We start from the raw sequence: 57,671 nt of genomic DNA on the forward strand, positions 1-57,671 counted from the left end.
TGAAATTTGAGTATATCCCCCCCCCAGAGTTTTATTTAAAATTTCTAAGCTAGCTCTAAAACCTTGCCCTGTGATACTCCTAGGGATAGGAAAAAGTTCACAAGCTAGTTCATACATAGCCTTTCCAGTTTGGTTAAAATCTTGACTTCTAAAGTCTAGCTTATCCACAATATCCCTTTTTAACTTTTTCAAGAATGCTAAATAAAGTATCTTTTACAAATTTTGCATCTTTTAGATTCATTTCTTGATGACAAGGTATGCTAAGCTCGGCTTTGTAAAAATTATCTGCATTTTGGAGTCTGATTTCTCCTAAGAGTTTTTTATAAAAACTAAACTCATAAGTTGGTTTATAATGTACCTGTACGCCAATTCCTGCATGAAGTAAGCTTTCAAAAAGTTCTTCTTTTTGACAATAAAATTCAGGAAAAAGCAAGATAGAGTATAAATGTCTTGAGCTTTTTTTATAATTTTTGATTTTTATCGTGGAAAAATAAGGATTTTTTTCAAATTCTTTATCGTAAAAACTTGCGATTTCTTCTCTTTTTTCAAGATTATGATCGAGTTTTTTAAGCTGGTTTATCCCTAAAGCACAAGCAACATCGCTTAAGCGGTAATTATAGCCAAGTTCTATCATATCGCTATCCCAAAGCCTTTTTTTAATGATACCATGGCTTCTTAAAAGCTTGATTTTGGTGATAAGCTCTTCATTATCACTCACCACAGCCCCGCCTTCAAAAGTAGTGATGGGTTTAACAGGATGAAAAGAAAAGATAGAAAGATCGGCTTTTTTTCCTACTTTTTCACTTTTATATAAGGCACCTAAAGCATGGCTTGCATCATCGATTAAAGGGATATTGTATTTTTTAGCAAGGCTTGAAATTTCATCTATTTCAACGCTATTTCCCCCAAAATCCACCACGCTAATAGCTCCTATATTTTTACTATCTTTTAAAAGTCTTGCTTCTAGTTTTTTTTCGTCAATATTGCCATCGTTTTTAATGTCGATAAACTCTACCTTAGCTCCAGCTATTAAGGCTGCATTAGCCGTAGCAGCGAAGGTTAAAGGAGTGGTTAAAACGATTTTTTCTTTGATGTCTAGTGCTGTATAGGCAAGATGAAGGGCTGAAGTGGCTGAGTTTAATACACAAGCGTGTTTTACGCCCACATATTCACAAAGGGCTTCTTCAAATTCATCTACCTTTTTACCCCCTGTTAAAATTTCATCTTTTAAAGCTTTTGTAAGCGCATCTATATCGCTTTGATCGATGTTTTGATGAGAATAAGTAAGCATTTTAAAAACCTTCGGTGTGATTGATGATTTCTAAAAGTTCTTTTTCGCTTGTCCATAAAGGATTATTATCCGAACTATAAGAAAAACCATCTTTTACCTTTTGTCCTTTTTCGCCTAGGGCATTGATACTAAAGTCATTATCTTTATCTACAAGTTTAATGCTAGGGCTTATGGCATAGTAGTTTTCAAATTCATAGGTTAAATGACTATCATCACTTGAAATCATGATTTCATGTAGTTTTTCTCCTGCTCTGATACCTATGATTTTATGACTTAAATGAGGAGCTAAAGCATGAGCTAGATCGGTGATTTTCATCGAAGGAATTTTAGGGATGAAAATTTCTCCTCCGTGCATTCTTGCAAAATTGCTCAGTACAAATTTCACTCCATCTTCAAGGCTGATCCAAAAACGAGTCATTCTTGTATCGGTGATAGGAAGTTCTTTAGCACCTTGCTCAATAAGCTTTTTAAAGAAAGGTACTACCGATCCTCTTGAACCTACAACATTGCCATATCTTGTAACACCAAAGCGTGTTTGTTTGTTACCTGCTATATTGTTTGCAGCGACAAAAAGCTTGTCGCTTGCAAGTTTGGTTGCACCGTATAAATTTACAGGATTGCAAGCCTTGTCTGTGCTAAGAGCGATACATTTTTTAACCCCATTTTCAAAGCAAGCATCGATCACATTTTGAGCGCCATGGATGTTTGTTTTTATACATTCCATAGGGTTATATTCAGCAATAGGCACATGCTTCATCGCAGCAGCATGTATAACAAAATCCACATCACGCATAGCAACGCTTAAGCGTTCTTTATCTCTTACATCCCCTATAAAATAACGCATACAAGGAGCATTAAAAACGCTTGCCATTTCAAATTGTTTGAGCTCATCACGAGAATAAATGATGATTTTATTAGGTTTATAATTTTCTAATAAAACCTTAGTATAGGTTTTTCCAAAAGAGCCTGTACCACCAGTAATTAAGATATTTTTTCCATTAAACATTTGCGCCTTCCTTTGCCAAATTATTGCTTAAAAGTTTAAAGCAATAAGCGTTCCTATTTTAAAATTCTTGGCAGGGTTATACCCGTTTGAGCTTGATATTTGCCTTTTTTATCCTTATAGGTTGTATCACATTTTTCATCACCTTGTAAGAATAATACTTGTGCAATGCCCTCATTAGCATAAATTTTTGCAGGCAAGGGAGTGGTATTTGAAATTTCTATGGTTATATGCCCTTCAAAGCCTGGTTCAAAAGGAGTTACATTTACGATGATACCACATCTTGCATAGGTGCTTTTTCCAAGACAAATAGCCAAAACATCATCAGGCATTTTAAAATATTCTATAGTTCTAGCAAGTGCAAAAGAATTTGCAGGAACTATACATACATCACCTTCAAAATCCACCACATTTTCTTCTAAAAAATTTTTTGGATCCACTACGGTAGAATTTACATTGGTAAAAATCTTAAATTCGCGCCCCACGCGTATATCATAACCATAGCTTGAAAGTCCGTAGCTTACTACGCCTTTTCCTATATTTGCTTCGCAAAAAGGCTCTATCATCTGATGTTCGAGCGCCATTTTTCTTATCCAATTGTCTGCTTTTAAACCCATTTAACTCACCTTTATTTTTAAACATAATTTTTTTGGATTATAGCTTATTTTTTATATTTTATGAAACTTTTAAGCGTGAAATTTTATTTTTTAAAGTTAAATTTCAAGTTTTTTAATATAATACTAGATTAAGTTCTTAAAATCAGGAGATGAAGATATGACAAAAGAAGAGATTAAAGAATTAGTAAATTTATTTGCCGAAGCTAATATCAGTAAAATAAAAATCAAAGAACAAGATGGATTTGAAATCGAACTTGAAAGAGATATGTGTTGTGATGTTCCAGCTCCTTTAGCTTGTCCACCTGTTCCAGCTCCACAACCTATAAATGTTAATGTAGTCAATGAAGCACAGCCTTCAAGCGCAAAATCAAATAAACCAAGCATAAACAGCCCTATGGTAGGTACTTTCTATCAAGCTCCAAGCCCAGGCGCAGCTCCTTTTGTGAAAGTGGGTAGTTCAGTTAAAAAAGGCGATACTATCGCTATCATCGAAGCGATGAAAATCATGAATGAGATCGAAGCTGAATTTGATTGTAGAATAGTAGAAATTTTAGTTGCAGATGGTCAGCCTGTAGAATTTGGTATGCCTTTATTTACGGTGGAGAAATTATAAAATGGAAATTAAAAGCATTTTAATTGCTAATCGTGGAGAAATAGCACTTCGAGCTTTAAGAACAATTAAAGAAATGGGAAAAAAAGCAATTTGCGTTTATTCTGAAGCAGATAAAGATGCTTTGTATTTAAAATATGCAGATGCAAGTATTTGTATAGGAAAAGCAAGAAGTTCTGAAAGTTATCTTAATATACCTGCTATTATTTCAGCAGCTGAAATTGCAGAAGCGGATGCGATTTTTCCAGGTTATGGATTTTTAAGTGAAAATCAAACTTTTGTTGAAATTTGTGCTAAACACAATATCAAATTTATAGGGCCTTCGGTTGAAGCTATGAATTTGATGAGTGATAAATCAAAAGCTAAGCAAGTTATGCAAAGAGCAGGAGTTCCTGTTATACCAGGAAGTGATGGAGCTTTAGCGGGTGCTGAAGCGGCTAAAAAACTTGCTAAAGAGATCGGTTATCCTGTGATTTTAAAAGCAGCAGCTGGAGGCGGAGGTCGTGGAATGCGTGTAGTAGAGCATGAAAAAGACCTTGAAAAAGCATATTGGTCAGCTGAAAGTGAAGCGATGACAGCTTTTGGCGATGGGACTATGTATATGGAAAAATACATACAAAATCCACGCCATATAGAAGTTCAAATCATCGGAGATAGTTTTGGAAATGTGATCCATATTGGTGAGAGGGATTGCTCTATGCAAAGACGCCACCAAAAACTTATAGAAGAATCTCCAGCAATTTTACTCGATGAAAAAACTCGCGCAAGACTTCACGAAACAGCAGTAAAAGCTGCTAAAGCTATAAGCTATGAGGGCGCAGGGACTTTTGAATTTTTAGTAGATAAAAATTTGGATTTTTATTTTATAGAGATGAATACGCGTTTGCAAGTTGAGCATTGTGTGAGCGAAATGGTGAGCGGGATTGATATCATTGAACAAATGATTAAAGTAGCTGAAGGTTATGCTTTACCTTCTCAAGAAAATGTGAAGTTAAAAGGACATTCTATAGAATGTAGAATCACTGCTGAAGATCCTAAGACTTTCTTGCCAAGTCCAGGTAAGATTATCAAGTATGTTCCACCTGCAGGGCGCAATGTTAGAATGGAAAGCCATTGTTATCAAGACTACAGCGTGCCGCCGTATTATGATTCTATGATAGGAAAACTTGTGGTTTGGGCAGAAGATCGCAACAAAGCCATTTCAAAAATGAAAGTAGCTTTGGATGAGCTGATTATAGGTGGGATTAAAACTACTAAAGATTTTCATCTTGCAATGATGGATAATCCTGATTTTACTAGTAATAATTACGATACCAACTATCTTGCTAGACATTAATCAAGATGGATTTTTTCCATCTTGATTTTATCTTAAATACTCTATATTGATTTTTGAGCGTAATTTATCGAAATAATCTTGTATATAATTTTGTCTTTGCTCGCTTACATAAGCATTGAGTATTTCATTTTTAATTTGATAATATTCTGGAGTTTGTCCTCCGTTTTTATCCTTTACTTGATAAATTTCATAACCTTTTTGCGAATTTAAAACCGGAGAAAAGCTTCCTATGGGTATAGATGATAAAAGTCCTAAAAGTCTTGGATCTGAATTATTAGGAGTGAGGGTGGCTTTTTCTGCTTTAAGTGCAGTTTTTGTGGTAGCTTTTATATTTTCTAAATCTTGTGCATTGTTAGAACGATAGATATTTACATTAATTTCGGTAAAGAGTGTAAATTTATTTTTATTTTGTTCGAAAAATTTTTTAGCTCCCTCATCGCTAAAATCGGTTTTAGCTGTGCTGGCAATTTTTTCATAAAGTTTTCTTTTTTCAAAATCTTTTTTAAAATTGCTACGAAATTGTTCGTAATTTTGCCCCTTAGCTTGTAAATCTCTTTTAAAGTCTTCAAGTGAAATTTTATTTTGTGCTAGCATTTTACCAATGGCATTATCAAGCTCAAGCTCACTCGTATAAATTCCAAATTGTTTTATTTGTGAAAGCTCCATTTTTTCATTAATCAAAATCCCCAAGGCTTGATTTTTAGGTATATTTAGGGTTTTCATGGTTTGTTCTATATCATAGGTTGTGATAGGCTCTTTATCTACCACTACAGCAATAGCATTTATAGTATTTGCATGAGTTAAGCTTATAAAAAATACAAAACTTAGTAAAATTTTTTTCATTTCAAACCTTTATTTAAGTGTAAATATCGCATTATATCAATTAAAATTTAAGAAAAGGCAAAAAATGACAGGAAAACTTACGACTCGTTTCGCTCCAAGCCCTACAGGATATTTACATATAGGTGGTTTAAGAACTGCTCTTTATAGTTATTTGTATGCAAGAAAAAATAAGGGCAATTTTTTACTTCGTATAGAAGATACGGATTTAAAAAGAAATTCCAAAGAAGCTACGCAAGCTATCATAGAAGCCTTTAAATGGTGTGGTTTGGATTATGATGGTGAGGCAACTTACCAGTCTGAACGCTTTGATCTTTATAAAAAATACATACAAAAACTTTTGGATGAGGGCAAGGCTTATTATTGTTATATGAGCAAAGAAGAGCTTGACGAACTCCGTGCTAAACAAGAAGCGGCCAAAGAACGCCCAAGATATGATGGCAGATACAGGGATTTTACAGGAACTCCACCATCAAATATAGAACCCGTGGTGCGTATAAAAGCTCCTCAAAAGGGTGAAATTTGCTTTATAGATGGTGTTAAAGGGGAAGTGAAATTTAAAGTAGAAGATATTTTAGATGATTTTATCATAGCAAGAAGTGATGGAAGTCCTACTTATAATTTTACAGTTGTAATTGATGATGCTTTAATGGGAGTAAGCGATGTGATTAGAGGGGATGATCATCTTTCAAATACTCCTAAACAAATCGTGCTTTATGAGGCTTTAGGATTTGAAATTCCTAAATTTTACCATGTGGCTATGATACATGGAGAAGATGGTAAAAAGCTTTCAAAACGACACGGAGCAACCGATGTGATGGAATACAAGGCTATGGGAATTTTACCTCAAGCTTTGCTAAATTTTTTAGTGCGTTTAGGATGGAGCCATGGCGATGATGAGGTTTTTTCTTTAGAAGATCTTAAAAGGCTTTTTGATCCTAATCATATCAACAAAAGTGCTTCTTGTTATAATTTTAAAAAACTTGAATGGCTCAATGCTCATTATATCAAGACTTTGCCTTTTGAAGAAATCAATCGTCAGTTAAAAGATCTTGGTTTTGATCTAAGCGTTTATACAAAAGCAGGATTTTTACTCGATTTATTAAGAGAGCGCGCAAAAACTTTACTTGAAATTATTAGCGGAGCTAAAAGTATCGTTGAAGCGCCACAAAATTATGATGAAAATGCTATAAATAAATTTATAAACGAAAACAATCTTTTATTGCTTCAAAACTATGCAAATGAGTTAAATGAAGAGAAAAGTGCAAAAGATTTTGAAGAATTTACTAACGAATTCTTACAAAAAAATGAGGTAAAATTAAAAGATTTGGCTCAACCTATACGCATAGCTCTAACAGGAAGTGCGGTTAGTCCTAGCATTTTTGAAGTTTTAGAGTTTTTAGGGGTCAATGAATGTAAAAAAAGAATAAAAAAATTTTTAGATTTTAAAGGAAAATAATGAATTTAAAAGAAGAGGCTTTAAGATATCACTTAGGAGGCAAGATAGATATAAAGCCATCAAAACCTATGAATTCAAGTCATGATTTATCTTTGTGTTGCAGAACCTTGCATTGAAATTGCTTCTAATAATGAGCTTGCTTATACTTATACAAACAAAGCGAATTTAGTAGCTATCGTTAGTGATGGTTCTGCGGTTTTAGGTCTTGGAAATATCGGCGCGCAAGCTTCTAAACCGGTTATGGAAGGTAAGGCTTGCTTGTTTAAAAAATTTGCTGATGTAAATGCGTATGATTTAGAAATCGAAGCACACAGCATTGAAGAAATTGTTGCTTTTTGTAAAGCCATAGCACCTACTTTTGGCGGAATCAATTTAGAAGATATTTCAGCACCTAAATGTTTTGAAATCGAAGCGGCTTTGCAGGATTTAGGAATTCCTGTAATGCACGATGATCAGCATGGAACCGCTATTATCTCAACCGCAGGGCTTATGAATGCTATGGAGATAAGTGGTAAAAAATTTGAAGAGATTAAAGTTGTTGTAAGTGGAGCAGGAGCTGCGGGTATTGCTAGTGCTAGAATGTATAGAAATTTAGGTGTTAAAAATATCATTCTTGTAGATAGTAAGGGTGTGGTCAATAAAAAAAGAACAGACTTAAATCAATACAAGCTTGAATTTGTAAGCGATACGCAAGCAGATACTTTAAAAGAGGCTATGAAAGATGCGGATGTATTCTTGGGGCTTAGTGCACCAAAGATACTAGATGATGAGATGATTTTGTCTATGGCAAAAGATCCTGTTATCTTTGCCTTGGCAAATCCTATTCCAGAGGTGATGCCTGAAGATGTGGCAAGGCTTAGAAAAGATGCTATTGTAGGAACGGGAAGAAGTGATTATCCTAATCAAATCAATAATGTTTTAGGCTTTCCTTTTATTTTTCGTGGGGCTTTAGATGTGCGTGCGACAAAAATTACTGAAAATATGAAAGTAGCTGCAGCAAAAGCTTTAGCAGATTTGGCAAAATTACCTGTAAGTGATGCGGTTAAAAATGCTTATAAGATAAGCCATTTAGAATTTGGAAAGGATTATGTTATCCCAAAACCTTTTGATGAGAGGGTTAAGGCTGTTGTAAGTACTGCGGTAGCTGCTGCGGCTGTAAAAGATGGGGTAGCTTTGCTTAAGGAATTTGATGAGAAAACATATTTTGAGAGTTTAAAATGAAAAATATTCATCACATATGCCATCCTTTGATAGAGCATAAATTAGGGTTTTTGCGCGATAAAGAAACTAAACCTTTCCATTTTAGAATGCTCATTGATGAGATTTCTACTTTCTTGCTTTTTGAAGCGACTAAAGATTTATGTTTAAAAGAAACACAAATTCAAACCCCTGTTGCTAATGCTAAGGTAAAAAGATTAGATGAAAAGATTATAATATGCCCTATTTTAAGGGCAGCTTTGGGTATGCTTGATAGTATTTTTAGACTTATTCCTGATGCTAGTGTAGGATTTTTGGGTTTTGTTAGAAATGAAAAAACGCTCAAGGTGGATTTTTATTTTCAAAAACTTCCTAAAGATGCAAAAAAACGCACCGCTATTGTTATAGATCCTATGTTTGCTACAGGTGGGACTGCTATAGAGGCTTGTAATTTTTTAAAAAGCCAAGGAGTTAAAAAAATAAAATTTATATCCATACTTGCTGCTTTACAAGGTTTGCAAAAATTTAGCCAAATGCATGATGATGTAGAAGTTTTTGTGGCTTGTATTGATGAAGGTTTAAATGAAAAAGGTTATATTATCCCAGGGCTTGGAGATGCAGGAGATAGAGTGTTTAACACTCTTTAAAAGAGATGATTTTTGGAAAAATTGATTATATTAATCTTTTACCTTTGCATATATATCTTAAGAAATATCCTTTACCTAATGGTTTTAAAGCAAGTATGGAGCATAAAAAAGGAGTTCCAAGTAAGCTAAATAAAGATTTATTTTATAGAAGAATTGATGCAGCTATTGTTTCAAGTATAGAAAGCGCTAGAAAAAAATATAAAAATTTAGATTTGGGTATTTGTGCCAATAAAAGAGTTTTAAGTGTTTTAGTAGAAAAAAATACACCCAATGCTAAAGATCCAAGCTCGGCAACTTCTAATGCTTTAGCTAAGGTTTTAAAACAAGAGGGGAGGGTGATTATAGGCGATAAGGCTTTAAAACTTTATTTACAAGATCCTTCTAGGTATACTGATTTGTGCACAAAATGGCATGAAAAAACAGGCCTGCCTTTTGTTTTTGCTAGGTTTTCATGTGTGCAAAAAAAAGCTTTATATAAACAAATCTTAAAAAAAATTCCAAAAACAAAGATTAAAATTCCTTATTATATACTCCAAAATTATGCTAAAACAAGGGATTTAGATATAAAAGATATTAGATATTATTTAGATGAAATCATATATCATAAAATTTCCACCAAAGAAAAAGCAGCCTTAAAGCGTTTTATAAAGGCTTGCAAGGCTTTAAATCTTACTTAATTAATGCTCAAATTCTCTAAGCTCTTTAACCGTTCCAAGTAAGATTACAACATCACCACCATAAACAGTAGTTGTTTCTAAATCAGGCAATATTTCCCAGTCTGTATTAAGTTTTTTATAGCTAATAACTCTCATATTTTGTGCAATGTGCTTTAACGAATTTCCTGCTAATTTGTCATCTATAGTGATTTTAATAGCACGGATAGTATTAGCCGATAGATCAAAAACCTCATAATCTGCATCTTTGGTTAAAAAATCTTTTACAAGCTTTTTAGCACTTTCTTTTTCAGGATAGATTACTTTTGTAGCTCCAAGTTTGGATAAAATTTGCCCATGAATGTTAGAAGTGGCTTTTGCGATAATATTATTTACTCCTATATCTTTAAGAGCCATTAGAGTAAGTATGGATTTTTCAACATTTTCACCTATGCTTACAATCACGACTTCTACATCATGAAAACCCGCTTCTTTAAGTGCTGAAATATTGGTAGAATCCAAGATATAGGCATAGCTTGGTGAATTTTGTATACTTTTTAAAGCTTCTTCATCTTTATCGGCTATGATTACAGTATGTCCTCCAGCAAGAAGCTCATCTGCGACTACGGATCCAAATTTTCCAAGTCCTATAACCCCGTAACTAAGCTTTTTCATTATATTTAACCTTTATAAATAGATTTTTCCTTTAGGAAATTTGATATGTATCGCTTTATCTTGCTGAAATACAGAAAGCAAAAACGCAAAAACACCAATCCTTCCGCTTAACATCATAATAATAATAATAATTTTGCTTGGATTGCTAAATAAAGCACAAAGCGAAAGATCTCCCCCATCTCCTACCGAAATTCCCACTGTTGCAAATGCTGATGAGGTTTCAAAAAGCAGATGAATAAAATTAAATTCTGATCCTAGCAAAGAAAGGAAAATAACCGCTATAACTATATAAACAGCCGAACCCACTGCTATAATAAATGCTCTTGAAATGATCTCTTGTGGAATTTCGTGGTTGAAAATTCTTACCCTTCCATTGCGAATGCTCCAGTAAGCATAAAACAAAAGCACCACAACAGTTGTGATTTTCATCCCTCCTGCTGTTCCACCCGGTGCTCCTCCAATCACCATAAATAAAGAGCCAAAAAATAAGCTTGCATCATGCAAGCCACTCATATCGAGTGTATTAAATCCTGCTGTGCGGTAATTGATCGCAATAAAATAAGAACTCAAAATTTTATCAAAAAGAGAAAAGCTACCTATGGATTTTGGGTTAGCATACTCTAAAAGAAAGATAATAAGTGTTGAAGAAATGATAAGAAAAAGGGTTGCCATAATAACGACTTTGGTATGTAGGCTTAAATTTTGCAGTCTTTTTCTTTGAAAAAAATACAATTCAACTAAGACAAAATATCCAAGTCCACCAATGATAATAAGAGAAGTAAAGATGAGATTAATAGCTACATCGTGCTTATAGGCAAGAAGTCCATTTTCAAAAATAGTAAAACCTGAATTATTAAAAGCACTGATTGAATGAAAAAATCCAAACCATAAGGCTTTACCAAAATTCATCTCAAGTGCAAAACGCATGGTAAGAAGTATAGTGCCTATAAGTTCTATTGTAAAAATAAATAGTAAAACTTTTTTAAAGAATTTAAAAAGTCCTTCCATGGAAGGATAAAATAAAGATTCTTTAAGTAAGTTTCTACCATTAAAACCTACTTTTTTGCGTATAATCAAGTAAACAAAAAGCCCTATACTCATATAACCTAAGCCGCCAATTTGAACTAAAATTAAAATAATAATTTGTCCTGCCAAGGTAAAATCAACTGCTGTATTTTTAACAATAAGTCCAGTCATACTCACAGCTGAAGTACTAGTAAAAAAAGCATCGATAAAACTAATAGGACTTGTATGAGCCCAACTTGAATGCAAAAGAATAGCGCCAAGTAAAGCAATGACAATATAGCCTGCTAGCAAAATTTTAAAAGTTCGTCTGTCTAAGCCAAATTGTTTCAAAAAAATCCTCATTGGTTTTTAATTTTAAACCGACTATTCTATCGGATTAAAACTTTAAGGCAAATAAAATTTTATTTTTATATTTAAACTTAAATTAAAGAAAAAAAAGTATAATTACACTTTATTTTTAAAGATGACTCGGTTGGATAGCTCAGTCGGTAGAGCAGCAGACTGAAAATCTGCGTGTCGGCAGTTCGATTCTGCCTCTAACCACCATCATTTTATTTTTTATTAAAAATGACTTTAATTTCTTCCTAAGTTCTTCATCAAATTTTATTTAAAAATTTATATCATATTATATCTTATATGTTAGTTATAAATTTATTTTTTATATTATTTTATAATGCGATTTTTTTAGTTAAAAAATAAAATTCTAGAAAATTAAAATAAATCATTTTTGTATATTTAAGATTTAAAGTTATGGATAAGTTTTGGTTGCGAAGGGGAGATTTGAACTCCCGACCTTCGGGTTATGAGCCCGACGAGCTAACCACTGCTCTACTTCGCGACAATCAAATTTGTGTTTGAAGTTTAGTTCGTGGATGGGGTAAAGGGATTCGAACCCCTGAATGACAGGACCAAAACCTGTTGCCTTACCGCTTGGCGATACCCCAATATTTAATTTTTAAAAAGTAAAAACGAGATTATAATCAATTTTAATTTATTTGTCAAGCAAATGAAGTTATAATTTTAAAAAAAATAATATTTTAAGGATTATAAATGAAGTTTGTAAGCATTGAACAAGCAATTAAGGATTTACAAGAAGGAAAAATGCTTGTAATGGTAGATGCAGAAGATAGAGAAAATGAAGGAGATTTGATTTTTCCAGCTCAATTTAGCACTAAAGAAAAAGTAAATTTTATGATAAAAGAAGCTAGAGGGGTTGTGTGTGTAGCACTCGCAGAAGAACTTGCAAGAAAATTTGAACTTCCTTTGATGGTGCCCAAAAATACTTCAAATCATGAAACAGCCTTTACAATCACAGTGGATGCAAAAGATGCAACTACAGGTGTAAGTGCTTATGAAAGAGATATGACGATAAAAATTTTTGCAGACGATAATGCAAAAGCGAGTGATTTTGTACGCCCTGGACATATAAATCCTTTGATAGCCAAAAAAGGCGGTGTTTTAGAGCGCACAGGCCATACAGAAGGAACGGTTGATCTTTGTCATTTAGCAGGGCTTAAACAAGCTTGCGTGATTTGTGAGATTGTTAAAGATGATGGAGACATGGCAAGAAGAAGTGATTTGGAAGAATTTTGTACTAAGCATAATCTAAACATGATAGCTGTTTCTGATATCATAGAATATCGCTTAAAAAATGAAAGTCTTATTAAATTACAAGAAAAAAGTGATGCTATTTTAGCAGGTTTTAAAGCACAAAAATTCATTTTTACAGATCATAATAATGCTCAGCATATAGCATTTGCATTTAAAGAAATTCAAAAATGTGAAAATGTTAAATTTCATATTAGCGGAAGTGATTTTGAGCTTTTAACCTCTGATAAATTTTCTAAATTATTAGATCAAATTCGTTTTTTGAGTGAAAATGGAGGAGTGATAGTTTTTATGCAGGGTGAAAAATCAAGTGTAACTCAATTTAAAAATTATGGTATAGGTGCGCAAATTTTAAGATATTTTGGCATAGAAGAGATTAAGCTTATGTCGCAAAGTTGTGATAAGGATTATATAGGCTTAAAAGGCTTTGGTTTAAATCTTAAAATTTGTAATTTTAACTAAAATAAAAGGATATACAATGAATTTAAAAGAGCAGATATTAAATGATATCAAAGAAGCGATGAAGCAAAAAGATGATTTTAAACGCGATACTTTAAGAACGCTAAATGCCGCGTTTAAACAGGTCGAAGTAGATGAAAGAATAGAGCTAAGTGATGAAAGAATTTTAAAAATTATCGCAAGCGAGATTAAAAAGCGCAAAGATGCTATCGAGCTTTATTCTAAAGGTGGAAGAGAGGATTTGGCACAAAAAGAACAAAAAGAAATAGCACTTTTTGAAAGTTATTTACCTCAGCAATTAAGCGATGAGGAATTGCAAGCAGCCTTAAAAGAAATGATTGCAAATTTAGGGGTTAGTTCTTTAAAAGATCAAGGTTTGGTGATGAAAGAAGCAAAGGCTAAATTTGGAGCAAGGGTGGATGGAAAAAGATTAAATGTAACACTTAGAGAGCTTTTAAATTAAAATTTTCAAACTTTTTTATATTTTATCTAAATAAAAGATTGAATTATTGTTATAATTTGATTTTCAAAGGAGGCCTTATGAGAAAAATAAGCGGTTCGGCAATGATTTGCGAAGCTTTAAAAGAAGAGAATGTTAAGATAGTTTTTGGTTATCCTGGTGGAGCAGCCTTAAATATTTATGATGAAATTTATTTGCAAAAGTATTTTAAGCATATTTTGGTGCGTCATGAGCAAGCTGCTGTACATGCAGCCGATGCTTATGCAAGAATGAGCGGTGAAGTGGGTGTAGCTGTTGTTACAAGTGGACCTGGTTTTACTAATACCATCACAGGACTTGCGACAGCTTATAGTGATTCTATACCTTTGGTTTTGATTTCAGGTCAAGTTGCAAATTCATTAATAGGCACCGATGCTTTTCAAGAAATTGATGCGGTAGGAATTTCTCGCCCCTGTGTAAAACATAATTATTTAGTCACTTGCATAGAAGAATTTCCAAGAATATTAAAAGAGGCTTTTTACATAGCAAAAAGTGGAAGAAAAGGTCCTGTGCATATTGATGTACCAAAAGATGTAAGTGCAGCCCTTGGTATTTGGGATTATCCAAAAGAAATTTCAATGAAAACTTATAAGCCTATTTATAAAGGAAATTCAAAACAAATTAAAAAATTGGCTGAAAATTTAGAAGAAGCTAAGCGTCCTCTTTTTTACCTTGGAGGCGGATGTATAGCATCAAATGCGGCTAATGAGATCAGAGAACTTGTTAAGATTACTCAAATTCCAGCCGTTGAAACCTTAATGGCTCTTGGAACTTTAAGAAGTGATGATGAGCTAAATCTTAAAATGGCAGGAATGCATGGAAGTTATACAGCTAATATGGCTTTGAGTGAATGTGATTTATTGGTAGCAATAGGCGCGCGTTTTGATGATAGGATTACAGGTAAAACAAGTGAATTTGCCAAGCATTCTAAAATAGTGCATATTGATATAGATCCAAGTTCTATTTCTAAGATTATCAATGCGCATTTTCCTATAGTTGGAGATATTAAAGAAGTTGTTAAAGAGCTTTTGGAAGAATTGAAAAAAAATCAATTTAAGTCAAATATCCATGAGTGGAGGCAAACTCTTAAGCGTTATGATGAGCTTTATCCTTTAGCTTATGAAGATAGCGATGAGGTTTTAAAACCTCAATGGGTAATACAAGAATGTGCAAAACTTGCTCCAGATGCAAGGATAATCACTGATGTAGGACAACATCAAATGTGGGTTGCACAATTTTATCCTTTTAATTACCCAAGACAGCTTGCAACCAGTGGCGGACAAGGAACGATGGGGTATTCTTTACCTGCTGCTTTGGGTGCAAAGCTTGCGGTAGGAGAAGAAGTTGTTATAAATTTTGTGGGTGATGGTTCTGTTTTAATGAATATTCAAGAACTGATGACAGCTTATGAAAATGGTATTAAAACCATAAATATTATTTTAAACAATTCATTCTTGGGAATGGTTCGCCAATGGCAAAGCATGTTTTATGAAGAGCATTTTTCGGCTACAGATTTAAGCTTGCAAGCAGATTTTATAAAGATAGCTGAAGGTTTTGGATGTGAAGGATATAATATAAAAACAAAAGATGAGTTTCGCACAGCATTCAAGCAAGCTTTAGAGTCCAATAAAACAAGCTTGCTTAACGTATTTATAGATCGCTTTGAAGATGTGCTTCCTATGGTGCCAGCGGGTGGGGCTATTTATAATATGATTTTACCAAAATTAAAGGATAAGCAATGAGACGTGTTTTATCGGTTATAGTTTTAAATGAACATGGTGTGCTTTCTCGTATCGTAGGACTTTTTTCAGGTAGGGGATATAATATCGATAGCTTAACCGTCGCTCCTTTACCAGGTGGAGAATTTTCTCGTATCAATATAGTTACTTTTGGAGATGAGCGTGTTTTTGAGCAAATAGTAAAGCAGTTGCATAAACTTATACCTACTTATAAGGTAATAGAAAGAGATGAATTTATAGAAAAAGAAATGGCGCTTGTAAAAATTCCACTCAGTGAAAATTTAGGTGGACTTGATGCCGTTTTGAAAGCTTATAATGGTACTATTGCAAATAGCAATGAAAATTTTCTTTTCTTGCTTGTAGCTGATGATACAAATCGTATAGAAAATTTTCTAAAAACAATTAAAAAATACAATCCTAGCGACATTGTTCGCAGTGGATCGGTTTTAATGGAGCTTAAATGAGATTAAAAGAAATAGCGGAATTTTTAAGTTTAGAATACGAAGGCGAAGATATCGAAATAACGGCTTTAAATTCTTTATTGAGGGCGAATTTTACCGAGCTTACTTATTGTGATGGTGAAAGAAATATTAAAGATATACCCAACACAGGAGCAGCAGCGATTTTGGTTGCTAAAGAATATGAAAATTTAGTGCCTAAAGATACAAAAGCTCTCATTACTCAAAGTCCGCATTTGTGTTTTGCTTTTTTGAGTAAAATTTTTGCTAAACCTTTATTTAGCAACGCAAAAGAAAAAGTTCAAAATATAGCAAAAAGTGCAAAAATCATGCCAAATGTTTATATAGGCAATAATGTCAATATAGGCGAAAATGTTGTCATTATGGCAGGAACTTATATAGGAGATAATGTTAGCATAGGCGAAGAAAGCATTATCCATCCTAATGTGGTGATTTATAATGATAGCAAAATTGGCAAAAAATGTCATCTACTTGCAAATTGCGTAATAGGAAGCGATGGATTTGGTTATGCGCACAATAAAAATGGAGAGCATTATAAAATCTATCACAATGGTAATGTTATCTTAGAAGATTTTGTTGAAATAGGAGCTTGCACAACAATAGATAGAGCAGTGTTTGATAGCACTATCATTAAAGCAGGAACAAAAGTAGATAATCTTGTCCAAATAGGTCATAATTGCGATATAGGACAAAATTGCATTATCGTTGCACAAACTGGAATTTCGGGTTCAAGTGAGCTTGGACGCAATGTGGTTATGGGTGGACAAAGTGCAACGAGCGGCCATTTAAGAATAGGGGATTTTAGCACTATTGCAGCACGCGGTGGTGTGAGTAAAAATCTTGAAGGCGGTAGGGTTTATGGAGGTTTTCCTATAATGCTTCAAAAAGATTGGCTTAAACTTCAAGCAAAAATTGCTATGAAATTTAAAGAATAAATTTATAAAATAAGCATAGCATCGCCATAAGAGTAAAAACGATATTTTTCTTTTATGGCAATATCATAAAGCTTAAGACAATTTTGCCTGCCTATAAATGCTGAAACCAACATAATCAGAGTTGATTTTGGTAGATGAAAATTAGTTAAAAGATAGTCCTGTCTTAAGGGCGGGTTGTGAGGATGCAAAAAAAGATCGCAAAAGCCTTGGTTTTGTTTGGTTCTTGCGTAGTATTCTATAGTCCTTGTTACTGTAGTGCCTACGCCTAAAATCTTTTTTTGGGAATCAATCACTTCACATGCCTTTTTAGGAATATCAAAAAATTCACTATGTATTTTGTGATTTTCTAAATTTTCACATTCTACACTTTTAAAAGTTCCTGCACCAACATGCAAAGTTAAATGATAAATTTCATGTCTTTTTTTTAAATTCTCAAGCATATTTTCACTAAAATGTAAGCTAGCTGTAGGAGCTGCTACTGCCCCTAAATTTTTAGCAAAAATACTTTGATAATCTTCTAAATCACTTTTTTCATCACTTCTTTTGATATAGGGAGGCAAGGGCACATGTCCTATTGTATCAAGGAGTTCATAAAGCTTGAAGGTATTTAAAACTTCATCATTTTGAAAAAATTGCACCTTGCGTAAGCCATCATCTAAAAGTTCTATAACCTTGGCTTTTAAATTTTGTTCAAAAGATAAAATTTCATCTTTTTTAACACGCCCTTTAATTTGTGCTAAAAAAAGCGAATCTTGTGAATCTAAACAGGGTTGATGTAAGAAAAGTTCTATTTTTCCACCGCTTGATTTATTTCCATAAATTCTTGCTTTAATCACCTTAGTATCATTAAAAAAGAGAGCACAATCAGGTAAGAAATCTTGTAAATTTTTAAAAGTAGTATGAGAAATTTGATTATTTTTTCGCTCAAAAACTAAGAGTTTAGCATCTTCTTTAGGATGCACAGGATAAGTAGCTATAAGTTCATTGGGTAAGGTATAATCATAGCTTGAAAGAAGTAAATCTTTCATTTATCGCTTTCTTCTTTTTCTTCATCTTTTGGATCAGGATTTACTTTTTGAACGATTAAAATAGAAAGTCCATAAAGTCCGCAAAGTGGCCCAGCCATTAAAAATTGAGATAAGACATCAGGTGGAGTCATAAAGGCTGAAAATACAAAGATAGCTAAAACAGCTATGCGAAAATGGCGTTTTAAGAAACTATCATCAATAAGTCCAATTTTAGCAAAGAAAAATGCTATAACAGGCATTTCAAAAGCCAAGCCAAAAGCAACAACTACTTTTGTAAAAAAGTCCACATAAGTTCCTATGGTGATTACAGGATTAAAATCTTCACTTAAACCAAAATTGATTAAAAATTTAAAAGCCAAAGGCACTACAATAAAATAGCAAAAGCAGGCCCCTAAAGCAAACATAATGCTTGCAAAGCTTACAAAAGGCACTACAAGACGCTTTTCATTATCATAAAGACCTGGAGCTACAAATTTCCAAAACTGCCAAAAAATAACAGGTAAAGAAAAGATAAAAGCAGCAAAAAAGCTTACCTTCATAGCTGTAAATAAAGCCTCTTGAACTTCGATAACATTGACATGTTTAGCTACTTCGGGTAAAGCTTGAATAAGAGGTGCTTTTAATACATCTAAGATATAGCTACGAAAAGCAAAACATACTATAAACATTACAATCACACAAGCAACGCTAATAAAAAGACGCTTTCTAAGTTCTATTAAATGGGGTCTTAATTCTTCAAACATTTATTTTTCTACTTTTTCTTGATTTTCAAATGGATTGAGTTTGGGTTTTTGATTTTCATTTGGATTTTGTTCGTTTGGGCTAGGGGTGGAATTTTCTCTGCTATCAAAAGTCAAATCCACTTTAGTTTTATCCAAAATATCTCTTTTTAAATCATCAAATTCTTCAAAACTAAGTTTTTTACGGATGTTTTCATTTGCACTTGAAAATTCATCTTTGTATTTTTTAGCTTCTTCCTTTAAATCATTGATACGAACTTCTTTTTCTATGCTTGATTTTGCATCATCGATATTGCGTTTTAAAGCCTTTAAAATTTTTGCTATTTGCACTATGGCTTCAGGAAGTTTATCAGGCCCTAAAACTAAAATTGCTACTATTAAAATTACAATAATTTCACCAAAACTCATAAATAATACTCTTAAAAATTTGAAATTTTATAAAAGGAACATTTTACTTAAAAAAGTTGAATTTAAGATGAGAGATATAAGGCAAGCTCATCGCTAATTAAAAAATTAAGATTATAATAACGCCCTTTTTCAAATTTGAGCTTTTTTTCTCTTACAAGCAAATTAGCCTTTTCTTTTTGAATTTTACTTAATTTGCATTCTTTAATACCCACTATACTTCTTAGTCCTAAAAATAAATGTTCTAAATTCAAATCTTCTTGATTTAGTTTTTCAACATCTCTAAATATAGGGTTTTGAAGATAGGATTTTAAATTTTTAGCCGTATAAAAACGCTCATTTTTATAGCAACTTACCGCACTCAAACCACAACCTAGATAATCCAAACCCTTCCAGTAGGCTAAATTATGTTTGCAAATTTGGGCATTATTTTTAGCAAAATTGCTGATTTCGTATTGTAAAAATCCAAGATTTTGAAGTTCTTGGATGAAAAATTTCATTAAATAGGGTGCGTTTTTTTTAAAATGTTCCTTTTTTGCAAAAGCACTCAGTGGTTCTATGGTAAGATTATAAGCACTTAGATGAGTGATTAAATTTTTAATTTGTTTTAATTGTTCAAGTTCAAATTCAAGCATTTTTTTATCGTCTAATTTTGTATCATAAATCAAGTCTAAATTAATCTTTTTAAATCCCAATTTGTTCACATTTTCTAATGCTTTAAAAATCATTTTTTGATCGTGAATTCTTCCTAAAAATTCCAGCTTTTTAGGATGAAAGCTTTGCGCTCCAAAAGAGATACGATTAAGCCCTAAATTTTTCATTGTTTTAAGCCATTCTATATCGGCTGAATTGGGATTGGCCTCGCTTGAAAATTCTATATTTTTACTTAAAAAAGGTTCTAAAAGTGTTAAGATCATTTCAAAATTTTTTGCACTAACAGCACTTGGGGTGCCTCCTCCTATAAAGAGGGTTTTAATGCTGTTTTTTTTGATATTTAATTTTTGCAAGTGAAAAGAAATATCTTCATATAAAGCCTCAAAATACCTATTTTCATAATCATGTTTTTTTAGACTCGTAAAAGCACAATAATGGCATTTGCTTTCGCAAAAAGGGATATGAATATATAAATGCATAAAAACCTTAAAATTTATAATGTTATTTTCTTATTTTAATGAAATTTTGATTTCATTTAGGTTAAAATTATAAGCTTAAAATTGAAGGAAAAAAGTGGAAAAAGAAAAAAAATATAGACCCAATGTCGCTGCTATTGTTTTATCAAGCGCTTATCCTTTTGAGTGTAAGCTTTTTATAGCTAAAAGAAGCGATATGGATAATATTTGGCAGTTTCCACAAGGTGGTATCGATGAGGGAGAAGACCCTAAAAGTGCTGTATTAAGAGAGCTTAAAGAAGAGATTGGCACAGACGAAGTGGAAATCATAGCTGAGCACCCTAAATGGTTGAGTTATGACTTTCCAGAAAAGGTTGCTAAAAAAATGTATCCTTATGATGGACAAAGCCAAAAATATTTTTTAGTACGATTAAAACATGGCGCTAAAATTAATATTAATACAAAACATCCTGAATTTGATGCTTATCAATTTGTCGGAGTAAAACAAGTGTTTGAAATCATAAATCATTTCAAAAGAAATATTTATGTTAAAGTTATTAAATATTTTGAAGAGAAAGGTTATATTTAATGCTTATAGTTCAAAAATATGGCGGAACAAGTGTCGGCACTTTAGAACGCATTGATGCAGTAGCAGAGCGTGTCATAAAAAGTGCAAAAGAGGGACATCAACTTGTGGTTGTAGTTTCAGCGATGAGCGGAGTTACAAATACTTTAATAGAGCAAGCAGAATATTTTAGCAAAAATCCTAATGGCAAAGATATGGATATGCTTTTAAGTAGTGGTGAGCGCGTAACGAGTGCTTTATTGTCTATTGCACTAAATGAAAGGGGATATCCTTCTCTTGCTTTTTCAGGAAGAAAGGCAGGAATTATTACAGATAGCGTTTCTACAAAGGCTAGAATTTCTTATATCGACACTCAAGCAATCACCAAGGCTTTAAATGAAGGAAAGATAGTTGTTGTAGCAGGCTTTCAAGGAGTTGATAAAGAGGGTGATGTTACAACTTTAGGGCGTGGCGGAAGTGATTTGAGTGCGGTTGCTGTTGCAGGAGCTCTTAAGGCGGATTTATGTGAAATTTATACCGATGTGGATGGAGTTTATACTACAGATCCAAGGATTGAACCAAAGGCAAAAAAACTTGATAAAATTTCTTATGAAGAAATGCTTGAACTTGCTAGTTTGGGGGCTAAGGTTTTACAAAATCGCTCGGTTGAACTTGCAAAAAAATTAAATGTAAAATTAGTTACTAGAAGTAGTTTTAATGATAATGAGGGTACAATGATAACAAAAGAAGATGGAATGGAACAAGCTTTAGTTAGCGGTATTGCTTTAGATAGAAATCAAGCAAGAGTAACTTTAAGAAATATAGAAGATAAACCAGGGATTGCAGCTGAAATTTTTTCTGTTTTAGCGGATGAAAATATCAATGTAGATATGATCATACAAAATGTTGGGGTAGATGGAGCTACAAATTTAGGATTTACCGTGCCTCAAAACGAGCTTGATTTGGCAAAAAATGCTATGCAGAAAATTTTAGGTTCTAAGACAACTATAGAAAGTGATAGTGCTGTGGTTAAGGTTTCTATAGTGGGCGTGGGTATGAAATCACATTCGGGTGTAGCAAGTAAAGCCTTTAAAGCTTTGGCGGATGAGGGTATTAATATAGGTATGATTTCTACAAGCGAGATTAAAATTTCAATGATTGTACATGAAAAATATGGCGAGCTTGCGGTAAGAGCCTTGCATGAGTGCTATGGACTTGATAAATAAATGAGCGATTTTTTAAGTTTTACACTTGAAAATATCCGCAATGGCGGAACATTTATGGCTTGGATGGAGTCCCGTCGTTTAGAATGGGCTCCTTTAATGGCCGCAAGATTAAGATACCTTTTAGAGGGGCGAACCTTTGTTTTAATGTGTGATGAACAAAGGGCTTGGTATGAAGAATACTTTTTAGCAAATATAAATTCCAAAACTACTCGCCCCATGCTTCCTTTTGTGTCTTTAAAATCTTTATGTAAAAAAAAGATACAAAATATCGAAGATATAGCCTTGCTTAATGATTTACTTGATATTTCGTTTCCTAATGGCTTTATTTATTTTTATATAGGAAGTGCAAGCGATAAGAAATCATTAATCGCTAAATCACGCGACGATAGTCTTTTATGGCTTTTTGATGAGCAATTGCAAGATAGTTTTTATTTGAATTCCAAAGATAAAGATTTGGATGTCAAGCTTATCACTCTTTATAAACTTTTTGATACGAGTTTGGATGCGATTTTATTTTCCAAAGTGAGTCTTTAGTGTTTGTAAGTAAAATTATCATCACTGATGATTTTGACGGTATTAGAGCTGAACTTTTAAAACAATTTCATCCTAATTCTTTGCGTTTTATACCTAAAGAAGTTGCAAGTGAGTTTTTAATCGATGATGCTAAGGCAGTTGAAAAGGAAAGTTATATCGCAGAAACAAGTGAAAAAATCATTGTTTTAATGGCGAATTCTTTTAGGATAGAAGCTCAAAATTTTTTACTCAAGCTTCTTGAAGAGCCACCAAAAAATATCAAATTTCTCATCGTAGTTCCTTCTAAAAATTTACTTTTGCCCACTATAAAATCGCGTCTTATTTGTGAAAAACGCAACAAAATAAAGGCTAAAAATACTTTAAATTTAGAACTTAATAAAATGGATTTAAAGACTTTGTTTGAGTTTTTACAAGAAAATGAAAATTTAGATAAAGTAGAATTAATGGAAAAAATCGCACTGATTGCAGAAGAAAGTGTTAAATTTAAAGATTTTAATGCCGATGAGCTTGAATTTTTTTATGAAAGCTATGAGCTTGCAAAATTAAATTCCAAAAGCTCTTTGATACTAGCTACGCTTTTATTAAATTATTATACAAAGAATGAAAAATGAAATTTTTTAAAATCAATCCAAACACTGATTTTAACTTACTTTGCTCTTTTATAAATCCTCATAAAATGGGGCAAAAAATTATGAGTGAAAAAACTCAAATTCATTTTATTTTGATTAAAGATATAACTACTCCTGCGGCAAATATTTTAAAACAAGATGCCTTAAGAGTGGGAGCTGAGCTTATAACACACAAGGAAGTTATTACAGCTAAAATTACACATTCTAATACACTTTTAATGGCCACAAAAGAACAAATTCAAAAACTTATAAACAAAGAAAAACTTCAAGATTTTGGGCTTAAAAATTTAGCTAGGTTTTTAGAAAATGGTTTTTCAAAACCAAAGCAAGCAGAGCTTATGGCGGTTATAAATGTCAATGAAGATAGTTTTAATGCTGATTCTAGGGTGAGTTATAAAGATTTTGAAGAAAGATTAAATGAAATTTTGGCCTTAAATCCCGAGTATATTGATATAGGAGCGGTAAGCTCTAGGCCAAAAAGCGTGTATTGTGGCAAGGAAGAAGAGTTTAGAAGACTTAAAAATGTGTTGGATTTAATTTATGATAAAAATTATTATGAAAAAACCATTTTTAGTTTGGATAGTTTTGATGAATATTGCTTAGAATACGCTTTAAACAAAGGCTTTAAATTTATCAATGATATCAGTAGCTTAAGAAATCTGAATTTAGCTAAACTTGCAAGCAAATACAATGCAAAATACTGCCTTATGCATATGCAAAATGATCCTTTAACCATGCAAGATGATCCAAGATATGATGATTTGCTTGATGAAATGAGTAGTTTTTTTAAAGAAAAACTTGAAATTTTAGATACTTTAGGAGTGAAAGAAAGCATTTTAGATGTGGGAATTGGCTTTGGCAAAAGTGCAGAACACAATATGATTTTAATCAAGCATTTAGAACATTTTTTGCAATTTAAAAAGCCCTTGCTTGTAGGAGCAAGTCGCAAAAGTGTGATCAATGCGTATTATGAAAGTGAAGTTAAAGATCGCTTAGCGGGGACTTTGTATTTGCATTTAAAGGCTTTTGAAAATGGCGCGAGCATTATAAGGGTGCATGATTTATACGAACATAAACAGCTTTTTGCAATGGCAAATGCGATGCAAAGCATAGGAGTTTAAATGACAAAAAAAGAGTATTTAGAAAAAGTTGCCTTGGCTGCTTCTTGGATGAGGGCATATTATGAAAAGGATGAGCCTTTAGCAAGTGATGCAGAATACGATGCTTTGATTAGAGAATTAAGAGCTTTTGAAGAGCAAAATGAAAATGAAATTTCTCCTGATTCTCCTACGCAAAAAATAGCCCCTACTATACAAAGTGAATTTAAAAAACTTTCTCATCTAAGTCGTATGTGGTCGATGGAAGATGTTTTTGATGAGAGTGAGCTTAGAGTGTGGGCAAAGCGTGCAAGATGCGAAGAGAATTTTTTTATAGAGCCTAAATTTGATGGAGCAAGTTTAAATTTACTTTACGATCAGGGTAAATTAATAAGCGGTGCGACAAGAGGAGATGGGGAAATAGGTGAGGACATCACGCTTAATGTGCTTGAAATCGACAATATCCCAAAAACTATAAATTATAAAGAAAAGATAGAAATTCGCGGCGAAGTGGTAATTTTAAAAGATGATTTTGAAAAAATCAACGAAAAAAGAGCCCGTTTAAACCAAAGCTTGTTTGCAAATCCACGCAATGCTGCAAGTGGGAGTTTAAGACAACTTGATACAAGCATCACAAGAGAAAGGAATTTGAAATTCTATCCTTGGGGAGTGGGGCAAAACTCACTTGAATTTAGTAAACACAGCGAGATTATGAGTTTTATAAGAGAGCTTGGCTTTTTAAAAGATGATTTTGTAAAGCTTTGTGCAAATTTAGATGAGGTTTTAAAAGCTTATAACGAGCTTTTAAGCCTAAGAGATCAAAAGCCTATGATGATGGATGGAATGGTAGTAAGAGTAGATGATCTTGCGCTTTGCAAAGAGCTAGGTCATACTGTGAAATTTCCAAAATTTATGGCAGCTTTTAAATTTCCAGCCTTGGAAAAAACCACGCGTTTAATAGGGGTAAATTTGCAGGTTGGAAGAAGCGGGGTTATCACTCCTGTGGCGGTTTTAGAGCCTGTAAATTTAGATGGGGTTATCGTAAAATCTGCCACACTTCATAATTTTGATGAAATTGCAAGACTTGATGCAAAGATCAATGATTTTGTAAGCGTGATAAGAAGTGGTGATGTGATACCAAAAATCACTAAAGTTTTTAAAGAGCGTAGGGATGGCTTAGAGCTTGATATAGCTAGACCTCGGTTTTGCCCTACTTGCAAAAGCGAACTTTTGGATGAGGGAACTTTGATCAAATGTCAAAATATTGATTGTGAGGATAGACTTGTAAATTCTATCATTCATTTTGTTTCTAAAAAATGTTTAAATATCGACGGGCTTGGAGAAAATATAGTCGAGCTTTTGTTTAAAGAGAAAAAAATAAACACACTTGAGAGTATTTTTCATCTTAAATTTAGTGATTTTGAAGGCTTGGAAGGTTTTAAAGAAAAAAAGATCAATAATATTTTAAATGCCATTGAGCAAGCAAGGGATTGTGAGCTTTTTCGTTTTATTACCGCCTTGGGGATCGAGCATATTGGAGAAGTGGCTGCTAAAAAGCTAGCTTTAAGTTTTGGTAAAGAATGGCATAAACAAAGTTTGGAAGCTTATGCAAATTTAGAAGGTTTTGGTGAGCAAATGGCTCTTTCTTTGTGTGAGTTTTCTCGTGTAAATAGTGCAAGAATTGATGAGTTTTATAAGCTTTTAAATTTAAAAGAGCAAAAGGTGCAAATTCAAGAAGATAGTGTTATTTTTGGCAAGACTTTCGTGATCACAGGCGCGCTTTCACGCCCTAGAGATGAGTTTAAAAATCTAATAGAAAGTCTTGGAGGTAAGGTTAGTGGATCGGTTTCTAAAAAGACTGATTATGTGCTTTTTGGTCAAGAAGCAGGTTCTAAACTCGACAAGGCTCAAGAGCTGGGTGTAAAATGTATTGATGAGAATGAATTCAATGAGCTTATTGAAAAATAATATTCAGCTATTTGTTTTATTGAGTATTTTTGCATTTTTATTTTTTTGGCAAAAATTTGCTTGGGTTTCGCTTTTTTTAATCCCTATTTTTTTAGCATTTTTTTTGGAATTTTTTTATTTTTTAAGGCTTAGAAAAAATATCATAAAAGAAGCAACGATGATTAAAGATAGTTTGATTTATCGTGTGAGTGCGGGAGATTTTTATATCTATAGCTTGAGTTTTTTTATGGCCTTGTTTGCACTTGCTTCTTTGTTTTTAAATTTGATCAGTTTTGAAAAACAAGATGGATTTTTTTTGTTTGTACTCTTGCCTTTATTTTTATTTTTTTTCAAGCAAAAACTTCAGTTGCAGTTTTTAGATAATGCTTATAATGATTTTAGAATAATCATTTTATCAAGCTTGATTTTAGCTTTGTTATATGCGATTTTTAATGGGGTGGTAAATCCTATACAAAGTTTTAATCTTGAAGATTTTAATCAAAGTATTATTCATTATAAAAACTCAAAGTTTTTTGTTTTTGATTTAATTTCTCAAATTTTAACACTTATAAATGCTTTAAAAGAGTATTTTTTATATTCTTTGGGGCTTTTTTGGTTTAGGGTTTTAAATTTTATTTTTGATTTTATTAATTTTTTTATTTTTTGCTCCTTTGTGGCCTATCTTTATAATTTTGCTTTTAAGGCAAAAAAGAAAACTTATGTTTTTGTCTTTTCATTTTTTATAACTCTAGCTTCATTTTTTATCATAGAGGATAAAAACCAAAATCCAAAAGCTTATCAAAAAGAGCTTGTTTTGATGATGAATAATCTTTCTTTTTTAAAAGAGCAAAATTTAAGTATGCTTCAAAATGATAAAGATAGACTAGTTAAAAATTTAAAACAAGTGCAAGAACTTTTGGATAAAAATGCCTTTGAGATAGGAATTTGGTGGTTTTCCAAAGAGAAAGAAGAATTGCAAAAAGCCTTAAATGAAAGTCTTCAATGAGATATGATATTTTTGTAGCAAAGCGTTTAAATCTTAGCAGAAATAAAGCTTTGGAATTGATAGAAAATGAAGAAATTTTACTTAATTCCAAGCCTTATAAAGCTTCTTTTGATGTGCAAAATTTGCTTAAAAATAAGATAGCAGATCAAGAAGAGCTTTTAAATTCTAAAGAATTAAATTTAGAGCTTTTAGGCGAGCTTTATGTTTCTCGCGCGGCTTTTAAGCTCAAATATTTTTTAGAAAATCATAATATCAATATAGCAAATAAAACCTGCCTTGATATAGGTTCAAGTACGGGTGGTTTTGTGCAAATTTTATTAGAACACAAGGCTTTAAAAGTAAGTGCTTTAGATGTGGGTGATAATCAACTCCATCCTAGTTTACGCGATGATAAAAGGATTGAAATTATTGAAAATACAGATTTAAGAACTTTTAAAAGCGAGCAAAAATTTGATTTCATCACTTGTGATGTTAGTTTTATTTCTTTAGCTTATTTGCTCTCGTATATCGATAATTTAGCTTTAAAGGATATAGTTTTGCTTTTTAAGCCTCAATTTGAAGTTGGCAAGCAAGCAAAAAGAGATAAAAAGGGTGTTTTAAAAGATGAAAAAGCCGTGTTTAAAGCTATGAGAGAATTTGAAAATGCTTGCGCGCGTTTAGGTTGGATCTTGCAATGTTGTGAAGAGTCTAAAATCAAAGGAAAAGAGGGTAATATTGAATATTTTTACTACTACACTAAAAAATAATATTAAAACTTTAGCCATAGGATGTTTTGATGGAGTTCATTTAGGACATAGAAAACTTATAGAATGTTTAGATGATTCTGGAGCCCTTGTGATTATCGATAAATTTAAGGGTAAAAAACTTTGTACCAATCAAGACAAAGCATTCCTAGCTCAAAAAGAGATTATAGAGCTTGATTTTGAAAACATCAAAGCTTTAGATGGTAAGGATTTTTTACAAGCTTTAAAAGAAGAATTTGTAAATTTGGAGCGTATAGTTGTAGGTTTTGATTTTTCTTTTGGAAAAAATAGAAGTTATAAGGCAAAAGATATAGAAGCCCTTAGTGGGATTAAAACAACGATCATAGATGAATTTAAGCTAGATGGAGTAGGTGTTCATGCAAGCTTGATTAAAGAGTATTTGACGCAAGGTGATATCAAAAAGGCAAATTCTTTTTTGGGGCGAAATTATGCAATCAAAGGCAAGCTCATAAAGGGTCAAGGGCTTGGCTCAAAAGAGCTTTTTGCAACTTTAAATTTAGAATGCGAGGAATATTTTTTACCTAAAAATGGCGTTTATGCTAGCATCGTGAGTTTTCATGATAAGCGCTATAAGAGTGTAAGTTTTGTGGGTGTGCGCTCTAGTGATATGCAATTTGCCATAGAAAGTCATATTATAGAAAAATTTGATGAAAGCTTAGCTATAGGAGAAGTTTTGGAGCTTGAATTTGTAGAATTTCTAAGAGAAAATCAAAAATTTAACGACCTTGCCCAACTTAAAGAACAAATTTCAAAAGATATAAATCAAGCTAAAGAGTGTTTAGGATAAAAAATGAAAGATGAACTTTTTAAAGAAAAGCTAACCAAACAATTTGAATTTGATAAGAGTGTCGCAAGTGTTTTTGATGATATGATTAATCGCTCTGTGCCTTTTTATAGGGAAAATTTAGAACTTTGTGCAAATTTGATAAAAAAATTGACTAAAGAGGGAGCAAAGGTTTGTGATTTGGGTTGTTCTAGTGCGAATTTTTTAATTTTTTTAGCCAGCTTAAGAAAAGATCTTAAGCTTTTTGGTGCGGATAATGCACCTTCTATGCTTGAAATCGCCAAATCAAAAGCACAAGCTTATGGCTTAAATATAGAATTTTTTGAAGCGAATTTGTGTGATTTTGTTTTTTTTCAAAGTGATGTATTTGTAGCTAATTATACTTTGCAATTCATCCGTCCGCCTAAAAGACAAGAACTTGTTAATGAAATTTATAAGAATTTAAACAAAGGTGGTATTTTTATCATGAGTGAAAAAATTCTTTATGAAGATGCTTTTTTGTCTAAAAATATGATAGAACTTTATGCAGATTATAAAGAAAGACAAGGTTATTCTAAAATCGAAATTGCAGCCAAAAGGGAGGCTTTGGAAAATGTTCTTATCCCTTATAGTGAAAAAGAAAATTTAGATATGCTTAAGAATGCAGGATTTGAAAAAATAGAAAGTGTTTTTAAGTGGGTTAATTTTGAAACCTTTATAGCCTTTAAATAAAAATTATCTTGTTTGTGTATCATGGCCTTCATCCCAATCTTCTTTTGGGATAGCAACGCTATGAGCATTTACACAATCTTGACTGATGATAGATTTCAAACGACATTCATCACTTCTTTTTTTGGCTTCTTCGGGATGAGCTTTGTAGTATTCTACACTTTTGGTTTGTTCACAAGCTGTAAAAAATAAACAAATAAGGGTAAGTAGTATTGCTTTATTCATAGTATTTTCCTTAAAAAGCATAATTAAACTTTTATCACGCTTCTTTTTATCTTAGCAAATTTTTATAAATACAATTCATTATTTTTCCTCATTATAAGAAAAAATGGGTAAGGACCATTGGTATTTGATCGCTAAAAGCCTAGCTGTAACTCCTACAAATAGCGTTACAAGCGTGCAAATTAAAGCATGCAGTTGAAGATAAACCATTAAAGTATAATAAATCGCCCCTGCTATGATTGCGATTCCTGCATAAATTTCTTTTTGGAAAACTAAAGGAATTCTCATGCATAAAATATCTCTTAAAATTCCACCAAAAACACCTGTAATCACTGCTGCAGAGATTGCGATGATAAAGCCATGGTTTTGTTCTATTGCAATTTGTGCGCCAAGTATGCTAAAGACTACAAGTCCTATGGCATCAAGCGTTAAAAATAAACTTTCTAATCTGCTAACAATGCGTGGAATTTTAGTGGCAACAAGAGCACAAAGGCAAATTAAAACAATATATTCAGGATGTTTAACCCAAGTAAGTGGATAATGACCTAAAAGCACATCGCGTATGCTTCCACCTCCTATGGCAGTTACTAAGGCTATGAAAATTACTCCAAAAAGATCCATTTTATGTCTGCCTGCAGCCAAGGCACCTGTCATACCCTCTGCTGAAATTCCTATAATGTAAAGTATGGTTATGGTTAAAGCACTGATTTCCATTCATAGCCTTTAGAATTTATTGCAAGAAATTTTATAATCATTGATTTCTTCGCTCTGGATATTGTTATTGGGTACTTCATAACATTCTTCAAACCGAGAAGTTTTGATAATCTTAACATAAGAACTCGGTATAGCAATGCCATTTTTAATAAATTTAGGATTTTTACCATAAAGTATTAGATTTAGCACTTCAACGCTTTGGAATTTAAAAGCAAGACTTCTTTCTCTTTGTTCGATTTCATTCCAAACCGTTGCATTAACTTGTGCATTTTGTGGAGTGATATTACTCATCAAAAAAACCGATGTTTGTGCTGCTTTACTAAAGCGAAAAGAAGCATTTGAGGCTATATGTCCTCGGGTATAACCACTATTTTTATAATCACTCCAAGTACTGCGGTATTTTTTAGGGATATTTGTGTCATCTTCAAAGCGAGCTCGTTTTTTGATCTGTTTTTCTTTTAGATTGGACGCTTCGACTTTATAGGCTACGGCTTTAGTGCCTTTGAGTTTATAATCATAACAATTGGTATAAAAAAATTTATCCAAAACAACAGAGCAATTTAAAGGATTAAAATAAGGCGCAAAATCTTTATCGGGCTTATAAGCTTCTAAAGCAAAAACATGAAGTGTAAATGCTAATAAAAAGATGATAAGTTTCATTCAAGTTCCTTGTCTTTACTTTTGCAAAGATGGTTTAAAAAACATTCTTTACATAGAGGTTTTTTAGCCTTGCAGGTATAGCGTCCAAAAAGCACCATGGCTTGATGAAGATAGTTAAGATTGTCTTTAAATATGCGTGTTAAATCCTCTTCAGTCGCTTCAGGAGTCTTAGCCTTGCTAAGTCCTAAGCGATGAGAAACACGAAAAACATGAGTATCTACTGCCATGCAGTTTGCACCACACCATTCGATCAAAACCACATGGGCTGTTTTTTGTCCTACTCCTGCTAAGGATTTTAATTTTTCTTCATCCAGTGGAATTTCGGCGTTGAAATTTTCACGGACTGATTGAGCCATTTTGATGAGATTTTGGGCTTTGTTATTATAAAAAGAACAACTTTGTATATAGGTTTTAAGGCTTGATAAATTTGCATTTGCAAGACTTGTGATATCAGGATAAGCTTTAAAAAGCTCAGGGGTGATAAGATTAACCCTTTTATCGGTGCATTGTGCAGAAAGCATCACACAGACTAAAAGTTCATAGAGATTTGAAAACTTTAATTCTGTAGTAGGCTTATCAAAATGTTTTAAAAAAAGTTCTTTGATTTCTGAATTTCTTTTCATTTTTTTATTTTAATTAATTAGCTTTAAACCAAGTTGAGATATAATTGATTTTAATCTATTTTATTAAAAAAGGAAGTCTAAAATGAGAAAAGTTTCTTTAATTGCCGCAGCTTTAATTGCAGGTGTAACTTTAAATTTAAATGCAGCTACTATAGCTACTGTAAATGGTAAAAATATAAGCGATACTGAAGTGAGTGAATTTTTTGCACCGATGCTTAGAGGAGAGGATTTTAAAAGCTTGCCTGATCATCAAAAAAAGGCTCTTTTGCAACAATACATCATGCAAGATTTGATACTACAAGATGCTAAAAAACAAAATTTAGAAAAAGATCCTCTTTATAAAAAAGAATTAGAACGCGCAAAAGATAGCATACTTGTTAATGTTTATCAAGAAAAAATTCTTAATTCTATTAAAGTTGATTCTTCTAAAGTTAAAGCATTTTACGAACAAAATAAAGAAAAATATATCAAACCTGCTGCAGTTCAAGCTAAGCACATTTTAGTATCTAGCGAACAAGAAGCTAAAGATATCATTAAAGAACTCAAAGGTTTAAAAGGTAAAGCTTTAGATGATAAATTCAGCCAGCTTGCTCAAGAAAAATCAATCGATCCAGGTTCAAAAAATCAAGGTGGAGAATTAGGTTGGTTTGATCAATCAACAATGGTAAAACCATTCACTGACGCAGCATTTGCACTTAAAAATGGCACCATTACAACCACTCCTGTAAAAACAAATTTTGGCTATCATGTAATCTTAAAAGAAAATTCTCGTGCAAAAGAACAAATCAAATTTGATGATGTTAAAAAAGGCATTGAAAATGGTTTGAAATTTGAAGAATTTAAAAAAGTGATCAATCAAAAAGGTCAAGATTTGTTAAACAATGCTAAAGTGGAATACAAATAATGGGCTTGTTAGACATCGTAAAAGCAGGGGTTGTTAGCGGAGATGAGCTTAATAAAGTTTATGAATACGCTAAAGCACAGGGTTTTGCTATCCCTGCCGTTAATGTAGTGGGAACTGATTCGATCAATGCTGTTTTAGAAGCTGCTAAAAAAGTAAATTCTCCTGTTATCATCCAATTTTCTAATGGAGGAGCGAAATTTTATGCAGGAAAAAATTGTCCACAAGGTGATGTATTAGGAGCGATTAGCGGGGCTAAGCATGTGCATTTGCTTGCTAAGGCTTATGGTATCCCAGTGATTTTACATACAGATCACGCTGCTAGAAAGCTTTTACCTTGGATAGATGGACTTATAGAAGCAAATGCTGAGTACAAAAAAACTCACGGACAGGCTTTATTTAGCTCTCATATGCTTGACCTTAGCGAAGAGGATTTAGAAGATAATCTAAGCACTTGCGAAACATATCTTAAAAAACTTGATTCTTTGGGAATTTCACTCGAACTTGAACTTGGTTGCACTGGGGGAGAAGAAGATGGAGTGGATAATACAGGTATTGATAATTCTAAGCTTTATACCCAGCCTGAAGATGTAGCACTTGCATATGAAAGACTTGGGAAAATCAGCGATAAATTTTCAATAGCAGCCAGCTTTGGAAATGTACATGGAGTTTATAAACCAGGAAATGTAAGTTTACAACCTGAAATTCTTAAAAATTCACAAAAATTTGTAAAAGAAAAATTTGGCCTAGAAGCTGATAAGCCGATCAATTTTGTTTTCCATGGTGGAAGTGGAAGCGAATTAAAAGATATCAAAGATGCGGTGAGTTATGGTGTAGTAAAAATGAATATCGATACAGATACTCAATGGGCATTTTGGGACGGAGTTCGCGAATATGAAGCAAAAAACCGTGAATATTTGCAAGGCCAAATTGGCAATCCAGAAGGTGAAGATAAGCCTAATAAAAAATACTACGATCCGCGTGTTTGGCTAAGAAGCGGTGAGGAAAGTATGATAAAGCGTTTAGAACTTGCTTTTGAAGATTTAAATTGTATAGGAAGAAATTAAGCCTTTGGCTTAAATCTTCCAAATTTTATTTTAAAGATTTTTTAAATTGCTTGATAACAATCTTTAAAATAGAATTTAGCTAATGGGGTATTAGTGTTATGGATATAAGATCGGATGAAATTTCAGAACTCATTCTGCCAGAAAGTAAAGAGAAAAAAGGATATTTGGTTTATTTAAAAATTATTTTTATACCCGCTTTACTTTATGTTTTTATTTTATTGGGTTATTATGATATTATAAATTTTAAAGTCGAATTGCACACTGTTGTTATGATAGGCTTTATTTTTTTCACAGCCCTTGTGTTTGCAAGGCATAGTTCTGAATACGCATACAGCATTTTTGAACAACAAAAAGATGAATTTAAACAAGCCTTAAAAAGACATATTATGAAGCATTTTCTTACTATAGGTAAGGATACAAAATCTAATGCAAATTTTGATGATTTTGCTTATGCTTATGTTAGGGGTGCAAGGAATGAAAACTTTGCTAGTATTGGTGCAGCTATTTTTCCTATGATGGGAATTTTAGGAACTTTTATCAGTATAGCCTTGTCTATGCCTAATTTTAGCTCTAGCGATACAGCAGCCTTAGAGCAAGAGATCGCTCTTTTGCTAAGTGGTGTAGGAACTGCTTTTTATGTTTCAATTTATGGTATTTTTCTAGCTCTTTGGTGGATGTTTTTTGAAAAATTTGGAAAGAGTAAGATCGAGCGTTTGTTAAATCGTCAAAAAAATTCTACAAGTGGATTTTTTTGGACAAAAGAAGAGCTTGATCAAAGATATTTGAGTGAAAGCTTGCAACATTTTGAAAAAATCAGTGCCATTTTTAAACAAGTAAGCAATCAAGATTTTTTTGCAGAGCTTGATCATACTATAGATAGAAAATTTGGAATTTTTCAAGATATGCTCAATGTAGAAGAAAAAGCTATAAGATTGAGTGGGGAGCATATTAAGCAAACTATGGGTGAGTTAAGTAGAGCACAAAGAGATCAAAGAGATCTTGGAAAAATGTATGGCGAAATGCTAAATGGTATAGGAATGCTTAATCAAAATTTAAAAGAAATCAATATGCGAATGTCTGAACAATATAACCGCCTTCTTGATATCAGTAGTGAAAAAATTCAGCATTTTGATAAAACCTTGCTTGCTTTTGATGAAAAAGTAGATCGTTTTGGTAAAAATTTTGAATTATATGAAAAAGCCATTTTAGAAAGTCAAGAAAAAGTTTTTGAAGGTTTTAAAGCAAGTCTTTTTGAGGGTATGCATAAATTTAAAGAAGTTTATGAAGAAGAAAAAAGTATCGATGCGAAAATCAAAATGATGGATAAATTAAAGCAAGAAATTAAGAATTTAAATGAAGAAACAAATGAAGTGATGGCTAAAATAGGTAAAATTCCTAATCCTGCTCAAGAAGAGCAAGATAATATAGAAAATGAAATTCTTTCAAGCGAAAAGATAACTGAAAATACAGAGCAAACCAAAGAAAATCAAAATGATAGCGACACTTTAGATTCTAATAAAAATTTTAATAAAGAAGAAAAAGAAGATAAATGAAAAATGAGCAAGAAGAAGGTAATTTTTGGATAGCCTATGCTGACTTGATGGCAGGGCTACTTTTTGTTTTTATCCTGTTAATAGGTGTTATTGTGGTTAAATACGTTTTAACTCAAAGCGATCTAAGAGAAATTAAAGATAATCTTAACAAACAAGAAGCACGCTTAGAAGAAAGTAAGGAAGAGCTTAGAAATAAAGAAGCTATTGTTTTTAAATTAAGCTCTGATTTAAATAATGCTTCAAGTGCTTTAAATCTTATAAATTCTCAAAAAGCAGAACTTGAAGCAAATATCACTAATTATGAGCAATTAAGCAAAGAGCTTAATTCATCTATAGATAATAAAGATAAGCAAATTTTGATTTTGCTAGGTCAGCTAGAAAAGAAAGATGAAGAAATTAGAAATTTGCAAGAAAGCTTTGATAAAGCAAAAGAAAAGGTTCAAAATTTAAGTTTGATTCGCGAGAATCTAAGTAAAGAGCTACAAGCTAAACTCGATAGCAATATCACCATAGATCAAAAAACAGGTTCTATTTCTTTACCTTCTGAGGTATTGTTTGATAAGGATTCTTATACGCTTAAAAATGAAGCTAAGGCGAGTTTGAGAAAAATTTTAAGTGAGTATTTTAATGCTATTATCAATGATCCAAAGATTTTGTCTAATATTGAAAATATTATCATTGAAGGGCATACGGATAGTGATGGATCTTATATTTATAATCTTGATTTATCCCAAAAGCGTGCTTATGAAGTGATGAATTTTATCTATACTTTTTATAAGGATATAAGATTGCAAAAACTTTTGATGGCAAGTGGCAGATCGTTTTCTGATCCTGTTTTTGTAAATGGAGTAGAGGATAAAGATAAAAGCCGCCGCATAGAGATTAAATTCAGTATTAAAAATGATAATGCTTTAAAAGATGTTGAAAAGTTTTTTGAGTTTCACTAAGAATTTTAAATGCTAATTTCTCCTATAGAAAAAATTCAATTTCAAGGATTTGAATTTTATATCAAGCGTGATGATTTGCTAGGAGAGATCAATGGAAATAAAGCTAGAAAACTTGCTTTTTACCTTTCTCAAAATTATAATCAGAGCCAACGCTTTATAAGTTATGGTGGCATTCAAAGTAATGCTTTAGTAGCACTTAGCATATTTGCAAGTAAAAGAAATTTAACTCTTATTTATGCTTGCGAAAAGATTCCTACTTATCTAAGAAATAATCCTTGCGGTAATTATAAATTAGCCTTGGAAAATAATGTTTATTTTATTGAAAATCATAGCGATAAAGACTTAAAAACATTTGCACTTTCTTTGTGTGAAAAAGATGATGTTTTTATAGAGCAAGGAGTTGCTAATTTAAATGCCGAATCAGGTTATATTCAACTAGCCAAGGAAATAGAAAGTCAAAGTAAAAATTTAGGTTTAGATTTTGATATTTTTCTACCCTCTGGCACAGGAACTTCGGCTGCATTTTTAGCTAAAAATTCCAAATTTAAAGTTTTTACTTGTGCTTGTGTTGGAGATGAGTGCTACCTTAAAACTCAAATTTTAAATCTTATTAAAAATTATGATTTTTCGAATTTAGAAATTCTAAAAAGTGATAAAAAATATCATTTTGCTAAACTTTATCTAGAATTTTATCAGCTTTATAAAGATTTAAAACAAGAATGTCAAATAGAATTTGACTTGCTTTATGACATGCTAGGATTGAGCATAGCCTTAAAAAGAGAATGGAAAAATCCCTTGCTTTATATCCACCAAGGAGGAATTTCTGGAAATTCCTCTATGTTAGAAAGATATATATTTAAATATTGTAAAGATAAATGATTTATTTTTGTAGATGGCTTAAAAGATTTTTACACGCTAAAGAAATGATTTGATAGGTTTCATCAAAATTCCCACTATACCATGGATCAGGGACTTCATCATATCCTAAATGAGAAGCAAAATCAGTGATTTTTAAAAGTTTATTTTGAGTATTTTTATAATTTTTTTGAACATTCTTAAAATTAGAATTATCCATGGTGATTAAAAAATCACTTTCATCACAAAGTGCTTGAGTGAGTTTTTTGCTTGTAAAATTTTGATATTTTATATTTAAGCTTTTAAGTTTATTTTGAGTGCCATAGTGCATATTTTCTCCATCGTGTTCTCCTGAGGTTCCAGCACTGGTTATAAAAAATTCTTTTTCTAAATTTGCTTTTTTAACAAGATCTTTCATAACAAATTCAGCCATGGGGGAACGACAAATATTTCCAAGACATACAAAAACTATCTTTTTCATTTTCATCCTTGAAATTTAATTGAAAATTATAAAAAATATCATACAATAATTTTATGGAAAATTTCAATAGGACTTTATGGGTATGTTGGTTTGGCGTCTTTACTACAAGTATGGGACTTAGTCAAATTGCTCCAATCTTGCCTTTATATATCAAAGAATTAGGACATACAGATACTAGCGAAATCGCATTTTACTCAGGATTAGCTTTTGGAATCACACCGCTTGGAATGGCTATTTTTTCACCTTTGTGGGCATATTTGGGTGCAAAATACGGCTATAAAAATATGCTACTTCGAGCAAGTTTAGGAATGTCAGCTTTAACGCTGTGGCTTAGTTTTGCTCATGATGCTATGGAAGTGGTTTTGATACGAGGTTTAACGGGTATTGTATCAGGATTTACCGCAGCAGCTGTTGTTTTTATCGCTGTAATAGCACCCAAAGAAAAAGTAGCTTATGCTTTGGGGACACTTTCTACTGCATCTATCAGTGGGAGTTTGTTAGGTCCTTTATTTGGTGGAGTTGCGGCAGGAATTTTTAGCATTAGTGCAGTTTTTGATTTGGTAGCCTTTTTGCTTGCTTGTTCTTTTGTGACAATTTTTCTTTTTATTCATGAGAGAAAAATTCAAAAAGAAGCAAAAAAAAATACTCAAGAATTTAAAGAAAATAAAAAACTTATTGTTATTATTTTTATCACAACTTTTATCACTCAGTTTGGAACTTTTGGGGTTATGCCTATTTTAAGTCTTTATGTAGAACAAATTTATCAAGGTGAAAATTTGGCTCTTTGGGCAGGTATAGTTGTAGCTGCAAGTGGGATTAGCAACCTTTTCTTTGCGCCAAAACTTGGAAAAATAGCAGATAAAATCGGCCCTAGTAAGGTTATTTTTAGCGCTTTGATATTTTGTGGAATTTGTTTTTATTTACAATCCTTGGCTACCAATGTTTATGCACTTATTTTCGTAAGATTGCTTATAGGAATAGGTCTTGGAGGACTTTTGCCTTGCGTGAATGCTTTGCTTAAAAAAGGTGTTAGTGCTAAAAATTTAAGCCTTGTATTTGGCTTTAATCAAACTTGTCAGTTTTTAGGAAATTTTTGCGGTGCTTTTGGAGGAGGATTGATAACAGCGCATTTTAGTGTAGAACTTGTTTTTGCTTTTATTTGCTGTATTTTTATTTTAAATGCTATATTTTTTTTGATATTTGAAAGAAATTATATTTTTTCTAATCAAGGTTTATAATTCTTTAGAAAGGTGATTTTATGGAACTCATTTTACTTAGTTTGATTGTTATTTTGCTTGTATTTGTCATTATAAAGCAGTTTAAAAATAGCTCTAAAATAGAAGAGAAGGACATTCATATTAGCAATGATATTACCCAACTTAAATCCATAGGAGAGCTTAGTGTTTTTCAAGTCTTTAGTAAAGAAATTGTTACTAAAAAAGATAGTGCTTTTAACGGAATTTGGAAAAGTATTTTGGGTTGGTCTTTAAGCGAAAGACAGATTGCTTTGATTTTTGAATTTGAGATCACATTTTTATATGATTTAAGAGATAAAAATTTTGAAATCATAGTTTTAGATAATGATCATTATAAGATTATTATGCCTGAATGCAAATACAAGCACAGCATTATAGATATGAAATTTTATGATGAAAAAAATGCTAAATTTTTGCCTTTTTTACTGCCTGATTCTATTAATAGCACAGGACTTAGCTTTAGTGAAAATGACAAAAATAAACTTATAAGAGAAGCCAAAGAAGAGGTTAAAGAATTGTCATTAAATCTTATTAGAAATTTAGAAAGTAAAATTCACAAAAGTGCTAGAGATACTTTAGAAGCTATAGCCAAAGGTTTTGGAGCAAAAAAGGTAGAGTTTGAATTTAAGGACAATACTCAAAAGCTAGATATAAACTAGCTTTTTTCTTTTCTTACTTGAGTGATACTTTTTCCACCTAAGCCGTAATTGTCTGTATCGATTTCATCAATGATTACTACGGTTGAGGCTTTGTTTTTGTTTAAAACTTTAGCGAGTAAATCTGTCACTCCTGCGATAAGCTCTTGTTTTTGTTCGCTTGTAGGTTCACCGTTTTCTTTGGTAATGCGTATATTTACAAAAGGCATTTAAAACTCCTTTATATATTTTTTAATAATTTTAAATAGAAAACATTAATACAAGCTTATTAGAAAAGCTCATTTTTTATAAAAATTATTTTGATAATTAATATTAAATTTATAAAAACAAGATTATAATTTAATATCAGTATTAAAATATAAATTCATCTATAGTTTAAATTTATATAAATAAAAAATGACTCACTATCACAAAAGCTGATTAAAATTTGCTAAAAGGATGTCATAAATCTTAAAATGTTTGATTTTTTTATAAATTATATGATTTTTTGTGCTAAAGATCTTTCTAAATTGTTTTTAGGAACTTTAGCTTTATTTTTATTTGCCTTTTTTGGATTTATGTTTTTTATATGCGAAGGTGTGTTTTTATATGTATTACTTTTTTGTGAAATAATTTTATTTTTATATATGCTTTTGGGTATTTTTTACATACGTAATCAAAAATTATTTTATAAAATTTTTGATTATTTTATAGCTTTGCAAAAGTTGTTCAAAAGAAAAATTTAAATTTGCAGGAGAGCTTGAGGGTAGGGCTATGGCTTTTAAATGAGGATGAAATTTAGTAAAAAATCGATAAGCACTTTTCCCTGTGGTAAAAATAGCTTGGATTTGTGCTTGAGAAAGGATTAAATTTAAATCATTAGCCTTTGCGTAACTTATGGTTTTATCATCTGAATTTTTAATCTTACAGCTTTGAAGCACATCCCAAATGGCGATATTTTTTTCTTTTAAAAACGCTTGTTGTTTTGTTATATTTTCTAATCTTGTATCAAAAAGTGTTTCTAGTATAGGCCAAAAACGATTTCTTGGGTGCTGGTAGTAAAATCCATCTTCTCTTGATTTTACCGAGGGAAAAGATCCTAAAATTAAAATTTTAGAATCCTTATCAAAAAAGGGTTTAAAAGGATGAGTTAAAAACTCACTCACTCGCATAAATCCACAGAGATTTTGCCATTTTTAATCTCACTTACTTTTACTTTTAAAATTTGATTTTCACTTAAATTGAGATTTTTACTTTTAGAATTATGAAGCAAGCCATCAATTCCATTTTTAAGTTCTATAAAGGCTCCAAAATTCGTGATTTTTTTGACTTTTCCTTCAAATTCTTCGCCGATTTCAAAGTTTGATAGATCTTTTTCTTTAAAGCCTTTTTTATTATTTTTTTGAGAACTTGTGATATTGATAATATAATCTTTTGCGGCTTTAATTTGTTCGTTTTCATTGCCCGCAATTTTTACTTCACCCTTTTCACGATCTAAGTCTATAGAAACACCAAATTTTTCAATAATTTCTTTGATAGTTTTTCCAGCTTGACCTATGATATCGACTATTTTTGAAGGATCAACATTGAAAAGCTCGAGTTTTGGCAATACCTCTTCATTAACAACAATTTCCTTAAGTGCTTCTTCCATGATATTTAAGATATGAATTCTACCTTCTTTAGCTTGATACAAGGCTTCTTTGAGTATTTTTTGATCAATACCGCCCAATTTGATATCCATTTGTAAGGCTGTGATACCGTCTTTGCTACCTGCTACTTTAAAATCCATATCCCCATCATGATCTTCTAAACCCATGATATCAGTTAAAATAGCATATTGATCGCCTTCAAAAATAAGCCCCATAGCTACTCCTGCTACAAGTTTTAAGCTAGGTACTCCCGCTGCTCTTAAGGCTAAAGACCCTCCACAAACCGTTGCCATAGAACTAGAGCCATTGCTTTCTAAAATTTCACTTACCAAACGGATAACATAAGGATAATTTTCATCTATGCTTGGATAAAGGGCTCTTTTGGCTAAGTTTCCATGTCCTAACTCTCTTCTTCCAGGTGCTTTGATAGGGCTTGCCTCGCCTACTGAAAAACCTGGAAAATTATAATTAACCATAAAGCGTTCATTGATAGGATTTTTTTCGGTTAACACATCAACCATTTGCGCATCATTTTCACTACCTAAAGTCGCCACAACCAAAGCTTGAGTTTGTCCGCGTGTAAAAAGGCAAGAGCCATGTGTATTAGGTAAAATATTTGTTTCTATGGCAATAGGACGCACTTCATTTAAATTTCTACCATCTGCTCTTTTTTTTGTATTTAAAATTTGGCTACGAACGATTTTATGTTTGACTTTTGCTAGGGCATTTAAAATACTTTCTTCATCCCATTTTGTCGCGCTTTCAAAATTTAATATTTTTTCAGCAATTTTATTTAACTCACTCGCTCTTTCACTTTTTGCCATTTGATTGATAGCCTGTACGATTTGATCGTGAAAATTATTTTCTATAAAGGCGAGAAGTTCGAAATTTTCTATTTCATCTTTGAAATTTAAATCGCTTGATTTTTTATGTTTCAAAAAAGCTTCTTCATAAGCATTAGAGCCATTTAATATAGCTTTTTGGGCTAGACTTAGCGCTTCTAAAATTTCATCTTCGCTAAGTTCATTCATGCTTTGTGAAGTTGTTTGGGTTAAAACATCTGCATAAGGAGCTTCGATAAAGATTTCATCTTCTTTTTGATTAGGTAAAGCACGCATTTCTATCATTAAAAGCTCATCTTTAACCCCTGCTACATAAAGATCAAGAGTGCTATTTTTAAGTTCTTCATTGTTTGGATTTAGGACAAATTTTTCTTCTATGCGACCTATGCGAACTCCACAAACAGGAGCTTTCATAGGAATATCACTAAGATAAAGTGCTACGCTTGCTGCATTTAGACTCATAACTTGAAGATCTACTTGAGGATCAGCAGAAAGAACCATTACGACAATTTGTGTCGGGTAGGCATATCCTTTTGGAAAAAGCGGACGCAAACTTCTGTCTATAATGCGTGCGGTTAAAGTTTCTGCATCGCTTGGTTTGGTTTCTCTTTTAACATAGCCGCCTGGGATTTTTCCTGCTGCATAGGCTTTTTCTATATACTGAACAGTTAGAGGCAAAAATTCTTCTTCAACAGGCTTTTCCTCTCTTGCAACCGCGGCTAAAACGACACTTTTTCCTTGTCGCATAAGCACAGCACCTGCAGCTTGTTTAGCTACTTTTTCTATATCGAATACTTCTAAATTACCATTGATTTCTATACTGTATTGCATCATTTGTCCTTTTTTTCTATATAATAAATTTGTCAAACTTTTAAAAATATTTAGCAAATCTCATTCCTTAATTTTAAATTTTACTCTCCGTTTCTGCTAAAGAAAAATCGTATTTAACTCCACCTAAAGGATAGAAGTTAAAAATAAAATAAATACCGCTTTGATTTTTAGCAGTAATTCCCGCACTTGTAAGTTGCGGATCAATTCTTTCTCTATACATTAAAGAATAATTCCAACATTTGCGTTGAAAAGTATATCCAAGCTCCCACATATTAGCATGCGCTCTTTGGGTATCAAACCAAATTCCTCCAAACAAATGATAATTTGCATTTGCAAGGTAATTTGCGCGCGTGCCTATAAAACTATATTTTCCATACTCATCGTTTTGATAAGCATGCGAAAAACTCCAATTGAATTTAGGGTTAGGATTGATCTCCATTTGACTGATGATATTTGTAAAACGATTTTGAAGATCAGAGTAAATAATCTCACTATTAAAACTGATATTGTTATTATAATAATAGCTTAATAAATTGCTTATCTCATCAAACTCACCTTGCTTGTTTAAATAATCAATATTAATTCTATGTTTGATTTTTTTTTGACCTTCATTATTGTAAAAGTATTGAGTAGTATAAAAGCCAAGATGTTCCTCTTCTTTGTCAATTTCTTCAAGATAATCTTCTGAAATACTTCCTGATTTGGCTCCTGGAAGAACATATTTTAACCCAAAATTAAGAGTATGAAAAAAATTATCATATGCTTTAGATAAATCAGTATAAAGATTAAAATCGTGCGTATTTCTAAAATAATGCTCATGATCTTTTTGAGGATAATGACTATAGTTTAAAAATGAAGCATAAAAGCGTTCGGTAAAAGTAAAATGCAAGAAGTCATCAAAAAAAGCATTATGATAAGAAATAGGCAAATTTAAATTCAATTGATTTGCATAAGGGCCTACAGGGCGATAAAAATTATGAAAAGATGCATCAAAAGAATAACGCAAGCGTTCATCAAAAAAATTATTCAAAAAACGATGATATTGAAAGCTTGGATATTCTTGTAAGGTATTATCGTTATTTAATGCAGAAGTATCGATATAATACTTTGCATAAGCTCCATAATAATTATTTTCATCCGCTAGAAAATAATTGATTTTTGAAGTAACTAATGAATTTAAATCACGATAATCCCTGCTGCCAAGATTAAGATAATCTATATCATTAAGATAGGTAGCATCTATCCATAAGCCTTCTTGAAAATTATCGCCCAACAGGGTTTTAATTAAATCATTTCTAGCATATTTTAATTCTGCGCCGTAATGACTTTGGTTTTTTAAATTTTCATCATGATAATAGGATGAATTTTCTCTAAAAGCTCCTAAATTTACCTCTCCTATAGAATAAGGAGAGTCGATAAATCTTAAGGTTGAGTAAAGCCCAAAACCACGATCGGTTCTAATTTGAGGATTTAATTCTAGATCCCAATTTTCATAAGGTGCGATATAAATAGGCTGTTCATAATACAAACCTTCGCTGTTTTTTAAGACTATTTTTGGGATTAAAAGTCCGCTTTGGCGGTGGGTATCTGCACTAAAACCAAAATAGGGTAAATAAAATATAGGAAAATCTTTAACATATAATTTTGCATTATATAAATGAACAAAATTATTTTCCCTATTGAGCCATCCTTTAGAAAAGCGAATTTCCCAATCAGGATCTTCGACATTACAACTTGAAACAGCTGAAATTTCGCTTTTGAAAACATTCTCATCTAAATAGCTAGTCTTGCTTTGAAACCATACTTCTAAATTATTATTAGAAAAGAAAAAATTATTAAAATTAGCTTCATTTGAATTTAAATTGATTTTAGCATAGTTTGAATGAGAGCGTTCATTTTGTCCTCTTAATATATTCACATCACCAAAAAGCTCTAAATCTCCGGTTTTTTCATTGTAAATAGCCTTATTGGCAGTGATAAAATAAAAATCTGAAAAAATAATCACATCATCGTTTGCAGTGAGTATATCCCCTTGTTTTTTAGCATCAAGTGCATAGATATCAACTTGAGTGGCATTGAGTAAAGTAAGACTAGCGCTTAAAAATAAAATTTTACGCCACATTAACTACTATTGTCCTTGCTAGATAATCTTCCCAAGTTTTGCGTAAATCATTGCTTAAAGCCCAAGCAAAGCCCAACATAAATGCCATATCGCTTATTTGCCTAACGATTGAGCGTATGCAGCTTTGGTTTAAATTGGGTTTGTCTAATAAGTCTTCATCTAAAATAATGATTTTGCATACCATTTTTCCTAAACTTGCCCCATATAAATAAGTAAAAATTGTTTGGTAAGTAATATGAAGCAATAAAAATCCTAAGTAAAAATCGCCCAAAATTTGAGCTGTATCAAATAAATCCTTAGCATTAAGTAATTTATCATAAAAAATAACAAATACAATCAGCGAAAGTACAAGATTATCGATAAAATATGCCAATATCCTTTTATTGAAACTAGCAATGGTAAGATTTTCTCGCTCAAGACGCGTAAGCAAATCTTCTTTCATTGAATAACCTGATGAGCGATATCTTTTCTAAATTGCTTGCCTTTAAAATGAACATTTTCACAAAGCTCGTAAGCTTTTTTCTGTGCCTCTTCTATGCTTGAGCCTGTACCAACGCAAACCAATACACGCCCACCATCTGCCATAAGTTTACCATCTTCTAAACTTACTCCAGCATAAGAAATATGTGTATTTTCAGGAATATTTGTTATAGAAATTTCACTTTTTGGAGAGCTTTTGTAAGGATAGTTTTCACTCGCGCATACTACGCCCACTGCATAATCTTTTTTAATTTTTATCTTGGTGTGTCTTAAACGCTTTTGTGTAGTGGCTAAAATAAGTTCTAAAGGATTTTCAATCAAAGGCATTAAAACTTCACATTCAGGATCACCAAAGCGCACATTAAATTCCAAGACATAAGGCTTATTGCCTACAACCATAATACCTATAAACAATACCCCGCAAAATTCACTGCCTTCTTTTTTCATACCTGCAAGAGTTGGGATAATAATATCTTTTTGTATTTTTCTAAGCAAGCTTTCATTAGCTAAAGAACTCGGAGCATAAGCTCCCATACCACCCGTATTTGGTCCTTTATCCCCATCTAAAAGTTTTTTATGATCTTGTGCAGCAGGTAAAAGCACAAAGTCATTGCCATCACATACCGCAAAAATACTAAGCTCAAAGCCATCTAAAAATTCTTCCACAACGATAAGTTTACCCGCTTCTCCAAAGCTTTCTCCACTTAGCATTTTAGAAGCCTCTTCTATGGCTTCTTCGTGAGTTTTTGCGATAATTACTCCTTTGCCAGCACAAAGCCCATCAGCTTTAACGACTATAGGAGGAGTTAAGCTTAATATAAAGTTTTTTGCTTTTTCTATATCATTTGTGTTTAAAAATTTTGCTGTTTTAATACGATATTTTTTTAAAAAGCTTTTCATGAAAGATTTAGAAGTTTCAAGCATAGCTGCAGCTTTTGTAGGTCCAAAAATAGGAATATTGTGTTGTTTAAAAATATCTACAACGCCTTCAGCTAAAAAACTTTCACTACCCACTATGCATAGATCAAATTCTTTTTCTTTTGCATAAGTGGCTAAAACTACAGGATCTTTAAAATTGAGATTGGTTCCAAGACTTTCGGTAGCACCATTACCAGGGGCAAAGTAAAATTCTAAATTTTCATCCACACGCTTTAGCGCTAAAGCGATAGAATATTCACGAGCACCGCTACCCAAAATCATTATTTTCATTTATTCTCCTTGTATAAAACCCAAACAGCCGCTTAATAAAGATTGACCCCAAAAAGTCAAAGAAAACCGTTAGGCGATTTTTAAAGGCTGTAACTTCTCGCTTCTTTCGAAACTCAAACGATGCCACAGAACACGGTAAATCGCACAATCACAGTTAATAAAAATATGTTGGATCACTTTAAATATCACGAACTGTTTAGGCAAGCAAATTATAGCCTTATTTAGCTTAAAATTCTATGTTTAAATCAGTTTAAATTTGGTTTTTCCTATTTTATCAAAATGTTTTCCTTCTAAAATAATATCTGCTACACTTTCCCATATATGTTTTTCATCGATAAACACTATATCAAAACTATTATCACGCATTAAAGACTGATAATTGACTTTTTTAGGGGCGTACTTTACTATGAAATAAGGATTTTGCGCAAAGGTTTCTATTTTTAATTTACAAAGCAAATCCAAATCCGAAGTCACGACTAAAAATTTTTTTCTTTGTTCTTTGGTAATTTTTTGGATATAAACTAAAAGTTTTTGATCAAAAGGATTAAGCGCTGCTTTGTTTAAGCGACTTAGATAATGCTCTGCAAATGAAAGAGAACAAAAGGAATTTTCTATATTGCTCATTGTAAAATATGAATTTTTAACCCCTGATGATTTTAAGGACAGGTGCCAAATTTTAACATCCATTATCGTAGCACATAAATTAAGACCTGTAATTATTTTTTTAAAGAGTTTTTCGCGTGAAAGCTTGAAAGCATTTTCAAAAATATTATAATTTTTCTTATAAAAATCCTCTTGTATAGCACCCAGTCTTTTAAGGGTTGTTCTATAATACTCCGCTTCTTTTTGAAGTTTTGCTAATTTTTCTTGTCTTGCTTTGAGTTTTTCAGGATCTGCATTGGCCGCATTGCTTTTAAGTTGAATTTCAGATTGTAAAGCTTTCATTTGTGCTTCAAGTGAAGCAAGGCGGTTTTTTCTTGTATCTATAGTGGCTATTAAAGCTTGGTAATGGCATTGTAAAGATAAGAAAGTTTCATTAAATATTTTAGTGATATTGGGTTTTTTATCTGCTATCATTTGTTTGTAAGAATTTTCTAAGTGCATCATAATGCTTTTTAGGGCGCTAAATTGGGTTTGATCTATACTATTATCCATAAAAATTAAAGTATCATAAGCTTTAAATAAAAATCTCTTAAGAATGAGATAGTCCAAAATACAAGGAATATCTTTTTCATCTTGTAAATTGGCTTGCAAGGCTTCAACAGATAAAATTTCATGGGCAAAATATTTTTGTATGGCTTGAGGAATAGTAAAAGATAAGGGAATTTTTTCTATAGAATCAAAATCAATGCTTCTATAAAGTTCTGTAATATACGCACTTCTGCGAGAATTTTGTAAATCTTCAAGCTCATCATCACTATCGGTTTTCCAAAAATCATGTTCAGTGATAAAATCACCCTCTTTAAATTCTTGAAATTTGGAAGGTTTTATCCCTGTGATAGTTTTGCTTACAGGCACAGGAGCGCCGTTTTCAGACTTTTTATCACTAGAGAGCGTGCGAAATTCAACAAGCATCCCAACACTTGGCATACTTTTTTTATCATTCCAAATTTGACGACTAAAGTCAAAAAAAGTATTTGCTGAATTCGTTACAGTTCCACGCCCTGTGGAATCCATATATATAGCTATTTTTCCATGCATATTTCATCCTTGAAAGTTTTTAAAAGATAATTTTAGCTTTATTTTTATAAAAATTTTATAAGCAAAAGAATAAAATTACATGTTTGATTTTAAAATTTTTTTAGTTATATTTTTTTACCATAGGAAAAATTGAATGTTTTTTTATGAATATCTTAAAAATCCAAAACAAATCGGTGCTTTTTGTTCTAGCTCTCAAAAGCTAGGTTTTGTTATGACTCAAAATATTAATTTGCGTCAAGCAAACTATATCGTAGAGATTGGACCTGGCACAGGTGTTTTTACTGAAAATATTTTAAAATATAAAAATAAAAAAGCACAATTTTTTGCTATAGAAATCAATAAAAATATGGCAGATAAGCTTAAAAGAAAAATTGTAAATTTGGATATAGAAATAGGGAGTGCTGAAAATTTACCTTATTTTTTAAGGCAAAGAAATATCACCTATGCAGATGTGATTATAAGTGGAATTCCGTGGAGTTTGCTTAGGGATCACGAGCAAGAAAAGCTTTTAAAAATCATCCATAAAAGTTTAAAACCTAACGGATATTTTAGCACCTTTGCTTATGTGCTACCTACTTATTCAAGTTTAAAATTTCGTCAAAAGATATTTTCTCTTTTTGCAGAGGTGAGAATTCCAAAAGTTGTTTGGTAAAATTTCCCACCCGCTGTGGTGTATTATTGTAAGAAGTAAATTTTTATCCCCATTTTTTTGATAAAACACAACTTAATGCTTTATTACACGGATTGTCCTAAAAATAAGCACGCATTGTAAAATTTTTGGATTAAAGCTTGATAATTTTAAATAAAGCTATATTATAATTCTTTCTTTTTAGCAATAATGAGCAATTCTCGATCATCCGTAGTTTCTTCTATATAATCTTCTATGGAAGATAAGATATCAAATCCGTTTTGCTTTAATAATTTATGTACTTTTTCTAAATCTAAAGCACTATGATAAAATGATTCTTTCCACATTGTGCTTATAATTTCGCCATCATTTTTTCCATGAGTAAATAAAAACAATCCACCAGATGTCAACAAAGAAGAAATGATTTGATAAATACATTCTTGTTTATCATACCTAATGTGCCAAATAGAATCAAATGCGATGATTGCATCATATTTTTTATCTGTTTTGAAATTTAAAATATCCTCTACTAAAAAAGTGGCATTATGTAAGTTAAGTTTTTGTGCTTGTTTTATCATTTCTTCTGAAATATCTATCCCTGTAACTTGAAATCCTTGTTTTGATAAATATAAAGCGATAGGATATCCAGTTCCACAACCAATATCTAGCACTCTTGAATTTGGACTTAAATTATTTGCGAAGTCGACAATGCATTGATTGATTGAGGTATTTTTGCGAAATTCACTCCACTTTTTACAAATTTTATTGTATGAATCTTTTATGCTATTTTCCATCCATATTCCTAAAAATTTTAACACTCTTTGATTTTTATAATAAAATTAATACATTTAATATAAGCTTTTTCTATAACTTTATATGCTAGTTTTTTATGTATTAAAAATTTGTTAATGAGGGTTTTAAATTCTTGAAAACCTGTATATTATTATCAGGTTTTCAGATTTTTTAATTTATTCCCATTCTATAGTTGCAGGTGGTTTACTTGAGATATCATAAACTACGCGGTTAATACCTTCAACCTCATTGATAATACGACGCGAGATATTTTCTAAAATTTCATAAGGTATGTGTGAAAAAGTCGCTGTCATTCCATCACTTGCATCAACAACACGAACACAAATGGTATTATCATAAGTTCGGTTATCTCCCATAACACCAACGCTTTTTACATTTAACAATACACAAAAAGCTTGCCAAGTTTTATCATACCAACCCGTGCTTCTTAGTTCTTCAAGTAAGATTACATCTGCTTTGCGTAGTAATTCAAGACTTGGGCGATTGACTTCTCCCATGATGCGTATAGCAAGACCAGGGCCTGGGAAAGGATGGCGATAAACTATTTCTTTGCTTAATCCAAGCTCGATACCTAAAGCACGCACTTCATCTTTAAAAATTTCTTTTAAAGGTTCTATGAGTTTAAGATTCATTTTTTCAGGTAAGCCCCCTACATTATGATGGCTTTTAATGGTTTTGCTTGCACCTACAACAGAACTTTCTATGATATCAGTATAAAGTGTGCCTTGGGCAAGATATTTTACATCTTTATGTTTTTTTGCTTCTTCTTCAAAAACTTCTATAAAGGTATTTCCTATGATTTTTCTTTTTTGTTCAGGATCTGTGACATTAGCTAAGCGACTTAAGAAAATTTCACTTGCATCAATGCTGATGAGATCGATGCCTAAAGTGTTTTTAAACATAAATTCAACTTGTTCTTTTTCTCCACTTCTTAAAAGTCCATTATCTACAAAAACTACTATAACTTGCTCTTTTATAGCACTAGCTAAAAGTGCAGCAACTACGCTACTATCTACTCCGCCACTTACAGCACAAAGCACTTTATCATTGCCTACTTCTTCGCGGATTTTTTCTGCTTGAGTTTTTGCAAAAGAACCCATATTCCAAATACTTTCACAATTGCAAGCATATTTAGCAAAATTTTTTAAGATATTTTTGCCAAATTCGCTGTGTTGTACTTCTGGGTGAAATTGTAGAGCAAAGAATTTCTTATCTTCGTTTCCAAAAACACAAAAAGGGCTATTTTCACTTGTGGCTAAAACTTCAAAACCTTGTGGTAAATTTTCAACCTTATCAGAATGACTCATCCAAACGATTTGTTTTTTAGGTAGATTTTTAAACAAATCGCTATCTTTTTGAATTTCTATACTTGCTTTGCCGTATTCTTTGTGTCCTGCTGGAGCAACATTGGCTTTATAATGATGAGCCATGAGTTGCATACCATAACAAATTCCAAGTATGGGTAAGCCTAGATTAAAAACCTCTTTATCACAAAAGTACGCATCTGTTGCATAAACACTTGCAGGGCCACCACTTAAAATAATACCCTTAGGTTCTTTCGCTTTGATATCTGCTAAACTTACATTAAAAGGCAAAATCTCAGCATAAACGCCTTGCTCTCTCAATCTTCTTGCTATAAGCTGAGTATATTGCGATCCAAAATCTAAAACTAAAATATCTGCTTTTTTCATTCTACCACCTATTTAATTGTTCGTATTTTTTAATGCTTTTTATTGAACCATTTTGTTCGTAGCTAGTGTATTGTGGGTTGCCCTTATAGCCACATGCACACAAAAAAATTAAGAAAAAAAATGCTAAAATCATCTTATGGAAAAATTTCAAAGTCCAAAGATAATTAAAAATACTAGCGCCATTCTTAATGACTTGATGAGTAAGTCTCATTATCGACCCTTAAAAACCTTATTTTTTTGCAAAGATTTTTTAAGTTCTTTTCCGCTTGCTAAGCAACGTTTGATTGCTAAAATTTATGTAAAAAATCATATTTTAAATATAATAACCTTACATCCAGCAGCTTATCAAGAATTAAATCATGATGATAGCAAAATTTATATTAAATTTCTCATAAAAGCATATGGACAGAAATATCCTTTAAGTGGATTTGTTGATATAAAAGATATAAAAATCTTTTCTCAAAAATACACTTATGCGGCAAATAAAAACAAAAATGATGAAAAACTCTCTAAAAATTCTTATTTGGAACTTTCTAAGGGTGAATTTAAAAATTGCTTTGAAGATGAAAAATTATTTAAGAAATTTGAAGATTTAAGAGAGCTTATAAAAAAAGGTTCTAATCTTGATTAAAGAGAATTTAGAAAATGAGTTAAAAACTCTTCCTAATAGTACTGGCGTTTATCAATACTTCAATCAAGAAGGAAAGCTTTTATATGTAGGCAAGGCTAAAAATCTTAAAAATCGTGTTAGATCTTATTTTGCTTTTACTCCAAATTTACATGCAAATCCAAGAAATTCTTTAAGAATTCAAAAAATGATTGAAGAAACAGTGCATTTGGAATTTATTGCTACTAATTCAGAGGCTGATGCTTTGATTTTAGAAAATTCTTTTATCAAACAACTGCATCCAAAATATAATATTTTGCTAAGAGATGATAAAACTTATCCTTATATTTATGTGGATTTTGAAGAAGAATTTCCACGCTTTGAGATCACTAGAAAATTAGTAAAAAAAAGCAAAATTAAATATTTTGGCCCTTTTTTTAAAGGCGCTAGAGAGCTTTTAGATGTGCTTTATTTATACTATCCTTTAAAGCAAAAAGCAAGTTGTAAATCCCCTTGTATTTTTTATCAAATTTCTCGTTGTCTTGCGCCTTGTGATAAACTCATCAGCAAAGAAAAATACCTTGAAATTTTAGATGAGGCTATACACGCACTTTTAAATCCTAGTGTTTTGCTTAAAAACTTAGAAAAACAAATGCTTGTTTTAGCACAAAATGAAAATTACGAAGAAGCAGCTAAAGTAAGAGATCAGATTGCAATGATTAAAGATTTGGAAGTTAAGGTTGAAATAGATATTGCGAAATTAGAAGATTTTGAAGTATTTGCTTTAGCTTTTAAAAATTCCGTGCTTTCAACCTTGCGTTTTGTGGTGCAAAATGGAAAAATTATCAGTGCAAATTCTAAGATTACTCCTATAAAAAATGATATACAATGGGATCAAAATGAAATTTATAAGCAACTGATTTTAGAAAATTTTAGCATGGATATTCCTTTGCTTGCAAATGTTATTTATGTTTATGAAGAATTTGAAGATAGAGTGCTTTTAGAAGAAATTTTAAGCCAAAGGTTTGATAAAAAAATCAGTATTAAAATCCCTAAAATAGGAGAAAAAAGAAGAATTTGTGATTTGGCTTTTCAAAATGCCCTTTTAAATATAGAAAAAGAGCAAAAAAATCATGATTTTACTATACAAAAAGAATTAAAGTTTTATTTTGAGCTTGAAAATTTACCAAATGATATAGAAATTTTTGACAATTCTCATTTGCAAGGCGTGGCAAATGTTGGAGCTATGGTAACTTATAGAATAAATTCTTGGGATAAGTCAAAATATAGAAAATTTCATTTAAAACATAAAAATGACTATGATCAAATGCGTGAAGTTTTAACGCGTAGGGCTTTGGACTTTGATAAAATACCTCCTCCTGATTTATGGCTTATAGATGGGGGAAAGGCTTTGCTTGATTTGGCTAAAGAAATCATTGTAAGTAGTGGGGCAAATGTCGATATTTTAGCTATTTCAAAAGAAAAAATCGATGCAAAAGCACATAGAGCTAAAGGGGGTGCTAAGGATAAAATTCATTCCTTAAAAGGAGAATTTAGTCTAAGCATTAACGATAAAAAATTACAATTCTTACAGAAATTAAGAGATGAAGCACATCGTTTTGCCATAAGTTTTCATCAAAACACTAAGAAAAAACAAGATTTATCAAGCTCTAAGCTTGTAAAATCAGGACTTAGTGCGGGAGTTATACAAAAACTTTTGGCGTATTATGGAAGTTTTGAAGCTATTTATGAGGCAAATTTTGAAGAATTGTGCCAATTAGTAGGAAAAAAATCAGCACAAAAAATAAAGGAAGATTGATTTGTTATTGGTTTGGATTATTTTTATTTTTAATATTATTTTGGCTTTTTTAAGTATAGATTTTACAAGAATTCATGAAAGCCTTGAGCAAATTAAACTTACTTTTTTTGCTAGTATTTTTATTTTGTCTTTAACTTTAATATTTTTCCTTTTTCGAAAAAAACGAGCTTTGGCTAGGAAAGATCAAAAAATTTTATTAATTAAAAATGAATTTATACATGCTGAAGAGATAGATATCGAAACGAGTTTGGATTTGATTCGGGAAAAAATAGCACATCTAAATCAAGATTTATTTAAGATTTCTCATGAAAAAGAAACTTATGCAAAATTGCTAGAGGATAGTTTGTATCAAATTGGCAATATTGAGGGCGTTGTAAGATGTTTAGATGAAGAAGAAGCAAGCAAGGAAATCAAATCACTTGTTTTAAATGCATTAAAACATCAAAAAGAACAAATTAGACTTGGACTTAATCAAGCTTTAGAATACCATAAAAGCATAGGGGTGGCACAGGGCAATGTTTTGCAATTTGAAGCAAGTGCTGCGATAGTAAGTGATGATGGGCTTGAAGCATTTTTGCTAGCAAATTTGTTGTCTTATTTTGGTATAGAAAATACTATTTTTAAGAGTTTGAGTTTTGATATCAATGATTTTCATGTGGTTTTCATTAAGGATAAAATTTTAGAGCAAAGTTCTAAGAAAGCTGATGATTTTATCGTGTTTGGGCGTAGTAAAAACTTATATTATGAGTATTTTTTAAGCCTACCTTTTGAAAAAAAAGAGCTTGAAAATATTTTGCAAAGAAAACTTGATAAAATTTGTGCTTTAAAATTTCAAACTCCTTATCAAAATAATGTTTTGCTTTTTAAACAAAATGAGTTTGATGCAACTTTGTTTTTTAATATCATAGAAAAACAATGCTCCCAAAATATGCGCGTGAATTCTTTTAGTGAATTGAAAAAAGAATTAAAAAAAGAAGCTTATCGTTTGATATTGCTTGATTATGAATTGATTAAATTTGATCTTGAGCAGATGCGTTCTATTCTTAGCGCTTATAAAAAGCAACACCCTCAAAGTCATATTATATTCTTTTCTAGGGAGAGGGTGAGGGATTTTGATTGCGTAAGCGAGGTTTTAAATGATATCAGCAGAAATGATCTTATAGCTTTGATTAGAAAATATTTGCCTAAAAATTAGGCTTTATAGAATTTAACTCCTGCTAGATTAAGAATCTTTATTTTTTCTTCTTTTATAAGCTTGTCTAAAAGAAGTTGAGAAGTTTTATCTAATTTATTTTCTATATCTATCTCACTTTGTGAGCGTAGATGAAGCATTTTTAGCAATTCTTCTTCATTAAAATTTAACTTTTCACCCTCATAGTGTCTTTTGGGCAAAAGCACGGGAGTGGAAGTTATGAGTTTGGAAAGTTCCAAAAGTCTTTCTTCGCTTATTTTTTTAACCGCATAAGCTGGGGGTCTATCAATGGTGCTTAAATCAACTCTTAAGGGCGCTATTTTAGCTAAAGCTTGATTTAAAGCGATAAATTCTTCTTCATTGTCATTAAGATCTTTTACGACAAGGATCTCCATTACAAGATCACCTTTAAATTGGGTTTTAAATTCTGCCATTTTTTCTATCATTTTTTCTAAGTTAATATTTTTTAAAGCCCTATCAATACGGTAAAAGGTTTTAGAAATAGCACTATCTAGGCTAAATTTAACCACATCTAACTTTAATAAGGTATTGAATTTGTCTTGATCTAAAACCACGGTGCCATTGCTTAAAATGAGCAATTTTTTATCTTTAGCAATCTTGCGTAAGGATGAGATCAATTCATCTAAATGAGGATAAAGGCTTGGTTCCCCATTGGCTGTTAAGGTAAGAAAGTCAAATGGGACATTTTTTTCAAGAGCGCCTTGAACTTCTAAAATGATTTCTTCTACGCTTACAATCTCATCTTGTTTTTCTTGAGGTTTTTGAGCCTCAAGTTCGCAATATACGCAATCAAAATTGCATTGTTTCTTGCTAGGGCTTAGATCAATACCTAAAGATCTTCCAAAACGTCTTGAATTGATGGGGCCAAAGAGAATTTTCATTTGGCTGAACTTTCTTGCACAAGCTGGATAAAGTATTTTGCATTTTCAACAGGAATGTCAGGCAAGATTCCATGACCTAGATTGAAAATATGAGCTTTATTTTGCATAATTTCAAGAATATTTTCTACGCCTTGTTTGATAGCTTTTTTATCATAAAGTCTGCAAGGTTCCATATTGCCTTGTAGGGTGTATTGGTGGGATAATTTATCGCGTGCTAAATCAAGAGGAGTACTCCAATCAACTCCAAAAACATCAAAATTTCCATCGATTTTATCCAAATAGCCACTAATGCCTTTAGGAAATAAAATTACAGGTATGTGAGGGTATTTGTTTTTAATAAAATCAGAAATTTCAAGCATATACTTAAATGAAAAATCAAAGAATTTATCACATTCTAAAGCACTCGCCCAGCTATCAAAAATTTGCACCGCATTTGCACCTGCTTTGATTTGTTCTTCTAAGTAAGATTTTAAAACTTGAGTGAGTTTATTTAAAATTTCATGCAAAAGTTCTGGATTTTGATAAAGCATTTTTTTACATTTTGCATAATTTTTACTTCCGCTTCCTTCTATCATATAAGTTGCTATAGTCCAAGGACCGCCACAAAATCCTATCAAAGCTTTATCAAGCGGTAATTTTTCGCGTGCTAGTTTTAAAGCATCATAAACATAGTTTAGTTTTTTATAAGCATTTTGATCATCTAGCTTGTTAAGGTCTTCTAAGGTTGAAATAGGTGTTTGAAATACCGGTCCTTCGCCTTTTTCAAAGCGTAAATTCATTCCCATTTCAAGAGGGACTACTAAAATGTCTGAAAAGATAATCGCCGCATCAACTCCTAAAATATCAACAGGTTGCAAAGAAACCTCCGAAGCTCTTTTGTAGTCTTTACATAAGGATAAAAAATCTCCCGCTTCTTGTCTAACTTTCATATATTCAGGCAAATATCTTCCTGCTTGACGCATCATCCAAACGGGTGTATAGGGTGTAGGTTTTTTAAAGCAAGCGTCGATAAAAATCATAATTTTCCTTTGTTTTTTTCATAAAATTATAACAGAAATTAATAAAAATAAATGTGTTTTGTTGTATGAAAGATTTGTGATTGTCTTATTTTGGTGTTTTATAAATTTATACGAGAATTGAAAAATTCTCGCAATGAAATTTTAAATTTATATTTTAGCAGTATTTCCCGCATCAATGGTTGCAAAAAGTTTATTGAGTAAATCTTCTTCATTTTTTTTGTATTGATCTTCTCTCATTTTTTGCCAAGCATAAGATTTAAAATCTTCTTTAACAGCACTAAGATCAAGATCTTCATTAGTAAATTCACTTGAACTTGTCTTTTTGTCTTCTTTTTCTTCTTTGTTTTTAACTTCATTTAGAGTAGCTTGAAATTCATCTGCTGAAGTGCTTTTTTCCTTAACCTTGGTTGTAGCACTAAACATAGAGCTTGAAGTTGTTCGGATATCTTTTACCACCATTTTCTCCTCCTTTTGTTTTTTTGATTTTAAATTAGATAAGCAATTTTTATTCCAATTTAGAAATTTTGGATAATTTTTTAGAAAATTTTTGATCATTTATCAAAAAGTAAAAGGAGTTTTCACAGTTTTGTTAATTTGTTTGAAATAAATCTGTATTGTGATGGTTAAAAATTTGTAT

The 57,671-nt window shown here is 31.7% G+C and carries 59 protein-coding genes, 3 tRNA genes and 1 pseudogene; 33 read left to right on the forward strand and 30 right to left on the reverse strand.

Going from position 1 to position 57,671, the window contains the following annotated elements; translation table 11 throughout:
- From CCO88_RS06195 to dcd, 4 genes are all read right to left on the reverse strand, one after another.
- On the reverse strand, positions 1-168 hold a 168-nt coding region (locus CCO88_RS06195), incomplete at its 3' end, for a DUF4910 domain-containing protein (RefSeq protein WP_002839763.1).
- Complete coding sequence (gene pseC / locus CCO88_RS06200; RefSeq protein ID WP_002839765.1) at positions 161-1,291, reverse strand: UDP-4-amino-4,6-dideoxy-N-acetyl-beta-L-altrosamine transaminase; 1,131 nt, start codon at positions 1,289-1,291, stop codon at positions 161-163. The genes pseC and CCO88_RS06195, both read right to left, overlap by 8 nt.
- Before the next feature lies 1 nt (position 1,292).
- On the reverse strand, positions 1,293-2,297 hold the full coding sequence (gene pseB / locus CCO88_RS06205) for a UDP-N-acetylglucosamine 4,6-dehydratase (inverting) (RefSeq protein ID WP_002793959.1): 1,005 nt from the start codon (positions 2,295-2,297) through the stop codon (positions 1,293-1,295).
- 53 nt (positions 2,298-2,350) lie between these two features.
- Positions 2,351-2,911 carry a dCTP deaminase gene (gene dcd, locus CCO88_RS06210; protein WP_002782005.1) on the reverse strand — a complete coding sequence of 187 codons (561 nt, stop codon included), beginning with the start codon at positions 2,909-2,911 and terminating at the stop codon, positions 2,351-2,353.
- Positions 2,912-3,068: 157 nt separating this feature from the next.
- On the opposite strand from dcd, the gene accB reads away from it, so the two are divergent.
- On the forward strand, positions 3,069-3,524 hold the full coding sequence (gene accB / locus CCO88_RS06215; protein ID WP_002777628.1) for an acetyl-CoA carboxylase biotin carboxyl carrier protein: 456 nt from the start codon (positions 3,069-3,071) through the stop codon (positions 3,522-3,524).
- Between the two features lies 1 nt (position 3,525).
- Positions 3,526-4,857 (forward strand): acetyl-CoA carboxylase biotin carboxylase subunit, encoded by a 1,332-nt coding sequence (locus tag CCO88_RS06220; RefSeq protein ID WP_002839768.1) that lies wholly within the window; start codon positions 3,526-3,528, stop codon positions 4,855-4,857.
- A 27-nt stretch (positions 4,858-4,884) separates the two neighbouring features.
- On the opposite strand, the gene CCO88_RS06225 is transcribed toward CCO88_RS06220, so the two are convergent.
- Entirely contained in the window at positions 4,885-5,700 is an 816-nt protein-coding gene (locus CCO88_RS06225; protein WP_002777626.1) for a peptidylprolyl isomerase, read from the reverse strand.
- 64 nt (positions 5,701-5,764) lie between these two features.
- Here CCO88_RS06225 and gltX point away from each other — a divergent pair, with 64 nt between their 5' ends.
- From gltX to CCO88_RS06245, 4 genes and pseudogenes are all read left to right on the forward strand, one after another.
- Complete coding sequence (gene gltX, locus CCO88_RS06230) at positions 5,765-7,156, forward strand: glutamate--tRNA ligase (RefSeq protein ID WP_002839770.1); 1,392 nt, start codon at positions 5,765-5,767, stop codon at positions 7,154-7,156.
- A pseudogene (locus tag CCO88_RS06235) lies at positions 7,156-8,377 on the forward strand (malic enzyme-like NAD(P)-binding protein). The gene gltX and the pseudogene CCO88_RS06235 overlap by 1 nt, the downstream one beginning before the upstream one ends.
- Entirely contained in the window at positions 8,374-9,000 is a 627-nt protein-coding gene (gene upp, locus CCO88_RS06240; RefSeq protein WP_002839774.1) for a uracil phosphoribosyltransferase, read from the forward strand. The pseudogene CCO88_RS06235 and the gene upp overlap by 4 nt, the downstream one beginning before the upstream one ends.
- A gap of 5 nt (positions 9,001-9,005) precedes the next feature.
- Positions 9,006-9,677, forward strand: a complete 672-nt coding sequence (locus CCO88_RS06245; RefSeq protein ID WP_002829524.1) for an MqnA/MqnD/SBP family protein — start codon at positions 9,006-9,008, stop codon at positions 9,675-9,677.
- Here CCO88_RS06245 and CCO88_RS06250 read toward each other — a convergent pair whose 3' ends face one another.
- Together CCO88_RS06250 and CCO88_RS06255 are read right to left on the reverse strand one after the other, a co-directional pair.
- Positions 9,678-10,328, reverse strand: a complete 651-nt coding sequence (locus tag CCO88_RS06250; RefSeq protein ID WP_002777618.1) for a potassium channel family protein — start codon at positions 10,326-10,328, stop codon at positions 9,678-9,680.
- Between the two features lie 12 nt (positions 10,329-10,340).
- The gene (locus tag CCO88_RS06255) at positions 10,341-11,684 is read right to left on the reverse strand and encodes a TrkH family potassium uptake protein (protein WP_002839776.1); all 1,344 of its coding nucleotides are present in this window, start codon (positions 11,682-11,684) and stop codon (positions 10,341-10,343) included.
- A 140-nt stretch (positions 11,685-11,824) separates the two neighbouring features.
- Here CCO88_RS06255 and CCO88_RS06260 point away from each other — a divergent pair.
- Positions 11,825-11,900 (forward strand) — tRNA-Phe (locus CCO88_RS06260).
- A gap of 216 nt (positions 11,901-12,116) precedes the next feature.
- Here the strand turns inward: CCO88_RS06260 and CCO88_RS06265 are convergent.
- Both CCO88_RS06265 and CCO88_RS06270 read right to left on the reverse strand, forming a co-directional pair.
- A tRNA-Met gene (locus CCO88_RS06265) sits at positions 12,117-12,192 on the reverse strand.
- A 31-nt stretch (positions 12,193-12,223) separates the two neighbouring features.
- Positions 12,224-12,298, reverse strand: a tRNA-Gln gene (locus CCO88_RS06270).
- Positions 12,299-12,404: 106 nt separating this feature from the next.
- On the opposite strand from CCO88_RS06270, the gene CCO88_RS06275 reads away from it, so the two are divergent.
- From CCO88_RS06275 to lpxD, 5 genes are all read left to right on the forward strand, one after another.
- Complete coding sequence (locus CCO88_RS06275; protein WP_002777613.1) at positions 12,405-13,424, forward strand: bifunctional 3,4-dihydroxy-2-butanone 4-phosphate synthase/GTP cyclohydrolase II; 1,020 nt, start codon at positions 12,405-12,407, stop codon at positions 13,422-13,424.
- A gap of 16 nt (positions 13,425-13,440) precedes the next feature.
- Positions 13,441-13,884, forward strand: a complete 444-nt coding sequence (locus tag CCO88_RS06280; RefSeq protein WP_002777611.1) for a GatB/YqeY domain-containing protein — start codon at positions 13,441-13,443, stop codon at positions 13,882-13,884.
- Positions 13,885-13,961: 77 nt separating this feature from the next.
- Positions 13,962-15,662: an acetolactate synthase large subunit gene (locus CCO88_RS06285; RefSeq protein ID WP_002777609.1), complete on the forward strand. Its 1,701-nt coding sequence runs from the start codon at positions 13,962-13,964 to the stop codon at positions 15,660-15,662.
- Entirely contained in the window at positions 15,659-16,123 is a 465-nt protein-coding gene (gene ilvN, locus CCO88_RS06290; protein WP_002782017.1) for an acetolactate synthase small subunit, read from the forward strand. Before CCO88_RS06285 ends, ilvN begins: the two co-directional genes overlap by 4 nt.
- Positions 16,120-17,073, forward strand: coding sequence for a UDP-3-O-(3-hydroxymyristoyl)glucosamine N-acyltransferase (lpxD, locus tag CCO88_RS06295; protein ID WP_002786105.1), 954 nt, complete (start codon positions 16,120-16,122; stop codon positions 17,071-17,073). Before ilvN ends, lpxD begins: the two co-directional genes overlap by 4 nt.
- Positions 17,074-17,075: 2 nt before the next feature.
- On the opposite strand, the gene queA is transcribed toward lpxD, so the two are convergent.
- From queA to hemW, 4 genes are all read right to left on the reverse strand, one after another.
- Positions 17,076-18,101, reverse strand: coding sequence for a tRNA preQ1(34) S-adenosylmethionine ribosyltransferase-isomerase QueA (gene queA, locus CCO88_RS06300; protein WP_002782020.1), 1,026 nt, complete (start codon positions 18,099-18,101; stop codon positions 17,076-17,078).
- Positions 18,098-18,844: a twin-arginine translocase subunit TatC gene (tatC, locus tag CCO88_RS06305; protein ID WP_002839780.1), complete on the reverse strand. Its 747-nt coding sequence runs from the start codon at positions 18,842-18,844 to the stop codon at positions 18,098-18,100. Before tatC ends, queA begins: the two co-directional genes overlap by 4 nt.
- Positions 18,845-19,249 (reverse strand): Sec-independent protein translocase protein TatB, encoded by a 405-nt coding sequence (gene tatB, locus CCO88_RS06310; RefSeq protein WP_002782021.1) that lies wholly within the window; start codon positions 19,247-19,249, stop codon positions 18,845-18,847.
- Between the two features lie 62 nt (positions 19,250-19,311).
- Positions 19,312-20,379 (reverse strand): radical SAM family heme chaperone HemW, encoded by a 1,068-nt coding sequence (hemW, locus tag CCO88_RS06315; RefSeq protein WP_002786109.1) that lies wholly within the window; start codon positions 20,377-20,379, stop codon positions 19,312-19,314.
- 94 nt (positions 20,380-20,473) lie between these two features.
- Between hemW and CCO88_RS06320 the strand changes: the two genes are divergently transcribed.
- The 10 genes from CCO88_RS06320 to cmoA are packed head-to-tail and all read left to right on the forward strand — an operon-like array spanning position 20,474 to position 29,618.
- Positions 20,474-20,944, forward strand: coding sequence for an RNA pyrophosphohydrolase (locus tag CCO88_RS06320; protein WP_002789857.1), 471 nt, complete (start codon positions 20,474-20,476; stop codon positions 20,942-20,944).
- Positions 20,944-22,146 (forward strand): aspartate kinase, encoded by a 1,203-nt coding sequence (locus tag CCO88_RS06325; RefSeq protein WP_002777587.1) that lies wholly within the window; start codon positions 20,944-20,946, stop codon positions 22,144-22,146. Before CCO88_RS06320 ends, CCO88_RS06325 begins: the two co-directional genes overlap by 1 nt.
- Positions 22,147-22,680, forward strand: a complete 534-nt coding sequence (locus CCO88_RS06330; RefSeq protein ID WP_002777585.1) for a HobA family DNA replication regulator — start codon at positions 22,147-22,149, stop codon at positions 22,678-22,680.
- Positions 22,680-23,291, forward strand: coding sequence for a DNA polymerase III subunit delta' (locus CCO88_RS06335; RefSeq protein WP_002786112.1), 612 nt, complete (start codon positions 22,680-22,682; stop codon positions 23,289-23,291). The genes CCO88_RS06330 and CCO88_RS06335 overlap by 1 nt, the downstream gene beginning before the upstream one ends.
- Positions 23,288-24,430 (forward strand): dihydropteroate synthase, encoded by a 1,143-nt coding sequence (gene folP / locus CCO88_RS06340; RefSeq protein WP_002786114.1) that lies wholly within the window; start codon positions 23,288-23,290, stop codon positions 24,428-24,430. The genes CCO88_RS06335 and folP overlap by 4 nt, the downstream gene beginning before the upstream one ends.
- Positions 24,431-26,374, forward strand: coding sequence for an NAD-dependent DNA ligase LigA (gene ligA / locus CCO88_RS06345; protein ID WP_002807137.1), 1,944 nt, complete (start codon positions 24,431-24,433; stop codon positions 26,372-26,374).
- Complete coding sequence (locus tag CCO88_RS06350) at positions 26,355-27,359, forward strand: hypothetical protein (RefSeq protein ID WP_002780159.1); 1,005 nt, start codon at positions 26,355-26,357, stop codon at positions 27,357-27,359. The genes ligA and CCO88_RS06350 overlap by 20 nt, the downstream gene beginning before the upstream one ends.
- Positions 27,356-28,105, forward strand: a complete 750-nt coding sequence (gene tlyA, locus CCO88_RS06355; protein ID WP_002777566.1) for a 23S rRNA (cytidine-2'-O)-methyltransferase TlyA — start codon at positions 27,356-27,358, stop codon at positions 28,103-28,105. The genes CCO88_RS06350 and tlyA overlap by 4 nt, the downstream gene beginning before the upstream one ends.
- Positions 28,074-28,910: a bifunctional riboflavin kinase/FAD synthetase gene (locus CCO88_RS06360; RefSeq protein WP_002819016.1), complete on the forward strand. Its 837-nt coding sequence runs from the start codon at positions 28,074-28,076 to the stop codon at positions 28,908-28,910. Before tlyA ends, CCO88_RS06360 begins: the two co-directional genes overlap by 32 nt.
- A gap of 3 nt (positions 28,911-28,913) precedes the next feature.
- Positions 28,914-29,618: a carboxy-S-adenosyl-L-methionine synthase CmoA gene (gene cmoA / locus CCO88_RS06365; RefSeq protein WP_002780163.1), complete on the forward strand. Its 705-nt coding sequence runs from the start codon at positions 28,914-28,916 to the stop codon at positions 29,616-29,618.
- A 3-nt stretch (positions 29,619-29,621) separates the two neighbouring features.
- On the opposite strand, the gene CCO88_RS06370 is transcribed toward cmoA, so the two are convergent.
- From CCO88_RS06370 to nth, 4 genes are all read right to left on the reverse strand, one after another.
- Positions 29,622-29,840, reverse strand: a complete 219-nt coding sequence (locus tag CCO88_RS06370; protein WP_002780165.1) for an EexN family lipoprotein — start codon at positions 29,838-29,840, stop codon at positions 29,622-29,624.
- A 78-nt stretch (positions 29,841-29,918) separates the two neighbouring features.
- Entirely contained in the window at positions 29,919-30,551 is a 633-nt protein-coding gene (locus CCO88_RS06375) for a trimeric intracellular cation channel family protein (protein WP_002780167.1), read from the reverse strand.
- Positions 30,552-30,560: 9 nt separating this feature from the next.
- Entirely contained in the window at positions 30,561-31,211 is a 651-nt protein-coding gene (locus CCO88_RS06380; RefSeq protein ID WP_002780169.1) for a DNA/RNA non-specific endonuclease, read from the reverse strand.
- Positions 31,208-31,834, reverse strand: coding sequence for an endonuclease III (gene nth, locus CCO88_RS06385; protein ID WP_002777553.1), 627 nt, complete (start codon positions 31,832-31,834; stop codon positions 31,208-31,210). Before nth ends, CCO88_RS06380 begins: the two co-directional genes overlap by 4 nt.
- Before the next feature lie 82 nt (positions 31,835-31,916).
- Here nth and CCO88_RS06390 point away from each other — a divergent pair, with 82 nt between their 5' ends.
- From CCO88_RS06390 to CCO88_RS06410, 5 genes are all read left to right on the forward strand, one after another.
- On the forward strand, positions 31,917-32,738 hold the full coding sequence (locus tag CCO88_RS06390; protein WP_002777551.1) for a peptidylprolyl isomerase: 822 nt from the start codon (positions 31,917-31,919) through the stop codon (positions 32,736-32,738).
- Positions 32,738-33,802 (forward strand): class II fructose-bisphosphate aldolase, encoded by a 1,065-nt coding sequence (fbaA, locus tag CCO88_RS06395; protein ID WP_002793415.1) that lies wholly within the window; start codon positions 32,738-32,740, stop codon positions 33,800-33,802. Before CCO88_RS06390 ends, fbaA begins: the two co-directional genes overlap by 1 nt.
- Before the next feature lie 98 nt (positions 33,803-33,900).
- Entirely contained in the window at positions 33,901-35,355 is a 1,455-nt protein-coding gene (locus CCO88_RS06400; RefSeq protein ID WP_002780172.1) for a MotA/TolQ/ExbB proton channel family protein, read from the forward strand.
- On the forward strand, positions 35,352-36,302 hold the full coding sequence (locus CCO88_RS06405; protein ID WP_002780174.1) for an OmpA family protein: 951 nt from the start codon (positions 35,352-35,354) through the stop codon (positions 36,300-36,302). The genes CCO88_RS06400 and CCO88_RS06405 overlap by 4 nt, the downstream gene beginning before the upstream one ends.
- A 9-nt stretch (positions 36,303-36,311) precedes the next feature.
- Complete coding sequence (locus CCO88_RS06410; RefSeq protein ID WP_002780176.1) at positions 36,312-37,181, forward strand: 1-aminocyclopropane-1-carboxylate deaminase/D-cysteine desulfhydrase; 870 nt, start codon at positions 36,312-36,314, stop codon at positions 37,179-37,181.
- Position 37,182: 1 nt separating this feature from the next.
- Here CCO88_RS06410 and CCO88_RS06415 read toward each other — a convergent pair whose 3' ends face one another.
- Complete coding sequence (locus CCO88_RS06415) at positions 37,183-37,638, reverse strand: low molecular weight protein-tyrosine-phosphatase (protein ID WP_002777540.1); 456 nt, start codon at positions 37,636-37,638, stop codon at positions 37,183-37,185.
- A gap of 53 nt (positions 37,639-37,691) precedes the next feature.
- Between CCO88_RS06415 and CCO88_RS06420 the strand changes: the two genes are divergently transcribed.
- Both CCO88_RS06420 and CCO88_RS06425 read left to right on the forward strand, forming a co-directional pair.
- On the forward strand, positions 37,692-38,876 hold the full coding sequence (locus CCO88_RS06420) for an MFS transporter (RefSeq protein WP_025443297.1): 1,185 nt from the start codon (positions 37,692-37,694) through the stop codon (positions 38,874-38,876).
- 20 nt (positions 38,877-38,896) lie between these two features.
- Complete coding sequence (locus CCO88_RS06425; RefSeq protein ID WP_002777536.1) at positions 38,897-39,553, forward strand: DUF4230 domain-containing protein; 657 nt, start codon at positions 38,897-38,899, stop codon at positions 39,551-39,553.
- Here CCO88_RS06425 and CCO88_RS06430 read toward each other — a convergent pair.
- The 7 genes from CCO88_RS06430 to CCO88_RS06465 all read right to left on the reverse strand — a co-directional run bounded on the left by CCO88_RS06430 (position 39,550) and on the right by CCO88_RS06465 (position 48,363).
- Positions 39,550-39,759 carry a 2-hydroxymuconate tautomerase family protein gene (locus CCO88_RS06430; RefSeq protein ID WP_002777534.1) on the reverse strand — a complete coding sequence of 70 codons (210 nt, stop codon included), beginning with the start codon at positions 39,757-39,759 and terminating at the stop codon, positions 39,550-39,552. The genes CCO88_RS06425 and CCO88_RS06430 overlap by 4 nt on opposite strands.
- Before the next feature lie 453 nt (positions 39,760-40,212).
- Positions 40,213-40,695, reverse strand: a complete 483-nt coding sequence (locus CCO88_RS06440; protein ID WP_002780181.1) for a DNA-deoxyinosine glycosylase — start codon at positions 40,693-40,695, stop codon at positions 40,213-40,215.
- Complete coding sequence (locus CCO88_RS06445; protein WP_002780184.1) at positions 40,692-42,851, reverse strand: polyribonucleotide nucleotidyltransferase; 2,160 nt, start codon at positions 42,849-42,851, stop codon at positions 40,692-40,694. Before CCO88_RS06445 ends, CCO88_RS06440 begins: the two co-directional genes overlap by 4 nt.
- A gap of 73 nt (positions 42,852-42,924) precedes the next feature.
- Positions 42,925-44,973 carry an LPS-assembly protein LptD gene (locus CCO88_RS06450; protein ID WP_002780186.1) on the reverse strand — a complete coding sequence of 683 codons (2,049 nt, stop codon included), beginning with the start codon at positions 44,971-44,973 and terminating at the stop codon, positions 42,925-42,927.
- Entirely contained in the window at positions 44,963-45,415 is a 453-nt protein-coding gene (locus tag CCO88_RS06455) for an RDD family protein (protein WP_002777521.1), read from the reverse strand. The genes CCO88_RS06450 and CCO88_RS06455 overlap by 11 nt, the downstream gene beginning before the upstream one ends.
- Complete coding sequence (purD, locus tag CCO88_RS06460) at positions 45,412-46,662, reverse strand: phosphoribosylamine--glycine ligase (RefSeq protein WP_002777514.1); 1,251 nt, start codon at positions 46,660-46,662, stop codon at positions 45,412-45,414. The genes CCO88_RS06455 and purD overlap by 4 nt, the downstream gene beginning before the upstream one ends.
- 240 nt (positions 46,663-46,902) lie before the next feature.
- On the reverse strand, positions 46,903-48,363 hold the full coding sequence (locus CCO88_RS06465) for a hypothetical protein (protein ID WP_002780191.1): 1,461 nt from the start codon (positions 48,361-48,363) through the stop codon (positions 46,903-46,905).
- 133 nt (positions 48,364-48,496) lie between these two features.
- On the opposite strand from CCO88_RS06465, the gene CCO88_RS06470 reads away from it, so the two are divergent.
- Positions 48,497-49,015, forward strand: a complete 519-nt coding sequence (locus CCO88_RS06470) for a class I SAM-dependent methyltransferase (RefSeq protein WP_002780194.1) — start codon at positions 48,497-48,499, stop codon at positions 49,013-49,015.
- 161 nt (positions 49,016-49,176) lie between these two features.
- Here the strand turns inward: CCO88_RS06470 and CCO88_RS06475 are convergent, their stop codons facing one another.
- A complete protein-coding gene (locus CCO88_RS06475; RefSeq protein WP_002780196.1) occupies positions 49,177-49,785 on the reverse strand; it encodes a class I SAM-dependent DNA methyltransferase in 609 nt (202 codons plus the stop codon).
- Positions 49,786-49,959: 174 nt separating this feature from the next.
- A complete protein-coding gene (guaA, locus tag CCO88_RS06480) occupies positions 49,960-51,495 on the reverse strand; it encodes a glutamine-hydrolyzing GMP synthase (protein ID WP_002839791.1) in 1,536 nt (511 codons plus the stop codon).
- A 136-nt stretch (positions 51,496-51,631) separates the two neighbouring features.
- Here guaA and CCO88_RS06485 point away from each other — a divergent pair, with 136 nt between their 5' ends.
- The 3 genes from CCO88_RS06485 to CCO88_RS06495 are packed head-to-tail and all read left to right on the forward strand — an operon-like array spanning position 51,632 to position 55,116.
- Positions 51,632-52,126, forward strand: coding sequence for a hypothetical protein (locus tag CCO88_RS06485; RefSeq protein WP_002839793.1), 495 nt, complete (start codon positions 51,632-51,634; stop codon positions 52,124-52,126).
- Entirely contained in the window at positions 52,119-53,921 is a 1,803-nt protein-coding gene (uvrC, locus tag CCO88_RS06490; RefSeq protein WP_002839795.1) for an excinuclease ABC subunit UvrC, read from the forward strand. The genes CCO88_RS06485 and uvrC overlap by 8 nt, the downstream gene beginning before the upstream one ends.
- A 1-nt stretch (position 53,922) precedes the next feature.
- Positions 53,923-55,116 carry a hypothetical protein gene (locus tag CCO88_RS06495; protein ID WP_002777493.1) on the forward strand — a complete coding sequence of 398 codons (1,194 nt, stop codon included), beginning with the start codon at positions 53,923-53,925 and terminating at the stop codon, positions 55,114-55,116.
- On the opposite strand, the gene CCO88_RS06500 is transcribed toward CCO88_RS06495, so the two are convergent.
- The 3 genes from CCO88_RS06500 to ciaC all read right to left on the reverse strand — a co-directional run bounded on the left by CCO88_RS06500 (position 55,113) and on the right by ciaC (position 57,493).
- On the reverse strand, positions 55,113-56,015 hold the full coding sequence (locus tag CCO88_RS06500; protein ID WP_002777490.1) for a radical SAM protein: 903 nt from the start codon (positions 56,013-56,015) through the stop codon (positions 55,113-55,115). The two genes, CCO88_RS06495 and CCO88_RS06500, sit on opposite strands and share 4 nt — an antisense overlap.
- Entirely contained in the window at positions 56,012-57,034 is a 1,023-nt protein-coding gene (hemE, locus tag CCO88_RS06505) for a uroporphyrinogen decarboxylase (protein WP_002839797.1), read from the reverse strand. Before hemE ends, CCO88_RS06500 begins: the two co-directional genes overlap by 4 nt.
- Positions 57,035-57,181: 147 nt before the next feature.
- On the reverse strand, positions 57,182-57,493 hold the full coding sequence (gene ciaC / locus CCO88_RS06510) for an invasion antigen CiaC (RefSeq protein WP_002783660.1): 312 nt from the start codon (positions 57,491-57,493) through the stop codon (positions 57,182-57,184).
- Positions 57,494-57,671: the final 178 nt, after the last annotated feature.

The sequence above is a fragment of the Campylobacter coli LMG 9860 genome, assembly GCF_000254135.1.
Classification (GTDB): domain Bacteria; phylum Campylobacterota; class Campylobacteria; order Campylobacterales; family Campylobacteraceae; genus Campylobacter_D; species Campylobacter_D coli.

Coding starts and splice junctions, on each gene's coding strand:
- queA (WP_002782020.1), bottom strand. CDS start 18,101: ATGAAAGATTTACTTCTTTCAAGCTATGATTATACCTTACCCAATGAA.
- CCO88_RS06225 (WP_002777626.1), bottom strand. CDS start 5,700: ATGAAAAAAATTTTACTAAGTTTTGTATTTTTTATAAGCTTAACTCAT.
- CCO88_RS06455 (WP_002777521.1), bottom strand. CDS start 45,415: ATGAAAGAAGATTTGCTTACGCGTCTTGAGCGAGAAAATCTTACCATT.
- dcd (WP_002782005.1), bottom strand. CDS start 2,911: ATGGGTTTAAAAGCAGACAATTGGATAAGAAAAATGGCGCTCGAACAT.
- tlyA (WP_002777566.1), top strand. CDS start 27,356: ATGAGATATGATATTTTTGTAGCAAAGCGTTTAAATCTTAGCAGAAAT.
- upp (WP_002839774.1), top strand. CDS start 8,374: ATGAAAAATATTCATCACATATGCCATCCTTTGATAGAGCATAAATTA.
- nth (WP_002777553.1), bottom strand. CDS start 31,834: ATGAAAAGAAATTCAGAAATCAAAGAACTTTTTTTAAAACATTTTGAT.
- CCO88_RS06405 (WP_002780174.1), top strand. CDS start 35,352: ATGAAAAATGAGCAAGAAGAAGGTAATTTTTGGATAGCCTATGCTGAC.
- CCO88_RS06445 (WP_002780184.1), bottom strand. CDS start 42,851: ATGCAATACAGTATAGAAATCAATGGTAATTTAGAAGTATTCGATATA.
- CCO88_RS06415 (WP_002777540.1), bottom strand. CDS start 37,638: ATGAAAAAGATAGTTTTTGTATGTCTTGGAAATATTTGTCGTTCCCCC.
- CCO88_RS06420 (WP_025443297.1), top strand. CDS start 37,692: ATGGAAAATTTCAATAGGACTTTATGGGTATGTTGGTTTGGCGTCTTT.
- CCO88_RS06370 (WP_002780165.1), bottom strand. CDS start 29,840: ATGAATAAAGCAATACTACTTACCCTTATTTGTTTATTTTTTACAGCT.
- CCO88_RS06380 (WP_002780169.1), bottom strand. CDS start 31,211: ATGAAACTTATCATCTTTTTATTAGCATTTACACTTCATGTTTTTGCT.
- ilvN (WP_002782017.1), top strand. CDS start 15,659: ATGAGACGTGTTTTATCGGTTATAGTTTTAAATGAACATGGTGTGCTT.
- CCO88_RS06285 (WP_002777609.1), top strand. CDS start 13,962: ATGAGAAAAATAAGCGGTTCGGCAATGATTTGCGAAGCTTTAAAAGAA.
- CCO88_RS06330 (WP_002777585.1), top strand. CDS start 22,147: ATGAGCGATTTTTTAAGTTTTACACTTGAAAATATCCGCAATGGCGGA.
- CCO88_RS06325 (WP_002777587.1), top strand. CDS start 20,944: ATGCTTATAGTTCAAAAATATGGCGGAACAAGTGTCGGCACTTTAGAA.
- CCO88_RS06275 (WP_002777613.1), top strand. CDS start 12,405: ATGAAGTTTGTAAGCATTGAACAAGCAATTAAGGATTTACAAGAAGGA.
- CCO88_RS06430 (WP_002777534.1), bottom strand. CDS start 39,759: ATGCCTTTTGTAAATATACGCATTACCAAAGAAAACGGTGAACCTACA.
- hemE (WP_002839797.1), bottom strand. CDS start 57,034: ATGATTTTTATCGACGCTTGCTTTAAAAAACCTACACCCTATACACCC.
- CCO88_RS06375 (WP_002780167.1), bottom strand. CDS start 30,551: ATGGAAATCAGTGCTTTAACCATAACCATACTTTACATTATAGGAATT.
- CCO88_RS06450 (WP_002780186.1), bottom strand. CDS start 44,973: ATGTGGCGTAAAATTTTATTTTTAAGCGCTAGTCTTACTTTACTCAAT.
- cmoA (WP_002780163.1), top strand. CDS start 28,914: ATGAAAGATGAACTTTTTAAAGAAAAGCTAACCAAACAATTTGAATTT.
- CCO88_RS06485 (WP_002839793.1), top strand. CDS start 51,632: ATGGAAAAATTTCAAAGTCCAAAGATAATTAAAAATACTAGCGCCATT.
- CCO88_RS06390 (WP_002777551.1), top strand. CDS start 31,917: ATGAGAAAAGTTTCTTTAATTGCCGCAGCTTTAATTGCAGGTGTAACT.
- CCO88_RS06220 (WP_002839768.1), top strand. CDS start 3,526: ATGGAAATTAAAAGCATTTTAATTGCTAATCGTGGAGAAATAGCACTT.
- ligA (WP_002807137.1), top strand. CDS start 24,431: ATGACAAAAAAAGAGTATTTAGAAAAAGTTGCCTTGGCTGCTTCTTGG.
- CCO88_RS06425 (WP_002777536.1), top strand. CDS start 38,897: ATGGAACTCATTTTACTTAGTTTGATTGTTATTTTGCTTGTATTTGTC.
- fbaA (WP_002793415.1), top strand. CDS start 32,738: ATGGGCTTGTTAGACATCGTAAAAGCAGGGGTTGTTAGCGGAGATGAG.
- CCO88_RS06470 (WP_002780194.1), top strand. CDS start 48,497: ATGTTTTTTTATGAATATCTTAAAAATCCAAAACAAATCGGTGCTTTT.
- accB (WP_002777628.1), top strand. CDS start 3,069: ATGACAAAAGAAGAGATTAAAGAATTAGTAAATTTATTTGCCGAAGCT.
- CCO88_RS06245 (WP_002829524.1), top strand. CDS start 9,006: ATGATTTTTGGAAAAATTGATTATATTAATCTTTTACCTTTGCATATA.
- tatC (WP_002839780.1), bottom strand. CDS start 18,844: ATGTTTGAAGAATTAAGACCCCATTTAATAGAACTTAGAAAGCGTCTT.
- folP (WP_002786114.1), top strand. CDS start 23,288: ATGAAATTTTTTAAAATCAATCCAAACACTGATTTTAACTTACTTTGC.
- CCO88_RS06250 (WP_002777618.1), bottom strand. CDS start 10,328: ATGAAAAAGCTTAGTTACGGGGTTATAGGACTTGGAAAATTTGGATCC.
- gltX (WP_002839770.1), top strand. CDS start 5,765: ATGACAGGAAAACTTACGACTCGTTTCGCTCCAAGCCCTACAGGATAT.
- lpxD (WP_002786105.1), top strand. CDS start 16,120: ATGAGATTAAAAGAAATAGCGGAATTTTTAAGTTTAGAATACGAAGGC.
- pseC (WP_002839765.1), bottom strand. CDS start 1,291: ATGCTTACTTATTCTCATCAAAACATCGATCAAAGCGATATAGATGCG.
- CCO88_RS06465 (WP_002780191.1), bottom strand. CDS start 48,363: ATGCATGGAAAAATAGCTATATATATGGATTCCACAGGGCGTGGAACT.
- CCO88_RS06350 (WP_002780159.1), top strand. CDS start 26,355: ATGAGCTTATTGAAAAATAATATTCAGCTATTTGTTTTATTGAGTATT.
- guaA (WP_002839791.1), bottom strand. CDS start 51,495: ATGAAAAAAGCAGATATTTTAGTTTTAGATTTTGGATCGCAATATACT.
- CCO88_RS06475 (WP_002780196.1), bottom strand. CDS start 49,785: ATGGAAAATAGCATAAAAGATTCATACAATAAAATTTGTAAAAAGTGG.
- tatB (WP_002782021.1), bottom strand. CDS start 19,249: ATGAGTTTTGGTGAAATTATTGTAATTTTAATAGTAGCAATTTTAGTT.
- CCO88_RS06500 (WP_002777490.1), bottom strand. CDS start 56,015: ATGAAAATTCTCTTTGGCCCCATCAATTCAAGACGTTTTGGAAGATCT.
- ciaC (WP_002783660.1), bottom strand. CDS start 57,493: ATGGTGGTAAAAGATATCCGAACAACTTCAAGCTCTATGTTTAGTGCT.
- hemW (WP_002786109.1), bottom strand. CDS start 20,379: ATGCATTTATATATTCATATCCCTTTTTGCGAAAGCAAATGCCATTAT.
- CCO88_RS06400 (WP_002780172.1), top strand. CDS start 33,901: ATGGATATAAGATCGGATGAAATTTCAGAACTCATTCTGCCAGAAAGT.
- CCO88_RS06410 (WP_002780176.1), top strand. CDS start 36,312: ATGCTAATTTCTCCTATAGAAAAAATTCAATTTCAAGGATTTGAATTT.
- CCO88_RS06280 (WP_002777611.1), top strand. CDS start 13,441: ATGAATTTAAAAGAGCAGATATTAAATGATATCAAAGAAGCGATGAAG.
- pseB (WP_002793959.1), bottom strand. CDS start 2,297: ATGTTTAATGGAAAAAATATCTTAATTACTGGTGGTACAGGCTCTTTT.
- purD (WP_002777514.1), bottom strand. CDS start 46,662: ATGAAAATAATGATTTTGGGTAGCGGTGCTCGTGAATATTCTATCGCT.